This is a genomic window from Alishewanella sp. HL-SH06, from assembly GCF_052656265.1.
This window is the reverse complement of sequence record NZ_CP199752.1, coordinates 3,072,891-3,130,561: the sequence shown is the minus strand read 5'-3', so window position 1 is coordinate 3,130,561 and position 57,671 is coordinate 3,072,891. Positions and strand designations below refer to the sequence as shown.

Sequence of the window (57,671 nt, the reverse complement as noted above, 5' to 3'; positions counted from 1 at the left end):
TCGTCGCGCTGATATTGCTGAGCTAGGCTTAAAGGCTTTGCTTGCGGCAACATTAGCGAACTTAATGAGCGCTGCCATCGCAGGGTTCTTTTTTTACTTAGGCTAAAAAAACAGGTCTTTTATATGACACAGCATGTTCCAACGTTAGATATAAGACGGTTTGCCACCGACAAAGAAAACTTTGTTGCCGAAATTGGCAAAGCCTACACTGAATTTGGATTTTGTGGCATTAGTGGCCACGGTATTCCAGATGAAGTGGTAGAGAATACGTACAAGGTGATTAAACAATTTTTTGCCTTACCGACAGAGCTGAAAGCTTCCTATGCTAAACCTGAACAAGGTGGTGCTCGGGGTTATACCGCAGTCGGTGTCGAAAAAGCAAAAGACTCTAATCATCCAGATTTAAAAGAATTCTGGCATGTTGGTCGTGAACTGGATGGGGCAGCACCGCATCCCAGTTTATATCCAAATATGTGGCCTTCTGAGATACCGGGCTTTAAAGAAGCGTCTTCAACGTTATTTACCGAGTTAGAAAAATTGGGTAATCGCGTATTAGAGGCGTTAGCTTTATATCTGCAGCAAGATCAGCACTATTTTGCCGACAAAGTGAATTATGGTAACTCCATTCTGCGAGCAATCCATTATCCACCGATTAAAGATACCACCACGCAGTCGATCCGCGCGGGTCAGCATGAGGATATTAATTTAATTACCTTGCTCGTCGGTTCTAACGAAGCCGGTTTAGAAATTTTACGCCGTGATGGTAGCTGGTTACCGGTTACAACCATTGAAGGTACTATAGTGGTGAATATCGGTGATATGTTGCAGCGCTTAACTAACCATGTGTTACCGTCGACGACACATCGAGTGGTTAATCCAGCGGGAATGGCTGCGAGCGAGCCACGTTATTCTATTCCGTTTTTTATGCATCCTAACCCTGACTTTGTTATTGAAACGTTAGACAGCTGCATTAGTGAAAAACGGCCAAACTTATATCCAGAGCCGATTAATTCAAATGAGTATTTGATGCAGCGGCTTGAAGAGATTGGTTTGCTGAAAAAAGCCAAATAATAATGGCTTTGTACAGCAAATAACCTAACATGCAAAAACGTGCAGAATAGTTGAATCGAGTAGTTGACTAGTTTATTTGAATCGCTATACTGCACGCCATGTTAGGTGCAGTGCACAAAACATAATGCAGATGTGGTGGAATTGGTAGACACGCAAGCTTCAGGTGTTTGTGCCCACAAGGCGTGAGAGTTCGAGTCTCTCCATCTGCACCAATTAACCGGCTTTAGCCGGTTTTTTGCTTCTTAGCGTTCGACTTTTTGGTAAAGGCCTTAGCTCAACGGGCTAGCGGGTTAATTCAATCCGTCGAATAAAATCTTCTACTAGCATATCGTACAACTTATTTCCCAGATAAAGATCCTCGACACCATCATCAATGTTTGGGTTATCGTTCACCTCAATTACAAACACGTGTTCACCCGCTTGTTTTAAATCAACACCATACAAACTATCACCAATAGGTTTACAGGCAGCGAGTGCGGCAGCAAGCACATGCTGTGGCACGTCGGCAATAGCACAAGTACTAAAGCCACCACTTTGTGTTTTCGTTTTACCATGTTTGTAGATTTGCCAGTGATTCCTCGCCATAAAGTATTTACAGGCAAACAACGGCTGGCCATTTAAAACCCCAATACGCCAATCAAAATCGGTAAAAGTATAACGCTGCGCCAAGATAATCGCGCTTTGCTCAAACAACGCTGCCAGTTGAGCTTTAAATTCGGTCAGCGTAGACACTTTAACAACTCCCCGAGAAAAGCTGCCATCAGGGATCTTCAATACCAAGGGTAGACCAAAGGCATCAGCTGCTTTTTCTAGGTTATCATGGTCATGTTTAAATAACATTAACCCATCTGGACTGGGCACATTATGTTGTTGAAATAAAGTTTGCAGATAAACTTTATTACCACAGCGTAATATCGAGTTAGGATCATCAATCACCGCTAACCCTTCACGCTCTGCTTTAACCGCCATATGAAAGGTATGATGATTAACGGCCGTCGTTTCTCGTATAAATAAACCATCGAATTCGGCTAATCGCTGCATATCTTTCGCAGTAATATGTTCGATATCCATTGCCGCGCGTTTTGCTGCTTTAGCGAATAACTCTAAAGACTTGGGTGTGCAGGGGGGAATTTCTCTGTCGGGTTAGTTAATACAGCTAAATCATATTTGAATTTCAAATTCTTTGGCTCTAAACGCCAAATTTTATGACTGTAGCGCTCGAGTACTTCGGCAAAAAAGCTTTGTTCTGTTTCCGTTAGTTTATGCACCGCCCCTATCTTGATTGACTTAATTTGCCATTGTACTTTTTTTTGTAGCTCAACCCTAAGCACAGGAACGGGCAAAGCCTCAAATAGATAGCTGGCAAATTTGCGTAAAGCCTTGAGCTCAGTTTCACCAAAATAGATATTAAATGTGAGCTGCTCTTCTGTCGACTCAGTCAGTGCTTTAGCCAGCTGATTGCGCAGTTGGCCAGGCAGTTCTTCAATAAGCTCTGAAATCTCATGTCGATTAAATTTATTAAAAGCTCTTAATGAAGGCATCACATGGTGATTATTGGCTTCAGCTAATAGCGAGCAGTAATAACCAGTACCTAAATAATGTGCTTGGCGACATAAATTAATTACTCTTACCCGCTGCGCTTGCTTTGGTCGCCATTTTAAATAGTCGGGTAAACTCATTACGCCATCATATTGATAAAAGGGCGCCCAATCTTGCAGTTTGTCGACAACGATAATCAGTTTTGCCATAACACCATCAGTTTGTTTGAATTTTAGCTTATTTCACAAGTATCGGAAAAGATCGGGCATATTGCTACTATAATGCTTATTAAAATAAAAGTAACACGCTCAGCAGGAGCCATCATTGTCAGATGTTCAATTGCAATCTTCTCAATTAACGATATTAGCGGCAGAAGTGAGTCATGTTTCAACCTTGGTTGAGATAGAACAAGCTTGCTTTACTACAGATAAACTTAGCGTTCGCAGCTTTAGACGTTTTATCAGTGAAAAGCGCAGTGACTTATATATTGCGCGTTATAAAAACGAGATTGTAGGTTATTACTTACTGCTTTATCGGCGTGGCACAAGTTTGGCTCGGCTTTACTCGATTGCATTATTACCCAGTGCTCGTGGCACAGGTATTGCTACGCAACTATTAAAAGATGCGGAAGAAAGAGCGTTAGAACGGCATTGCGCTTTTATGCGATTAGAAGTTCGGCCTGATAATGCGGCTGCTATTCGTTTATATCAAAAACTGGGCTACCATCCTTTTGGCGTTAAACTTGATTTTTATGAAGATCATACCGATGCGTTATGCATGCAGAAGCAAATCCATCATTTCCCAGCAATTGCACATCAGCGTGTAGTACCTTATATACCGCAATCGACACCTTTTACTTGTGGTCCTGCTTGCTTATTAATGGCTTTTAATTACTTTATGCCAGAGCAATATACGCCAGAGCATTTAGAAATTGATATTTGGCGAGAAGCCACTACGGTATTTATGACATCAGGTCACGGTGGTTGTGGTCCTTATGGTTTGGCGTTAGCGGCTGAGCGCAGAGGATTCGCCAGTAAAATATATGTCAATCAAGCAGGGCCGTTGTTTTTAGATACGGTGCGTAGCGCAGATAAGAAAGCGGTTATGCAACGTGTCTATCATGCCGATCACAATAAGGTGCTTACTGCGAATATTCCGTTAGCTATAGTTGAGCCTAACTTAGTTTTGATCCAACAGTTACTCGATCAGGGCTATATCTTGTTAGTACTAATCAGTACCTGGCAATTTGATCGCTCCAAGGCACCGCATTGGGTAGTGGTATGTGCCATAGATGAATTCTTCGTCTATATTAATGATCCTGATGTAGCAGACATTCCTTGGCTCTCAAATAGTGAGCGCCAATACATTCCAATCAGTCATTTGGTTTTTCTAAAGGCCTTTGGCTTTGGTAAAAAGCGTTTAAAAGCGGTTGTTGCGATAAAATCGCGCTAATAATAAACGTTTTGCTGGGATTTTCAGCAGTCAGTTAAATCCTTAATAAAAAGCACTTGCAGGATATTTAAAAGGTCCTATAATGCGCGCCATGCCACGGGAGATACGGCGAACGAGAGTTAAGCGAAACCTGAGGTGATAAAACGAAGTTGCAAAAATCTTTAAAAAAGACGCTTGACAGCAGAGTTTAAATCACTAAAATGGCCGCCTCGCATCAGGGTGCTGATGAAAGCCTCGAAAAGCGAAGTGAAGTAACAAGAGTCTGGTGTGATGATAAGTTTTAAAAAAGAATTATCCTCACGCTTGACTTAAAATCTGGTAGGTGTAAAATTCGCCTCCCGCTTTGAAGTTCAAAGCACGCTCTTTAACAATTCGCAATCAATTATCTGTGTGGGCACTTATGATGATGTTCGTTAAAACGAAATAATCAGTATGAGTGACCAAGTTATAAAGATTTAGTCAGTAATGCTGAGCTGAGGCTTACGTCTCGAAAGAACTTAAATTGAAGAGTTTGATCATGGCTCAGATTGAACGCTGGCGGCAGGCCTAACACATGCAAGTCGAGCGGATGAGGGTAGCTTGCTACCTGATTTAGCGGCGGACGGGTGAGTAATGTATAGGGAGCTGCCCGATAGAGGGGGATACCAGTTGGAAACGACTGTTAATACCGCATAATGTCTACGGACCAAAGTATGGGACCTTCGGGCCATATGCTATCGGATGCCCCTATATGGGATTAGCTAGTTGGTGAGGTAATGGCTCACCAAGGCGACGATCCCTAGCTGGTTTGAGAGGATGATCAGCCACACTGGGACTGAGACACGGCCCAGACTCCTACGGGAGGCAGCAGTGGGGAATATTGGACAATGGGCGCAAGCCTGATCCAGCCATGCCGCGTGTGTGAAGAAGGCCTTCGGGTTGTAAAGCACTTTCAGCGAGGAGGAAGGGTGTTGTGTTAATAGCACAGCATTTTGACGTTACTCGCAGAAGAAGCACCGGCTAACTCCGTGCCAGCAGCCGCGGTAATACGGAGGGTGCAAGCGTTAATCGGAATTACTGGGCGTAAAGCGCACGCAGGCGGCTTTTTAAGTCGGATGTGAAAGCCCCGGGCTCAACCTGGGAATTGCATTCGATACTGGAAAGCTAGAGTATGTGAGAGGGGGGTAGAATTCCAAGTGTAGCGGTGAAATGCGTAGAGATTTGGAGGAATACCAGTGGCGAAGGCGGCCCCCTGGCACAATACTGACGCTCAGGTGCGAAAGCGTGGGGAGCAAACAGGATTAGATACCCTGGTAGTCCACGCCGTAAACGATGTCTACTAGATGTTCGAGGTCTTGTACTTTGAGTATCGCAGCTAACGCATTAAGTAGACCGCCTGGGGAGTACGGTCGCAAGATTAAAACTCAAATGAATTGACGGGGGCCCGCACAAGCGGTGGAGCATGTGGTTTAATTCGACGCAACGCGAAGAACCTTACCTACTCTTGACATCTACGGAAGATTGCAGAGATGCGATTGTGCCTTCGGGAACCGTAAGACAGGTGCTGCATGGCTGTCGTCAGCTCGTGTTGTGAAATGTTGGGTTAAGTCCCGCAACGAGCGCAACCCTTATCCTTAGTTGCCAGCACGTAATGGTGGGAACTCTAGGGAGACTGCCGGTGATAAACCGGAGGAAGGTGGGGACGACGTCAAGTCATCATGGCCCTTACGAGTAGGGCTACACACGTGCTACAATGGTACGTACAGAGGGAGGCAAGCTGGCGACAGTGAGCGGATCTCTTAAAGCGTATCGTAGTCCGGATTGGAGTCTGCAACTCGACTCCATGAAGTCGGAATCGCTAGTAATCGCAAATCAGAATGTTGCGGTGAATACGTTCCCGGGCCTTGTACACACCGCCCGTCACACCATGGGAGTGGGTTGCAAAAGAAGTAGATAGCTTAACCTTCGGGAGGGCGTTTACCACTTTGTGATTCATGACTGGGGTGAAGTCGTAACAAGGTAACCGTAGGGGAACCTGCGGTTGGATCACCTCCTTACCTAAAGAACGGATTTATAAGTGTTCACACAGATGATTGATTGCATGAGATAGAGCAAACGGTTTTGCATGCTTGAGTGATTGGGCGTGTTAAAATTGGTCTGTAGCTCAGGTGGTTAGAGCGCACCCCTGATAAGGGTGAGGTCGGTAGTTCGAGTCTACTCAGACCAACCAATTCGCCGCCAGGCGTTGTTGCAGCAAACCTCACATACTGTAAGTATGCTTCGGTTCACTGCGCCTAGCCTGACAACGAATGTTGAGCAAAGACCATAGAAAGACTTATTGCGATGATTTTTGCTTTAGGCAAGTGAAGCGACGAGCGAGTGAGGGAGTGTACATCAGGTACATGACCGAGTGAGTGAGGAAGCAACATGCAGCATAAAGGAAAAAGCAGAAGCAAGAAGAGGGGTTATAGCTCAGCTGGGAGAGCGCCTGCCTTGCACGCAGGAGGTCAGCGGTTCGATCCCGCTTAACTCCACCACTTCTGGTTTTAAACCGGCTCTAGGAATTCAAATATAAGTGCTTAGCATGTAAGTGTTTATATTTGAGTTTAATCTCAAAACTGCTCTTTAACAATTTGGCAAGCTGATGTAAAAAGTAAAAAAACTAAGGTTACATTTAATTGTATACCTTATTCACACTGTACACTTCAAGACATTTTGGGGTTGTATGGTTAAGTGACTAAGCGTACACGGTGGATGCCTTGGCAGTCAGAGGCGATGAAGGACGTACTAACCTGCGAAAAGCTACGGGGAGCCGGTAAGAGGCATTATATCCGTAGATATCCGAATGGGGAAACCCAGTGAGTTTACTCACTATCGCTACATGAATACATAGTGTAGCGAGGCAAACCGGGAGAACTGAAACATCTAAGTACCCCGAGGAAAAGAAATCAACCGAGATTCCGTTAGTAGCGGCGAGCGAACGCGGAGTAGCCCTTAAGCTATATTGGTGTTAGTGGAATACTCTGGAAAGGGTAGCGATACAGGGTGATAGCCCCGTACACGACAATGCTTTTATAGTGAAAACGAGTAGGACGGGACACGTGGTATCCTGTTTGAACATGGGGGGACCATCCTCCAAGGCTAAATACTCCTGACTGACCGATAGTGAACCAGTACCGTGAGGGAAAGGCGAAAAGAACCCCTGTAAGGGGAGTGAAATAGAACCTGAAACCGTGTACGTACAAGCAGTGGGAGCACCTTCGTGGTGTGACTGCGTACCTTTTGTATAATGGGTCAGCGACTTACATTCTGTAGCGAGGTTAACCGAATAGGGGAGCCGTAGGGAAACCGAGTCTTAACTGGGCGAATAGTTGCAGGGTGTAGACCCGAAACCGGGCGATCTATCCATGAGCAGGTTGAAGGTTGGGTAACACTAACTGGAGGACCGAACCCACTAATGTTGAAAAATTAGGGGATGACTTGTGGATCGGAGTGAAAGGCTAATCAAGCTCGGAGATATCTGGTTCTCCTCGAAAGCTATTTAGGTAGCGCCTCGAGCGAATACCATTGGGGGTAGAGCACTGTTTGGGCTAGGGGGTCATCCCGACTTACCAACCCCATGCAAACTCCGAATACCAATGAGTACTACTCGGGAGACACACGGCGGGTGCTAACGTCCGTCGTGAAAAGGGAAACAACCCAGACCGCCAGCTAAGGTCCCAAAGTAATGATTAAGTGGAAAACGATGTGGGAAGGCATAGACAGCTAGGAGGTTGGCTTAGAAGCAGCCACCCTTTAAAGAAAGCGTAATAGCTCACTAGTCGAGTCGGCCTGCGCGGAAGATGTAACGGGGCTAAAATCATTCACCGAAGCTGCGGACTTGCATTATGTGTAAGTGGTAGAGGAGCGTTCTGTAAGCCTGTGAAGGTGTCTTGAGAAGGATGCTGGAGGTATCAGAAGTGCGAATGCTGACATGAGTAACGATAAGGGGAGTGAAAAACTTCCCCGCCGAAAGACCAAGGGTTCCTATCCCATGCTAATCAGGGTAGGGTGAGTCGGCTCCTAAGGCGAGGCTGAAAGGCGTAGTCGATGGGAAACAGGTTAATATTCCTGTACCGGCCAATACTGCGATGGGGGGACGGAGAAAGCTAGGCAAGCGCGGCGTTGGTAGTCCGCGTGAAAGTGTGTAGGTTGAGAGACTAGGAAAATCCGGTTTCTTAAGACTGAGACACGAGACGAGTCACTAAGGTGATGAAGTTGCTAACGCTATGCTTCCAGGAAAAGCCTCTAAGCTTCAGGTATTGGTGACCGTACCCTAAACCGACACAGGTGGTCAGGTAGAGCATACCAAGGCGCTTGAGAGAACTCGGCTGAAGGAACTAGGCAAAATAGTACCGTAACTTCGGGAGAAGGTACGCTCTTTGATGTGAAGCCCTTGCGGTGTAAGCATTGGAGAGTCGCAGTGACCAGCTGGCTGCAACTGTTTATTAAAAACACAGCACTCTGCAAACACGTAAGTGGACGTATAGGGTGTGACACCTGCCCGGTGCCGGAAGGTTAATTGATGGGGTTAGCGCAAGCGAAGCTCTTGATCGAAGCCCCGGTAAACGGCGGCCGTAACTATAACGGTCCTAAGGTAGCGAAATTCCTTGTCGGGTAAGTTCCGACCTGCACGAATGGTGTAATGATGGCCAGGCTGTCTCCAGCCGAGACTCAGTGAAATTGAAATTGCGGTGAAGATGCCGTATACCCGCGGCTAGACGGAAAGACCCCGTGAACCTTTACTATAGCTTGGCACTGAACATTGACCCTACATGTGTAGGATAGGTGGGAGGCTTTGAAGTTGGAACGCTAGTTCTGATGGAGCCGTCCTTGAAATACCACCCTTGTATGTTTGATGTTCTAACGTAGGTCCCTGGATCGGGATTGCGGACAGTGTCTGGTGGGTAGTTTGACTGGGGCGGTCTCCTCCTAAAGAGTAACGGAGGAGCACGAAGGTTGGCTAAGTACGGTCGGACATCGTACGGTTAGTGTAATGGTAGAAGCCAGCTTAACTGCGAGACAGACACGTCGAGCAGGTACGAAAGTAGGTCATAGTGATCCGGTGGTTCTGTATGGAAGGGCCATCGCTCAACGGATAAAAGGTACTCCGGGGATAACAGGCTGATACCGCCCAAGAGTTCATATCGACGGCGGTGTTTGGCACCTCGATGTCGGCTCATCACATCCTGGGGCTGAAGTCGGTCCCAAGGGTATGGCTGTTCGCCATTTAAAGTGGTACGCGAGCTGGGTTTAGAACGTCGTGAGACAGTTCGGTCCCTATCTGCCGTGGGCGTTGGATGATTGAGTGGAGTTGCTCCTAGTACGAGAGGACCGGAGTGAACGAACCGCTGGTGTTCGGGTTGTCATGCCAATGGCATTGCCCGGTAGCTACGTTCGGAACGGATAACCGCTGAAAGCATCTAAGCGGGAAGCCGGCCACAAGATGAGTCATCCCTTAGACTTCGAGTCTACTAAAGGGTCGTTGAAGACCACAACGTTGATAGGTGAGGTGTGGAAGCGTGGTGACACGTTAAGCTAACTCATACTAATTGCCCGAGAGGCTTAACCATACAACGCCCAAGATGTTTTAAGAAAAGAATACAGTGTGAATTTACTTATCAGATTGCCGAATATTGGAACACGTTTTTATCAAATCCTTCCATGGATTTGACCCTAACGGGCCGCGCTAAAGTGCGTTAAAACGTGTTCCCTACAAGTTTTTGCCTGGTGGCAATAGCGCTGTGGAACCACCTGACTCCATTCCGAACTCAGAAGTGAAACGCAGCTGCGACGATGGTAGTGTGGCATTCGCCATGCGAGAGTAGTACACCGCCAGGCACCTCATTCAATAGAAAGCCCTACTCGCAAGAGTGGGGCTTTTTTATTGGTTGAAATATCTTGAGGCGGTGTACTGCTCGAGCAGGGCGATACCATGCGACAAAAACGTCTGGAACGTTTTTGGACAGCTTTAGCTGGCCGCGCAGCGGCGAACCCCAGGCAAGGGGTGAGCAAAGTAGTACAGTGAGGCCGGGAGACGACAAGCCAACAGTTTGGTTTGACGCCGGCTGAACGCCCTGAGCTCTGCGAAGGGCATGAAGGCACCTCATTCAAGCAAAAGGCTTATCCTAACGGGTAAGCCTTTTTGTGTTGAAGCGCCTCGCGGCGCTGGTGGCATTGAGCAAAGCCATCCTTGGCCTGCATCGCTTCGCGACCTGCCTGCGGCAGTCCAAATTCGTTCCTGAGGAATTTGTCGCCATGCGATTTGGTACTTAAGAATAGTAAAAGGCAATTAAAGCAGTTAGCTCGAATTGTTCCGAGTAACGAAGTACGCCGTTAGACAAATTTTTAACGGGACGTCACCATCATGCTCAAAACTCAAAACTCAAAACTCAAAACTCAAAACTCAAAACTCAAAACTCAAAACTCAAAACTCAAAACTCAGCGTTAATACACCTTCCTTCTGAACGTGTGTTCAGTACCGCCCAATCTCTGGGTTTGCTCTAATCACGCGTGCAGTATCACTGACAAAACGCTTTTAAGCAGTGAATCTTAATAATTTTTGCCGATAAATTTCCTGATAATTTAGTGAGATTGTTTTGGCTTTGTTCTGTCGTTATTCCATGTTGATTAACCGCAAAAGCTAATACAGCAAGGTCAGGGAGTTCTAGTATGGATAGTGTACTTCCTTAAATATGAGAATCGCTTATGCGTTTTGTTAAACCGTTCTGTAGTTTTTTACTTGTTTGCTCAGTAAGTTGGGGGGGGCAAGCTACCACTCCACTTGAGTACGATGATGTATTTGAAATTGAGTTTGTGTCTGATCCTCAACTCGATAGTAAAGGCGAAAACATTGTTTTTGTGCGTAATTGGATGGATCGTCAAACAGACCGCCGGCTTTCTGTGTTGTGGTTAGCGGATGCAAAGGGCCAATTACAAGCGCTTACCCATTCTGCTCAGAGTGCTTCTTCACCACGTTGGTCACCTGATAACAGTAAGCTTGCCTATTTAGCTGATCAGCAAATCCATTTGTATTGGTTAGATAGCGGCCGCAATGTTCAACTAAGCCATGTTAACCATTCACCTGCTAATCTAAGTTGGTCGCCAGATGGACAATGGTTGGCTTTTACCATGTTCACCCCCGTCAGTAAAGCGCCTCCAGTAACCTTACCTGGTAAGCCAGTTAATGCCGAGTGGGCTAAAGCGCCTATTTATATTGATAATAAACAATACCGTGCTGATGGTGCCGGTTATTTACCAGCGGGTTTTACGCAGGTGTATTTAATTGCCGCAGACGGCGGTAGTGCTATTCAATTGACTGATGAAGAGTTTAACCATGGCAGCACGTTAAGTTGGCATCCGGATGGTTCTGCTTTGTATTTATCGGCTAATCGGCATGCAGATTGGCAAACTGCGGTCTCTAATTCCGAACTATTTCGTTTAGATATTAAGACGAAACAATTAACGGCGTTAACCGATCGCTTTGGGCCAGATACGCAACCGCAAGTTTCTCCTGATGGTAAGAAGATTGCTTATTTAGGTTACGATGATCGTAAATTAGCTCATCAAGCTATGCGCTTATATGTAATGGATATTGATGGCAGCAATAGTAAGAATTTAACAGAAGACTTAGATCGGGGTATTGAAAGCTTCCAATGGCAAGCGAACAGTAAAGATCTGTATATTACTTACGATAGTGAGGGCAAAGGTTTATTAGCTGAGTTGTCTGGAAATGGCCGAGTAAAAGTATTAGCTGATGATTTAGGTGGATCTTCTTATAGTCGGCCTTATTCAGGTGGTCAATTTGCGGTTGCCAACAATGGTTTAGTGGCTTATACGCAAGCCAGTACCGCCCATCCTGCTGAGTTGGCGACATTACAACGCAATAAAAAACAGCAGCTAACTTCATTTAATCGTGATTTATTATTTAAACGCGAAATAGGTAAGGTTGAAGAGTTCTGGTACGAATCTTCTGTTGATAAACGTGAGCTGCAAGGCTGGATAATTTATCCGCCGGCTTTTGATGCCAGTAAAAAATATCCTTTGATCCTTGAGATCCATGGAGGCCCACATACTGCTTATGGTCCTTACTTTACGATGGAGTTGCAATTATTGGCATCGCAGGGTTATGTCGTGCTTTACACCAACCCTCGCGGAAGTACGAGCTATGGTGAAGACTTCGCTAACTTGATACATCATAATTATCCAAGCCATGACTTTAATGATCTCATGGATGGTATTGATCAAGTGGTTGCTCGTGGTTTTATCGATGAGCGCGAATTATTCGTTACTGGCGGCAGTGGTGGTGGCGTACTAACCACATGGAGTATTGCTCATACTAAGCGCTTTGCTGCCGCGGTTGCGGTGAATCCGGTAATTAACTGGTATTCTTTTGTGTTAAATGCGGATATGTACAGTTACTTCAGCCAGTATTGGTTTCCTGCTTTACCTTGGGAAGATCCTGAACACTATCTTAAATACTCACCTATTCAGCATGTTGGCAAAGTCGAAACACCCACCATGCTATTAACTGGTGAATCTGATTTCCGTACCCCTATTTCTGAAACTGAGCAATATTATCAGGCATTACAGTTACGTGGCGTAGAAACGGCAATGGTGCGGATCCCTGGGGCATCGCATGCCTTACATACACGGCCAAGTAACATGATGGCGAAACCTGCCTACATTATTTACTGGTTTGAAAAACATCGACAAAAAACCGCTAAATAGTGCGTATAAAGCCCAGTTTATTCTGGGCTTTATTTTATTTACTAAAAAGTGTATGTTTTCTATTCATTCAGGTAGGAGCATCATGTTTTTTACTTTACCTTTAGTCGGTTCTTTGTATAATGGCGACTCCAACGCTAGGGGCATAGTTCCAATTGGTAGAACAGCGGTCTCCAAAACCGATGGTTGGGGGTTCGAATCCCTCTGCCCCTGCCACTTCTTCTTATGACAATGTATTCTCAAACACATCTCACTTTATTAAAGCAGCTTGCTGTGGTGCCGTTGCAACCTAAATCTGAGTTTTATCCAGATTGTTCGCAATCGCGCTCAGCTGAAGCTACTGATGCGCGCCAGAGTGAATCTATAACCAATGTTGAGGCTAGCAAGCTGGATGTGCTGGTAGCAGATATTGAATGTCTGTTGGCATCGTTTGGCATCACAGACTGGCAAATAAACCCCAACGCTGTAGACATTCATTTCCAAGAGCAGCAATTAATTACCCCATCACTCGTGGCACTTAAACAACCCATGTTAAAGCGTCAGCTATGGTTATTGTTATCTGAGTATGTCGATGCCTGAGATCCGGCTACTAAGCCTTGAGGATTTGCCTACCTTAGTCAACATCGAGTTGGCAGCTAATTTATACCCTTGGACTGAAGGGGTATTTCGTTCTTGTTTTAATCAGCAATATTTTAATTATGGTGTTTTTCAACATGAACAGTTGCAAGGGTTTTATATTGGCCAATTTCTGGGGGTAGAAAGCCAATTATTTAATATTGCCGTTGCGCCGCAGGCGCAAGGTCAGGGTTTCGGTAAATTATTACTTGCACACTTTGTAGCACAGAGTACCGAACGTAATGCTTTAGATGCCTGGTTAGAGGTTCGTGCAACTAACCAACAGGCATTGCATCTTTATCAGCAAGCGGGTTTTATCGAAACAGGCCGCCGCAATAATTACTACGTTAGCGCGCAGGGCCGCGAAGATGCATTGCTGATGTGCTTACCCTTAGCGTTTAGTTAATTGCTACGGCTGCTTTTTAGCAGAGGTTTTTGTTGCTATTTTGCTAAAACGGAAGCATATAACTGAATGCTTTATTACCCGCAAAATAACAGATGGTTTATCTTAACAGTTAGCCACCCATTCACAAAGCTGCAAGCCTGATTATGCCTGATATTGTTTGTTTAACGCTGTGGCAATAAAGCCGAGTGCTTGTTTTTTTTCATGGGCAACGTTTTCGTTTTTTTGCAGGTTGCAGCGCCTGTTTAGCCTTACCAGACCCCTTGATGAAAAGCATTGATTGTTTAAAGCGTCAGGATCAGCGAAAATAGCCACCAATGATGTTAAACATAATGGATCTAGCAAACGAAGGGCTCTACTGCGGGCTCTGCAATTATTTGTCGAAATCCATGCAAAAATGAAAAGACTTTATTAATGGCAGACCAAAACTTTCTTAACGAAATCAATTCTAGAAGAACTTTTGCAATCATATCGCACCCTGATGCCACCCAGCCTTTCAACGCTTAAAATCACCTTTCATTGCACACCACAATCACATCTCTACTTACTGATTTTAAAGGTTTTTTGTCTTTTTCTCGTTTCTTTGCTTTTCAATGATGTTCAAGCGTAATCTCGGAAAGTGTGTACAAACTTGAGTACAAATTCCGTTTTAGAGGTCTTTGGCGAAAATTCCATGACACAAACCTGGCTGTAGGCCTTGTCGTTACTGGGTTTGACGTAAAAAGTACTACCGTTAAAAAGAGTCTCTTTTTTTGGTAAATGTTTTCTTCTGTGCCAAATTACAAAATTTAATGAGGGAGTCTATTGTTGGTGTAATTTTTGCTCTAGTGTTTGTTTTTGAAGATGCTTGAAGCGAACCAATACGGTTATTTCTAATTGAGATATCAGACTTACCTTCAAATTTAGTTGCTGTTTACACCATCATTTTGCTCTTGTTTTTCGACTTGTGTGTACAAAATTTCCTGTAACTGTGTACAAACTTCCTCTTTGTTGCACTTATCTTCTGGCGATTTGACGCGAGTTCTTCTGTAGCCCTTGCTGTATAAGGTCTGAGCGACAAAAGTACTTAGGGAGTTTGATGCGTCAGTTCGCGATTATCAGCGAGAGTATCGCTCTTTTGTTGATGACAAAAATCTCCTTCTACTTATATATAATTATGTATCAGTTCATGGCTTTTGATATGTAATAGCTAATCGAATTTGTGTTATTTGAGTCACTGTGATATGTTTTTGTATATAATTATTCTTAATTGATGCATTAAGGCGTATCAAAATGAGCTATGTAACAGAGCAGATACTAGAAAGTCTTCTAGAAGCTCGGGTACGAAAGGGGTTTAGCCAGAGAGAGTTAAGTGCTCGTTCGGGGGTGCCTCAAAGCCATATTTCGAAAATCGAGTCTGGCAGTGTTGATTTAAGAATATCCAGTTTGATTGCACTTGCCCGTGTACTAGACCTAGAGCTATTGGTTGCGCCTAAAAAATCTGTACCTGCCATCAAGTCGATCATTCGAAGTGGACAAGGTATTAACGGCATCAGCGACGAGGGTGAGCCAATGTCGCCCGCATATCAGTTAGAGGAAGACGACGATGACTAACCATGTCTCTACGCTCAACGTTTTGCTTTACGGTGAACCCATTGCAACGATCACCAACGTGGGCAATGACAGAACGATTTTTGCCTTTATGGATTCGTACATTAATGACGAATCACGGCCTGTGTTAGGGCTTGGCTTTAAAGATTCGCTAGGTGGCTTGCTGACTAGCTTCAAACCGACCCAAACCAAGTTAACCCCGTTTTTCTCTAACCTTTTGCCAGAAGAAACCATGCGAAATTACCTGGCAGAGCGTGCCGGTGTTAATCCAGCGCGGGAGTTTTTTCTATTGTGGGTACTGGGACAGGATTTGGCAGGCGCAATCACGGTTGTGCCTGCGGATGGTGAAGCTTTACCACCTAGTGTGCATCAAGACATAGAAGATGAAACGAAAACAGATGAGCCAATGCGTTTTTCATTGGCGGGAGTGCAGTTGAAGTTTTCAGCTGTGCAGCAGGCAAATGGCGGTTTGACGATCCCAGCAACCGGTCAAGGTGGCTCTTGGATTGTAAAATTACCGTCGTCTCGGTTTGAAGCTGTGCCAGAAAATGAATATTCGATGATGGAACTGGCTCGAATGTTGGGAATGGACGTGCCAGAAACGCAGCTACTCCCCATTAATCGGATTGCTAATATCCCCAATGGCATTGGCAAATTTGGTGACAGTGCGTTTGTGATTAAGCGTTTTGACCGTGCAGATGGTCAAGCTGTTCACATTGAGGACTTTGCGCAAGTGTTTGGTGTTTATCCTCAAGATAAATACAAAAAAGCCAGTATGCGCAATATTGCTCATGTTATCGGTATTGAAGGGCAAGACGAAGACATTGCTGAATTTACTCGCCGATTGGTGTTCAATACTCTAATTGGTAATGCTGATATGCATTTGAAGAATTGGTCTGTGATCTACAAAGATAAGCGCACAGCGTCTATTGCACCTGCTTATGACTTCGTTTCAACCATTCCCTATATCCCAGATGATAGTGCATCGCTTAAGGTGAGCCGTAGCAAGAAATTCAGTGATTTCACGTTGGATGAGCTATCACACTTAGCGGCTAAAGCCATGTTGCCAGAAAAATTGGTGTTAGATACCGCAAAGCAAACTGTAGCAGGCTTCCATGAGGTATGGGCGAAAGAAAAAACGCATTTACCCCTTACAAAGTCGGTGATTGAAGCCATTGAAAGGCACTTACGAAGCATACCGCTACGCTGAATACCTAGTAGCTAGAGCGTGCATATTGATAAAGATGGTTTAACTTCACACGATTTTACGGCGGTTTCCGCCGTAAACTGGAAATTTTGTAAACTGCGCAATGATACTGGAGTCGTGATAAGGCTGATCTTCTGAACAAATCATGCATCTTTCTGACCATCAACAAGTGATGAATCAGGCGATGATAGCTTTACATTGATTTTCAGGAGAATGCAGATGACAGCAGTAGTGCACAAGGTAACCCCTTTTCTAACATCTTACGAAGTGATGGCTCGTTACCACATTAGCTATACGACGCTCTGGCGAAGAATAAAAGATGGCAGCTTGCCGCAACCTCGTATCAACCGAAATACACGAAACAAGCTGTGGCACATTGAAGATTTGGAGGAGTATGAGAAGAAAGAGGACTGAGCCTCTTTCTTTTATTTTATTGTCCGAAACGCCAGTTGAACGGAAAGCCTGTCGGCTCGATGATGGTCTCTAGCTGTTGATACCAAACGTCGTAAGCATGACGCATTTCATCCAGGTACTGATATTGGTTGTAGATAGCATCCAACCCTTTTTTGCTGTGGCCAATCATCAACTCGGCAACTTCTTGCGTGGTGATGGCTGACATTCGCGTTCGCATCGTTCTGCGAAGATCATGCATAGACCAGTGTTCCATCTCAATACCAAGCGACCTGCGAGCCCAGATTTTCACATTGTTAGGAATAGTGGTGTCAAAGCCATTTGTGGCAAGCTCTTCTTGTCCGTTCGCGGGAAACAAGTAAGTTGATTTGCTCATCTGCATCGCCAGTTCAATCAGCTCGATAGCTGGTTTGATTAGTGGCCGCATGATCGGCGCTCCAATTTTCTCACCTTGTTTGCGGATCTCTATGGGCACTGTCCACATTGCAGATTGCAAGTCAAAGTGATGCTTTTCAGCTTGAATGAGTTCGCCCTTGCGCCCTCCCAATAAGAGAAGCAGTTTTATGTAGATGCGATTCTTCTCAGTGATTTTTGACTCATGCAAATAGCGCCAAAGTATCCTGATCTCGTTGTCATTTAGCACCCGAGTTCGTTTGCCTTTCTTACCGCCGACTTTCTTTGCAGTGATCCCAGCGGCAGCGTTAATTTCCAAAATTTGTTCATCTATCAGCCAGTCATAAAACTTATGCAGCACAGAAACTAGGCGTTCTGTGTTTGAAGGGGACGTCTCCGAAACCTCACGAAGACAGTTTCTTAAGGACAATTCATTGATGTCAGTTAATGGATACTTACCAAGTCGGGGCAGTAAATATATTTCACTGCTGCGTTTTTGGTAGTGCCACGTTTTCTCTTTTAGCCCTTGCTTACCGGCAGAGTCTATCCAGTCTCGAAAAATCGATTCGAAGCTTTGATTGGCAGAATACTTGGCCCGTTCCTGCTGTAGGTAGAGCTTGGGGTTTCTGCCCTGGTCGAGTACCACCCTTAACCTATCCAGCTCATTCCTGGCTTCAGCAAGCTTCATAAGTGGGTAAGTACCTATGTCTACCCGCTGTTGCTTGCCATCGAAACGATAACGAAACTGAAAAACAATTTTGCCCTTGGGCGATACCCGAGCACTTAGCCCATCACGGTCGGCTTTTACTACGGTTTCTTTTGCTTCTTTATTTAACCTGGCATCGAGCCAGCTAACTGATAACGCCATGTTATAAGCCCAGCCCTAGTTTTGATTTTAATGATTGTTTACGTGATTCTGCTTTGGGTTCTGGCGCTGTACTCTTAGAAGTAACTTCACCATCTGGTGCAAGACCATCTACCGGTACAGATGTCGTGGATAGATTGGGTTGGCTCATGTGAATTAACCCAAAGGTGGCCAGCATCCGCAGACGCTCAGCACGTTCCCGTGGTGGCGTCTTTTCCAATTCTTTGAGCAGTTCAGGGTGGCTCCCTGGGGGAATGTTGACGACAACTCTCATAATCAGGCCCCATAAAACCAGAAGCCTCGGACGTTCGCCAAAACAGACTGTTCCGGCACGATTATCTTGCTTCGTGAAAAAATCTCCTTGGCCGCTTCCTTATAAGCCATGGCTCCACCTCCGGCGATCAATACCAAGTCCGCATTGATGCTTTCGTCACGCATGGATTGGCGCATGGCTGTAAGAGCAACAGGCGCTACCTTTTTCGTGGCAGCATTCAGATAAGGTGAAATATCGACTTTTTCTCCAAATAGCAGCACCTGCAAGTCGCCGGTTCTCATGGCTTTTTCAAGTCGATCCATACCCACTTTGGCACCATGATCTTCCGAAATCAGCTTATCAATGGTTTCCAGTAGCACGGACATTGCCTGAAGACTGGTTCCTGATGAGCTGTAGCGAATTTCTCCGGCCTCAAGGGCAACCCAGTCAACAGAAAAAAAGCCGGGATCTATGACGACGACGCGACCTTCTTCAATCAAGCCCAAATCTCCACCTGTTTGAACCAGATCCATATAGGCACCGGCAGGCTGCGGCAGCACTTTGACGTCATGAACGGTGATGCTGCGCTTAGGCGTCACTTGATGGACACCTTTTAAACGCTGCACAAGGTCAGACTTACGTTGTGGTTCATGAAACTGGGAAACCGGTAATCCAGTGACAACCAAATCGATGGATTCTGTTTCAGCCATTAACAAGGCGGCATGAAAAAGTGCCTTATAGGTTTTTGTGGTGGGATATTCCGGGTGAAGCTCTCGTTCCCAGCCTTGAAGGCGTCCAGCAGGCACACCAGCGGCCCAACGCTCATTATCGACAGATACATACAAACAAGTTTCATCATCGCCTCCACCGATACGCTCTGGCATACGATCCGCAGGACCGGCACCCGCAGGCAGAATAATGGTTTTCGGTTCACTGCCTGATTGGCCAATTGCCAGCTTCAGGTTTGAGTAACCGATATCTACGCCTAGTACAAACATACTTATCTCCTGTGCACTCAAAGTGCTCTAACGGTTTTCAATCAACCGCACTGGCCACGCTTGGGCATTTCCAAGTGCTCTGGCGGTTCACTCAAATGTCATTATCAGGATTCGGTGCACTGGCGGTGGGCAGAAAGGTGACAAATCCTTTCATCTATCTGCCTATTGCATTTTCGCAAAAGTATGAGAATAGGCTCTGTTTGGCGGCGGATGACTGAGCCAAAAAAATCGAGACGCCAAACGTCGTTTGCATTCTGGCCTGAACTCGCCAAACGGTTTGTATCTTCATGATGATACGTCTTTTTAGGCGTTTTTAAGTGAAATCGGGCTGTATCCCTTGTCAGGTATGGGATTGCGCGAGTTGATTTATATCGAGACGCCAAACAGTGATTGTGACGGCAGTTTTACGTTTGGCGTTTCGATCCAAAAGCCAAACGGATAGTGGTTTTGGCTTTTGGGGTTAATTGGGTGGGGAAATTGGTTTGGTAGAAATCGTCAATGAACAATGGAAAGCAGATGTGTCGGATTTACTTCAGCAAGAAACGAACAGGCTAAAAGCACTGGCACGAGCTGAAGTTGATGACTTTTGGGTCACCCATTACAAGGTTCGCGAGAATGCGCCCTTTAAAGATTGGGGGCTGCTTGGTGTCCGTATCAGAGACTTTAAGTATGGCTTTGGCATTGAGTGGTACATCAACAGTTTTCACGGTCAACGAGGCAAACGCGTGGTCTTTAGCAAGGGGCTGCGTATTTCAAAGACGAAGCTGAGATACGCATTTTTGGACTGCCAAGGTTTGGCCAAAGAATGGGAGCTAGCGCTGGCCATAGAGAAAGAAGAATTCTTCAGTGATATTCGACGCCAGGTTGATAAGCTCAACATGCTGCGTCGCAGAGTGAATGCCTATTGAGTTAACTGCGCTACTTCACTCGTGGTAACTGGTCCCAGTGTGTCGTATAGGCGGGAGATAAATGCTCTCGCTTCATCGACCAATCTTTCTTCGTACCTTGTCCAGCAAAGAAAACCTTTCCGGCACCGCTTTGGTTAATGGTGTCCAATACAGACATTAACTGCTGGCTATTGGAGCGGGTCGATACGTCATCGAATAGTCCTGGTTGAAACATGCCGGGATCGTAAAAGTCAGACAGCATGACGCCCGCTTTGGCATAACGAAAACCATCCTTCCAAATCCGCTTGAGTAAGTGATTGGCCAGCTCGATAAAATCCCGTGTATCGCAACTGGGGATCAGCAACTCACCTGATGCAGAGCTGCTGTATTGCGGCTCGTTGTCCTTAAAGGGGCTGGTACGTATGAACACGGTCATCACTTTGGCTTGCTGCTGTTCTTTGCGAAGCTTCTCAGTGGCGCGGGTTGCGTATTCACATACGGCCTCACGTAACAATTCAAATTGCGTTACTTTTTCGCCAAATGAACGGCTGCAGACGATTTGTTTCTTAGTTGGTGGGATCTCTTCAAGTTCAATGCACGACTCACCATTGAGCTCTCTGACAGTTCTCTCTAAAACCACTGAAAACTGGTCTCTGATGGCTCTAGGAGAGGCATTGGCTAGGTCTAAGGCTGTGGTGATACCCAACGCATTTAAACGCTTAGAAAGCCGTCTACCAACGCCCCAAACATCATCAACCGGGACTAATGCGAGCAATCGACGTTGCCGATCTGGATTGGTCAGGTCTACAACGCCCTGAGTGGCGGGATATTTCTTGGCGGCATGGTTCGCCAGCTTGGCGAGTGTTTTAGTTGGTGCAATGCCTACACAGACGGTGATCCCAATCCAGTGGCCTATGCGCGCTCGCACTTGTTGTCCGAACTCGACAAGGGATATGGCAGACTCAATACCGGTTAAGTCCAAAAACGCTTCGTCAATGGAGTAAACCTCTACTCGTGGTGCCATCTCTTCCAAAGTGCGCATCACTCGACTGCTCAAATCTGCGTACAGCGCGTAATTGGACGAGAATGCCAAAATACCATGGCGCTGCATTTCAGCTTTGATTTGAAAAACGGGTACGCCCATTTTATTAGTCCTGTGGTTACATGTAACAACCTTATAAGTGACTGAAAAGACTGAAAAGAGTCGGAGTTACACATTTTCAGGTTTTCACTCTGATAATGTGACAATATTTTGGCCGGTTCTGGCCGTAGATGACCAGCATAATTCGGCCGTTAAGGTCGCAAAGCGAACATACAGATTAGCGCTTTTGGGGCAGTCTGACCTCACAACCGCGTGTTAGGGCTATGTAGTGGTCAAGTGTTTTAGGCCACCGTCTTTTGAGCTTTCCAGTAGGCCTGCTCAGCCACATTCGGCGGCAGTCCGTCGTTGTGCTTATGTGGTCGCCGCGAGCTGTAATAACCGATCATGTAGTCCGTTATTGACTGCTTCGCCGAGGCAAAGCACGGATACCCGGTTTCCGGCACCCACTCTGTTTTCAGGCTCCTGAAAAAGCGCTCTGTTGGGGCGTTATCCCAGCAATTTCCACGACGACTGAGGCTCTGCTTCATCTGGTGCCGCCAGAGCAACTGTCGGAAACCCAGGCTGGTGTACTGGCAGCCCTGATCCGAATGAAACATGACTTCCGACGGCTCTCCGCGTGACTCGTAGGCAATCGTCAAAGCCTTTTTTACCAGCTCCGTATTGGGCGATAAAGACATTGCCCAGCCTACCGGTTTACGAGAGAACAAATCGATGACCACCGCCAGATAAGCCCAGCGTGCACCTGTCCAGATATAGGTAATATCGCTCGGTCCAAACCTGATTGGGCTCCTTCACATCGAACTCCCGATCCAGAAGGTTCGGGATATCCAGGTGCGGCTGATCCGCTTTCTTGTAAGCGTGACTTGGCGGTTGCGTGCTCACCAATCCCAACTGCTTCATCCGTCTGCTGGCACGGTAACGGCTCAGCGGTATTCCGGCCTGCGTAACTATTTGGGCAATACTACGAGCGCCGGCCGAACCGTTACTGGCCTCGTGCGCTTCGACAATCTGATCCAGCAGTTCCTGTTCCGTTTCGCAGGGTCTGCTGTCCCGGCTGCGCCAGGCCCGGTAGCTACTGCGATGCACCCCAAACACCTGACACAGGTGCTGCACCGCATAGCTCTCTTCAAGTCGCTCGATTATCGAGAGTTGCTCAGGGAGTCCGACATCAAGAGAGCGGTGCCTTTTTTAATATCTCCTTCTCTTCCTCCACCCGCCGCAGCTTGCGCTTCAGTTCCTGAATCTCACGCTGCTCCGGGGTCAGCGCCTCACCTTTCTGTGGAGCCTTGCCAGATCGCTCCGCTCGGAGTCGGCGCACCCAGTACTCCATCGTGGATTTACCGACACCCATTGCCTCACAGGCTGCCTTCAGGGTGTAACCCTGGTCTACCACAAGCTGGGCGGCCTCCAAGCGGAATTCCGGGCTGTATCTTCTATTCTTCGTCATCGTCTGCACCTGACTTTCTGTGTGAGTGATCATACACTCAAAGTCAGGTGGCCGGATTCACTATGCCACTACAACTGGCCGACCAGAATCATGGTAAGGGAGCGGCTTCGGCCCGCAGTATGGAGAGCGTTGAAGATATCGCGCGCGAGCTTCACGAGCTGGTAGTCAGATTCAAGTCATAATCACGAGGAAAAACAGGGTTATGAATGGTGTCTCCTCGGCGATCAGAGGTCACGGATGTGTATTGGAATATTAACAATTAGCTACAAAATGCCTGTGGAGCACTTTCTGCGCGAAGCATAAATTACCGTTGAAGCGCACCGGCTTCGTCTGCGCAGAGGATTGGTTGTGAAGGTACTTGTAATTGAAGACGATAGCCTGGTTTCCGATTTGCTGGAAACGGTTATTTCCGGTCTCTTTGTTGGGGTTCAGGTTTTGGCCGGATTTTTCCAACTCTGGGTGGACCTAATACGGGGTCAGGGTTACAGATCATTACCTTTCGCTTATTGAAATTTCTGTCAATGTGGGCCACACTAAACATGTATTGAACGGAGGCACATTCGCTTCCTACGTTTTACCTGAACCTGTTAGAGCGGCATGGGCATCACTGATTTAATTACTCTCGACCACTTCCCCGTTGGCAGCCTGGTGTCCAATGCTTCCCGGCAAGTCATTTATAGCAATAGTTACTTTGCTAGAAAGTATGGCTATTCGGTCAATGAGCTTGTCGGGAAGGATTTCTTTTCACTTCTAAGTCGGGCCTCACAGATCATGTACGACAGCTATCTTATGCCAATGCTGGTGCGAGAAGGCTGCTGTGAAGAAATTCGGCTGACCTTGATCAACTCAGATGGCGACACTGTGCCGGCAGTGGTTAGCGCCAAGCTGCAAGAAAACGGCAACGGTCGAATCTTCTGGAGCGTTGGGCATGCTGCTCGTTCCGAGCAGTTGTTTGAGGAGCTCACCGAGGCCAGGAAGCTACTCCAACAAAAAGTTGCGTTGCTTCACACCCTGTCTGACACCGACCAACTGACCGGTTTGCCAAATCGTTCCGCTCTTACGCGCCATTTGACCCAAAAAATCTCACTTTTTGCGGAGGGCGAACTGGCTTTCGCTTTGGCATTTATTGATCTTGACGGCTTCAAAGAGGTGAACGACCAATACGGGCACTACATGGGAGATAAGGTTCTGAAGCTTATTGCCAAGCGCATGGCTGGCAACCTTCGAAGTGACGACCTGATTGCACGGCTTGGTGGTGATGAGTTTGTCGTTTTGCTTCATGGCCACTTCAACGCAGCCATGGCGGAAGAATCGGTTAATCGTTTGATCCGGCAAATCAGTGAGCCACTTGAACTTGACGCTTTGACATTACATGTGTCGGCCAGCGTTGGCGTAACGCTTTACCCACAAACCGAAAACATAACCCCGGATCAGCTGATTAAGCAGGCGGATCAAGCCATGTATCAATCCAAGTTGGCTGGCCGGAATCAAATGAGCCTGTTCAACGTCGATAACGAAAAGTATCAAAGAGAAAAGCACACGGAACTTCATGCAATCAAAGCGGCCATGGCTGCCAACGAGTTTCAGCTTTATTATCAGCCAAAAGTGGATATGCGCAGCGGAAAAGTTCTCGGGGCAGAGGCGTTGATTCGCTGGAATCATCCGGTCGAGGGATTAAAAGGACCCGCGACGTTCTTGCCGATTATCACGGAAACGAATGTCGGGCTCGATCTTGGGCAATGGGTAATAGTCAACGCCCTTGAGCAGCTTCAGGCCTGGCTTTCAGAGGATTTGGACATCCATATCAGTGTCAACATTTCCGGTTATCACCTGCAGGACCCAGACTTCCTCAAGAAGTTGACCCGCGTACTCTCGGCATTTCCAGATATTCCGAAGCATCGGTTTGAACTGGAGGTGCTGGAGACGAGCACAATCGAAGACGTTGAAAAAGTATCCCTTGTACTTTCTAGCTGCAGAATGATGGGCATAAGAGTGTCACTGGACGACTTTGGCACAGGCTATTCAACGCTCGGTCATCTGCGGGACTTATCGGTCGACACTCTTAAAATTGATCGTAGTTTTGTAAAGGACATGCTGACCAAACCTGGAGACCTTGCAATTCTTAAGGGCATCATCGGATTTGGACAGGCGTTTGAGTGTGACCTCATCGCGGAAGGCATAGAAACTTATCAGCATGCGCAAAGTCTCATGGAGCTTGGCTGTGATTGGGGACAGGGCTATTACATTGCGCGCCCGATGCCGGCTGCCAGCTTCATTGAGTGGGTTTGTGATTGGCGAGAAACTGGATTCGTAAAAAAATTCAAAGCGACTGATGCTTTGACAACGACCGAAATTAAGGAGTGAAACCAGCGTGTTCACCAGAGAAGAGATTATTGCGAGGAACAATGTTCAAATCATTGGCTCCGGTGATACACCGCTGATGCTGGCCCACGGCTTCGGTTGTGATCAGAACATGTGGCAATACTTGACGCCTGGTCTCAGGGATCGCTACACCCTGATCCTCTTCGATTACGTCGGCTCTGGCCAGTCACAACTGTCGGCCTTCAGCGAGGCACGATACAACACATTGGAAGGCTACGCCCGCGATGTCAGTGAGATTTGTCATGCACTGAACCTGACGGACGTTCATTTTGTCGGTCACTCGGTCAGTTGCACGGTTGGTTTGTTGGCGGCACTTGAGCACCCGGAATACTTCGCGAGTCAGATAATGATTTGCCCCTCTCCCTGCTTTCTAAATGTTCCACCGGATTATCACGGCGGATTCGAGTGGGCAGATCTGGAAGAGTTGATTGAACTGATGGATCGGAACTATCTGGGCTGGGCCAGTTATCTGGCGCCTTTGGTGGTCGGCGCTGAAGGATCCGCGATGTTAACCGGTGAGCTTTCAGACAGTTTCTGTTCCACTGACCCCTTGGTTGCCAAAACGTTCGCAAAGGCGACATTTTTTTCTGACTACCGTCATCTTTTACCATGCGCCAAACATCCGACGCTCATCTTGCAGAGTCAGGTTGATGCGCTGGCCAATGAGAGAGTCGGAAAGTACATCCATGAGCATATGCCAGACAGCAGGCTCCGGGTTCTCCCGAGCGAGGGTCATTGTATCCATATGACACATCCGGAGTTGGTAAGGCCGGAGATCATGGATTGGCTACAGGCGTGAATTTGAGCAATGCTCGAATGTTCGCTTTTGTTTATGCTGCTACGGTCGCAAAGCGAACATTCAGATCCGAGTCCGTATGGCTCTTTCATTCCGGCACTTGAGAAAGAGGTTGTTTCAGTCCTAGTCATTTTATTTTCGAATGTAGCGCCGGAATCCAGGGACACCGCCACCAGAACCGAAAATGACATTTGCGGGCTTCCTGGTTGTTTTCGACAGGAGCAAGACCGAGGACTCAAAAAAATCTTCAATTAGATACAAAAGTCTGGTATCGTTGTGGAAAAGTGTGCCGATACTAACTACATAGACACAAAGGCCACTTAGACAAGGATGAATACAGTGCGACAAAACCTTCCCGTCACGAATACTGAACAAAAATTTCCTAGCTCACAAAAATTGATTTCATCGACCGATCTGAGAGGCAAGATCCGCCATTGCAATGACGCATTTGTCGAGATTAGTGGTTTCAGTCGTGACGAGCTTATCGGTCAGCCCCACAACATAGTGCGGCATCCCGATATGCCGCCTGCGGCTTATGAAAACATGTGGTCTCATTTAAAGGCTGGTAAGCCCTGGATGGGCCTCGTAAAAAACCGTTGCAAGAATGGCGACTTCTATTGGGTAAGTGCCTACATAACGCCGGTTACCAGTGAAGGGGAAGTGATCGGTTATGAATCTGTGAGGTCCTGCCCTGATCGCAGAGATGTTGAGCGGGCCGAGGCTGTATACAGAAAAATTCGTAACGGAAAGACGGGCATACCAATTTGGAAACGTGTTGCCCCGAGTACATTATTTTTAATCGCCACCTTTGTACTGGCAGCCCTTCTGTTTTCGATGGGGCATAAAGTTGCATCTGAACTGAGCTTGGCGGTTGGAGTCATTATTTACGCCAGCTGGGTGCAGTTGGCGAAAATCCAGCTAATGAAGTCGGTTGCAAACTTGATGGGCCAGACGTTCACAGATGACTTGGCGGCAAAAACCTACACAGATGATGACTTACCACTGGGGCGCTTAAAGGTTGCTGTGAGAGCTCAACAATCTCACCTGGATGCCGTACTAACTCGAATTGAAGACTCGGCGAACGGGGTTAAAACCGCAGCAATTCAGGGACTAGAGGTCAGCTACGAGGGTCAGGAAACACTGCGCAAGCAGCAGGCTGAGACTGAACAGGTTGCTGCGGCGGTCCATGAAATGTCTCAAACGATTGGCGAGGTTTCTGCCAATGTTCAGCAAACCGCAGAAAAAGCCGAAGGGGCGAGGGTTTTCGCCGACCAGGGAACCCAGGTTGTGGTTCGAACTCGGGAGTCGATACAAGACCTTAAAGCGACCGTTCACGGTATCAGTGAATCTGTGGGCGCATTAGCCGACGAGAGTAGCAAAATCGCGGGCGCGGCCAAAATAATTGAGGACATTGCGGAACAGACCAATCTGCTTGCGCTCAATGCGGCGATTGAAGCGGCTCGGGCGGGAGAACATGGGAGAGGTTTTGCTGTTGTCGCTGATGAGGTCCGAGGCCTTGCAAAACGAACACAGGATTCAACGAAGGAAATCCACGGCATTATCGATAGGCTTCTGACTCGTTCATCTGATTCGGTGAGGGTTGCCGAGAAGGGTAAGAAGGCGGCAGATGATGGTCTTGAACAGATGTTGGAAGCTGAGCAGACGCTTGGGCAGATTACTGACTCTGTCGGTACCATTGCAGAAATGGCAACCCAAATGGCGGCTGCGGTTGAGGAGCAGGCACAGGTTTCGGATCAGATAAATGAACAAGTGGAGCAAATTTCCACATTAGCCACAGAAAACTTACGTCAGGGAGAGCAAGCGACTGGAAGTGTTCAGAAAATGGAGCGTATTGCCGGCGAAATGCACGAACTTGTGGTCCGGTTCAAATAGGCGGAGGCAAACCTATGGATTACCGAAACGGCGGTTCCGCTTCAGTTTCTAAAAGCGATTTGAAGCATTGTGAGTCTGAGGACCTTGCACACCCGGAGTTTATTCAAAGCTTTGGTGCGCTTCTTGTCATCGACGCAGAAACCGGTGAGTTGGTCCGATGGTCTGACAACGCTCCGTCTTTGCTGGATTTCGATTTCGCGTCCGATAGTCGCCACCTTGAGTCAGTGATTCCTGATTTGGCTAAGCTTGTGAACCAATCAGGAGATGAGACATTTGCTTCGGAGGCACAGCAGTACCTTGGAAAACTCCGGCGTCATGGCCTCTCCGATGTCACGGGCTCCGGATTTACGGCGATAGAGTGCGTCTGTCATACGCCACCAACTCAGAGGACGTTCCGGCTCATTGAGTGCATTCCAGTTGCCGATCCGGAGATCGTCGAATCGCAGGCGGACAGCACGGAAGATCTCGATAGAATGTTCCGCGTTGTCAAACTTATAGAGTCAAGCCAGACCATCGATGAGCTGATCGAGAATTTTGCACGGTCGGTCCAGACATTAACGGCTTATGACAGGACCATGGTTTATAAATTCGACGAAGACTGGCACGGCGAGGTCGTTCAAGAGGTGGTCGCCGATCACCTACAGCAACGATTTCTTGGGCAGCACTTTCCTGCGTCTGACATCCCGCGAAATGCACGTGAGTTGTATAAGAAAAATCTATTGAGGGTCATTGCAGATGTCGATGCCGAACCATCTGAAATAACGCCGTCCAGTGAATACTCTGAGAAGATTGATCTGTCCCGCAGCGTGCTGAGAAGCCCATCGCCCTTTCATCTCGTGTATTTAAGAAACATGGATGTCAGGTCGACGCTGACGCTTTCGATCATTGTGGATGGTGAGCTGTGGGGCATGCTCGCTTGTCATGACAGCCGACCGCGAGTTCCTCCTCATTCAACACGTAACAGTGTCTTGTTCATGATGGAAATGGTCACTCGATTCATGTCGAACCAGATCGGATTATTGGAACGCCTGGATCGATCCCAGAACAAGCTTCGTTTCCTTTATGGCTTAGATGAACTTAGCAGGCGTCATGAAAAGATAGACGAATTCCTGTTGTGCCTCATGCAGTTCCTTCGAGAATTTTTACAGGCGGACAAAGCTACGCTGATAGAGCGCAAACGCATTTACGGAGATCTGGTTGACTCCCGGCTGCTTGAATTTTGCCGAAGCCATGCACTTAAGCATAGGGAGGAAACCTTTGTTTCGCACTCCGCTGGAAGCTTTGAACCGATTTCCGAGGCTGCCTCAGAACAGGGAATCGGAGGTTTTGTGTTTTTTCCGATTTTTGCGTTGGAAGGTTGTGGCATTCTGCTGTTGCGCAACACTATCCATCGCTCCAGGGATTGGGCGGGTAAGCCCGGTACCTTCAGCTTGCAGGAGACAGAATCCGGGCAAGTCGTATTGGGTGCGCGCGAGTCCTTTGAGATTTGGAGAGAAATCGTTTCGGATCAATGTGAACCGTGGCCACGGGATATCAAAGAGTATCTGGCCTCAGCTTCGGTGCCAATCTCCCAGGTTGTCCTTAAAAATCGCGAAAAAGAGGCCAATGAACAACGTCGTATTCTGGCGAGTGCCGTCGAGGAGATGCCGGATCTTGCGCTTATTACAAAAAGCGAGCCCGAAGGCCCGGGCTTAGGGCGACAGATCGTTTACGCCAATCCGGCTATTTGCAAACTCTCAGGGTATTCTTCCGACGAGTTGATCGGAAAACCACCCTCCATTTTACAGGGCTCGGGCACGGACAAGGCGGAGCTTGCGCGCATTAGCAGAGCACTTAAAAACGAACAGCCAGTCAGTGCCACTCTCCTGAATTATTCCAAGGACGGCACGCCATATCACGTTGAGCTGAAAATCGTCCCGGTCAAAGACGAGGAGGGAGACACAACGCATTTTGCCAGTGTTCAACGGGATATCACGGAGGAGCTTGCGCTTCGTCATAAGTTGTCCGCACAGAATGAGCAGCTTCAGAATCTGACGAACAGGCTCCCGGGAGCTGTATACATTTTCCAACGATCTTCTGACGGACAATATGAGATTCCTTTCGCGAGTGTCGGTTTCTCAGAGTTATTTAAGCTCTCTCCATCAGACACGCACGATTTTTCGGTTATCAAAGAACAAATCTGCCGAGCTGAACATGAAGCGCTCATTGAAAGCATTGAGTCGAGTGCACGAAATCTTACGCCTTGGAGGCACGCTTTTCATCTGAACACTGAGGTACATGGTAGCGTTTGCATTATTCGAGGCTACGCCATGCCATATGAACAGACTGATGGCAGTATCCAATGGTTTGGCACGCTGGAGGAGATCACGGAGCGCGAAACCTTAGCCCTAGAAATTGAAAGTCGGGAGCGCGACATGGCTGCCATTCTGCAAACGATCCCCGAAACTGTTATTGACCTAGATGCGCAAGGAGAGATTAAACGTGTTTATTCTAATCGTTCATCGTTCTTAGGGCGTTCGCTACAGACTTTTGATGGTGAAACTCTCTCCAGCGTGCTTCCGCATACTGCGCTTATCGAACTGTTTCAGTCACTTGAAGCGTCAGGAACCGGTGAGACTGAATTCGAATACGGTAAGGGTAGCCAACAGCAATCGTTTCTAGCCAGAATGAGCGCCAAGGCAAGCCGAGACAGTAACCTGGAAGGTTATGTCCTTGCATTGACAGATATAAGTGACCGAATAGCCGAACGGAATCAGGCGATCTACAACGCGGAACACGACAGCCTGACCGGGCTCTTGAACCGGCATGGCTTTGAAATAGCGTTGGAGCGTATTTGTGAACCGGACGCCCTTCACTCCACGATGACGGCATTTTTCATCGATCTCGATGGTTTTAAAGCTGTCAATGATATTCATGGACACAAAACTGGCGACTCAATACTGATTGAAGTAGGTAAGCGCCTGAGCGGTTTAACGGGACCTGGCTCGACCCTCGCGCGTATTGGCGGCGATGAGTTCATTCTCGTGACGAAAACTGGAGACCATAAGAATTTTCAGGAAACGGAGGCAACGGAATTTGCTGAGAGCATGAGGAAAATGCTCGCTTTGCCATATCAGTTGGAAAGGGTCACCTACCATATAAACTGCAGCATCGGGATTGCTCAGTCTCCTCCTCAGCCGGGTTTGGCCAAAAACCTACTTGGGTATGCCGACACGGCCATGTATGCGGCAAAGCGCGATGGCGGTGGACGAGTCCGGTTTTATGAGCAGTCTATTCGAGAGGCTACGCGCCACCGATTCAAACTTGAACAAGATCTTAAAGTGGCGCTCCAGGCCGGCGGTATCGGATTGCGGCTCGCCTATCAGCCGGTTATCAAGGATGAAAAACTCTTTGGTTTTGAAGCATTAGCAAGATGGGAACACCCAGAGCTGGGCTCGGTGTCACCGGGAGAGTTTATACCTTTGGCAGAGCAGAGCAGCTTGATCCTGCGCCTTGGTGATTGGGTTATCCGTGAGGCGGTAAAAATGTTGGTCGCATGGAGTCGATCTCATGAAACCGCGCACCTGACGCTGGGAATCAACGTTAGTCCACTTCAAATCAAGCAAGACGATTTTGCGGAACAACTATTGGATACACTTCACTTAGCGAATATTGCCCCAGACAAATTGAAGGTCGAAGTAACCGAGTCACTCGTTCACCACGATTTGGAGCGCTCCATTGAAAAGCTTCGGGTGCTCCGCAGAGAGGGCATCCAGTGCTCCCTTGACGATTTTGGTACGGGCTATTCATCGCTCGCTTATTTGCGCAGATTACCTCTCGATGAAGTGAAAGTAGATCAGCAGTTTGTGAGGGAAATGGGCAGAGACGCTGGTGCTGAGGCAATTGTAAAGCTGGTTTTCAGTCTCGCAAAGACTTTGGATCTTAGAGTTGTGGCAGAAGGCGTTGAGACAGAGGCAGAATTAATTGCTCTCAAGAAACTCGGCTACCGGTGTTTCCAAGGTTATTTTTTTGGCAAGCCGCAGTTCGAACCAGATCTAAGGTATTTGTGATGGATGCAATCCTGGCACTTCGCCAAAAAACCAAAGCAGCGCACTCGGAGCTTGAGAGATTGGATGCGGTTGGCTCGATTCTGAGAGACGATTTGTCACCCTGCCAATATCGAGATCATCTACGATGGTGGTATGTCAATTGGACTGCGTTGGAAAGCTTGGAGAAAGAACTCCGGCCGATACCTGCAGATTCGATGCTAGTGCCTAAACCCCGCGCATACAGGGCTTTGAAAGATCTGAAGGAAATCAATAAGGTTCTTCACAATGAAGGAGGCCGGGTTTTTGAAGTTCACAGTTTCGAAAAGCCTGACCTTGTGCCGTCGATCGGATCTTGGCTCGGCCTCGTTTATGTTATGCATGGAGCCAATCTGGGGCGCAAAGTTATTAAAAAGCATTTGACGAAGTGTCTTGGGAATTCTGGCTTTTCTCGCAGCCTTTCGTTCTTCGACGACAGTCCCTTAGATCCCCAATGGCCGGCAGTCGTCAGCCAACTGGATCAAAAAATCACTGAGACCGGATCTATCGAGGCGTCGAGTGAGGCCGCACTTGCAGTGTTTACATGGCTGGTTGAACGCGGCCAGCACGGTCAGGAAAAGCTGCGGGCTGACTTCAGATGTTCAAAGAGGTAACCATTTCATCAAACGGTTGGGCCACTGAAAATAGACCACTCAGCGAAGGATGCGAATGTTCGCTTTTGTTTAATACCGGGCGGCCAAAATATGTATAGCACTACTCACTCGGTTTCCCCCTAAAAACTGTCACGTTTTTACTCTCTAAAATAGCCAACAGACGACGGTTTTCGAGTGCCAAGGTAGCGTTTTTTGAGGCAAGTACATTGCGCTGCTCCGTTAGATCCACGATCTTTGAACGTAGCTGACGATTCTTGAAACGCTCCTGTTTGAGCTGGAGATGTTTCTCGTCACGCTGGCTCTGGATCGCTTTGTTGGCATTGCCCCGGATGCGTTCCATCAAGTCAGGATAGTCTTTGTGAATCAGGGCACGACTGACTCCAGCTTCCTCAGCCACGGCAGCCACCGAGACCTTCCGCCCTTTCTCAACTAACTTAGGCTGGCCTTTTTCCAGTCGCACGATGGCCATGCGGATTCGTTTGTGAGTCTCTGACTCAGATGGTTTCGACATCGGCCAGTTGCTCCTTGAGGCGGTTGATGTCTACGCCGAGATCGGCCAGGACCTTCTCGCATCGATCCATGGTCCTTTCGACGGTCTTCGATCCCGAGGCGTCCAGATCCTCGATCTGGCGCAGCTCAATTTGTTGCTGGTAAAGGCCTTCCCAGAACGGCTTGTGGTTATCGTCAATGCAACCGTGCTCACAGTTCTCGCACTGGCCACCTGCACAGTCTACGCCGGTGTCATTGGTGCACCAGGCAATGCCTGTGGACCGCAAGTACACCAGTTCACTGATGGCCTGAACCATTTCCCGACGATCTTTATAGGTGCGAGTCTTCTCGGTGCGGCTTCGCATCTGACGGACATGCTCCCCCATGCCACCGGAGAGCGGTGTGTCCGGCTCCAGCCAGTGACCGACGATGGCTTGACGCTTTTCATCAAACGCGGCATAGATTTCATCATAAAGCTCCAGATCCTGCGCCTCGTTCATTACATACAAGATGGTCATATCCAGGCTCCAGTGCTTGAAGTGGTCTCGCAGGTAACGAAGGTCGCCCAGCTTGTGATGGACAACGTAATTCGCAAATGTGCGGCGGAACTGGTGCGATGCCAGTTTCCAGTCAAGCTTCAGGCTTGTTGCAAACCTCTTCAGCCGATCATCCAATGATTGCCAACTGATCACACTTATGGGATTACCCTTTTTCATGCTTCTAGTCAGCCCAACACACTCAGAACACTCCTGTAAGCGAGTCACCTCCTGATGATCACCGACTGCTATGGCATGTTCCAGAGCCTGTTCAAGCTCAATTTGCATGGGCTCTGAAAGCCGTTCGAGCGTCTTCACGGCGTGAATGGCGATCTCGGGGCACAGCCATGACGTTTCGCCCTCATGGGTTTTATCCGAGCGCGAGCCGAGGAAGTAAAAACGCTCACCATCCCGAACCTCGCTGTACCAGTGATCCCGCCTGATGTTGCCCAACTCATGAGCCCGGATGCCGGTGGTGGCCAGGATGATCACGAAGCAACCATCGCGCAGCTCGCGAAGGGCGTTGTTTAAGGCTCCAAAACCCAGATCCCAGCCGCGGGTTTTCAGGAAGCGAGATTTTTCCTTTATCTGACCAGATAGGTTTTTGTAGCGTAATTGATAGTCGCCCACCGCGTCTCGATTTCCCAGCAACTCGGTAGCCCTGCTCAACAGGGATTCGGACTTTTGGAAGAGGGGGTGCAGCACCTCTTCCGGAATGATGTCGGTTTTCGGCTTAGTTGCTTGTTTCAATTTGGCCAGCGCACTTGCGGAGTTCTCGGGCCAGGGATGGTCGAAACCGTTTGGTGTATCCAGCAGGTGGCGCCAGCACGTCTCCACAACAAGGAGTCGTTGTGCTTTCGTGCCAGGAGCCAGAGGCTCACCGATCCTGTTAGGTGAGGTGAGCTGGTTTACGTGTCGAACATAGCGGTCTGCAACCATAGGCGTGACTTGGGCAAGGCTTCGGATACCCTGTTCGTGCAGCCAGTTCAACCAAACCACAAGTTTCATGAACTGGCCAGAAACTGTTGAGACCGCTAACTTCGTGTTTGCCCAGATCAGTCTCGCCATGACTGCTTTGGATTCGGACCGGAGTTGTTTACATCTGATGCGGGCAAAATCCAACTTGCGCTTGCAGTCCACGAGACTTGTCGGGCAACCGGTCTTCGGTAACCACCAAACCATGTCTTCGTAGCGAGACAGCACATACAGTACCCCCTCTGCCCGATCGGTGGTGACAATGCCGAGTAAGCCTTCGCCGCTCGGCAGGGCTTCCCGAAGCCGTTGACGGTCGGCCAGCACCACTGCCTTGGATACCATGCTCATATCACCATCCTCGCCATGCTCAGGTCTCGCCAGAAGGGGTGTGGATTCGTCTTCGCTTTTTCGCGCTGCTCGTTCACCTGAGTCTCATCAAAGTGGGGCGCAATCTCTTCATCGATCAGCCGAACGACTTGCTTCAGGTATTTGGTCCAGCGCTTGCCACCAAAGCTGTCGTAGTTTCGCAGGGCGGCCCAGTAGAAGCTGAACAGGCGATAGAGGTCATCGCCGGTGACGACAAAGCTCTTGCACCGGAAGCATCCTAAATAGTCCTGACAGGGCTCACCGTTTTTTGGAGCGCGATGCCCCCGCCGCGCATCTTGGCAGGACGCCACGGGGGTCCGATCACTGGTGATGATGGTGGATGCGCTGAGAAGTTCTTGAACGCGGGCCTCGCCCAATGTTACCAACAATGCAAAACTGATCCACTTCAACAATTGAAATCTGATCCACTTGTTTTCACTATAGTGCCTTTTCGGGGGCACTTTGATCACAAAAGAAGAACTTATGAAAATTCAGATTTTGCATCAGCAAGGCCTATCGCAGCGGGCAATCGCCAAACAATTAGGGATTTCACGCAATACCGTTAAGCGCTATCTGCGAGCTAAAATTGATACCCCAGTCTACTCTGCTCGTGAAAAAGGCCGCTCATTACTCGACCCGTTCAAGTCCTTTTTACACTCACGTATCGCACAAGCTAAACCAGTACACCTGTCAGGTGAAGTCTTGTTCAGAGAGCTTAAAGAGCTCGGTTATACCGGAAGTTTATCGTTATTACGCCAGTACTTATTCCAATACCGTGGCAAGCCTACACCTGAGCCTGTGGTGCGATTTGAAACCGAAGTGGGTAAGCAAATGCAGGTTGATTGGGGGCAGATGCGCGGTGGTAAAACACCCATCCATGCCTTTATCGCGGTATTAGGTTACAGCCGGGCAATGATGGTGGTCTTCACCGATAATATGCGTTACGACACGCTGGAACAGTGTCACCGTCTAACATTTGATTACTTCCAGGGCATTCCACGTGAAGTTTGGTACGACAATATGAAAACGGTCGTGGTTGAGCGAGATGCTTATGGCGAAGGTGCGCATAAACTTAATCAGGCTTTTTACCAGTTTGCTAAGAGTATGGGGTTTATTCCTAAACTGTGTCATACCTACCGACCACAAACGAAAGGCAAAGTGGAACGCATGGTGCGTTATGTACGTGATAACTTCTTTCGCCCTCTGAATACCAAGTTAATGGCATTAGGCCAGATATTGGATGTCAATACCGCCAATGAGCAAGTTGCTTTATGGCTGGATACGGTGGCACATCAACGTATTCATGACACCACCAAACAAAAGCCCGCAGAGCGTTTAGTGGAAGAGCGTAAGGTACTGCAAACATTGCCCCCTCGGCTGTTAGCTGTTGCATCGTCCTTACCTGATAACAGCCCACTCCCTTCATTAAACAAGCTAAGCCAGCAACCGCTACATCATGATTTAAGTGTCTATGACCAACTGATGGAGGCCATATGAACTTACAGTTATCACGACTTAGCGAACTCGCTAATGCGTTGCAGTTGCCGGGTATTGATGCGAATGCCTGTGATTTAGCCCAGCAAGCAGCAAAAGAAGAGTGGGATTATCTCACCTTCCTTGAGCAAGCGCTTCAATGTGAGAAGCGTTCACGCCATCAGCGAAAGCAGCACATGTTTACTCGTATGGCGGGGTTCCCAGCAGTAAAAACCTTGGAGGAGTTTGATTACGCCTTCGCGACTGGCGTGCCTAAAAGGCAAGTCACCGAACTTGCTTCGTTGTCGTTTATTGAGCGACAGGAAAATGTGGTGATGCTAGGGCCATCAGGTGTGGGTAAAACGCATATTGCCGTTGCACTGGGTTATAAAGCGGTGCAGGCAGGGATCAAAACCCGCTTTATCAGCGCATCAGACTTAATTCTGCAACTGGCCACAGCGCAGCGCCAAGATAACTATAAGCAAGTGATGCAGCGTTCAGTTGTCGCACCAAGGCTTCTTATCATTGATGAAATAGGCTATCTCCCCTTTAGTGCGCATGAAGCAAAGTTACTGTTTGATGTGATTGCAAAACGGTATGAGAAAGGGTCGGTTATCTTGACCAGCAACCTGCCATTCGGTCAGTGGGGACAGGTCTTTGCAAACGATACCGCGTTAACGTCAGCAATGTTAGATCGGGTTTTACACCACTCGCATATCTTACAAATTAAAGGAGAAAGTTATCGTATTAAAGAAAAGAAACAAGCTGGATTAATGGATAAAACTAAAGAGTAGTGGATCAATTTTAGATTGTTGGGGTGGATCACTATTGGATTGTTGTTGACACCCAAGAACCGCATATTCGTTTCGGCCTCCGGAGGAGCTTCCCAATAATGAGCGTCCCCTGTTGAGATGGTGTGTCGGCCCGTTCTGGCCGCCGCCAAAGGGTCTTGTCCAGACATTTCCCAGACGCGGTTCAGGAGCGTTTGTCTCAATCGACTAATATTCAGTTTGAGCGGCCTTCCATCGTCGGTCTGGAGCTGGTGTTCATCAACGAGCCTGTTGACTCTTTCTGTAAGCATATTCTTGGTCAGCCGGACTGGTTTCTGCTGGTAACGCTTGCTCGTGGATTCATAAACCAGCAAGCGATTCGGGTCACTGAACTGGCGTCGGATGCTCGCGTTTCGCTCAACGATCAGATCAATGGCATCAGCCGCGTACAAATGGATACTGGCCATCTCGGTCACTTCCTCGGATTTTCTCAAGGCGACAACCTGAGTGGCATTTCCACGGCGCTTAAAGCTCACCAGAAGCCGAAGGTTGGACTTTAACGGGTGGGGCTGCACGCAGTCCGTCACCAGCTCCAGAATGGGCGTACAATTCATACCCGTAGACAATGCGATGGAAAGCACACCCACCGCGAGATCGTAGCTGTCTAGCGGCTCAGAGTGTGCCACGATCCGTTCCATTTCTTTTCGCAGGGCTTTGACCACCCGTCGTTTCTCGTTCTTGCTGAGCGCTTTCTGACCTTTGGAACGCTTGTTGGAGTTCGGAAAGGGGTTGGCTGGCCACACCGTTTTAATATCCACTTCCGGCCAAAAGCCGAAACGATAACAGGCTCTGAGCAGGGCTATGGCCTTCGTGTAATAGCTCTTTTGCGTGACGTATCCGATGGGCTCGTTTCTCAGGTACTGCACGAACTGATTGATTGTATGGGTGTTCAGGTCCCCCATGGAGAGGTTTTTGCCACTGGCTGTATGAAGCAAAGAAAGAAACGGCGTAGCTTTGCGAAAACCGTACAGCCAGTAACCTACAACGGTTGTAACCGCCAGGGAGTTACCCTTCGTCTCCAAGCTCTCAGCAACCAGCTTTTCAATCGCACTTTGACAGGCCGCAGTGATGTCGTCATAGCCCTGACCGTAAAACGGCCCGAAGTCAGCGGTTCTTACAGAGGAGGCACTTTCGGGAAAAGAAACCACGGTGTTTGCCGGATTTGAGGGTATCATCTGATCGACGATACTGACCTTCGCTGCACTCGTGGATTTGCCGGCGTCCTGCACCCCAGTTTCCTGGCTCACCAACGTAAAGTCTTTTTTCATGCGCAGGCTACCTCCCTGGCCGTGTCCTCAATTTCCTCCTGATAGCTGGTGCGCAGATCGTCTTCGATATCATCCAGAAAGTGCAGGTATTTTTCGGTGGTCACGATGCTACTGTGCCCTAGTCGATCTCTCACATAGAGCAACGGATTGAACGTATTGCTTTTGCGGGTCATCAGCGATTTCAGGGTGTGTGTCGCATAGGTATGACGCAGTACATGGGGATGACAGGCAAACGATAAGTCCAGTCTGTTCAGTTGATTGTTGAGTGAGGTCCGAATACTCCAGGGTTTTCCTTTTGCCGTGACAAAGAGCGTCTTCGGGTGCGTCCCGCGCTGTCTAATCGTCTCATGACGTTCGTGGATCAGGTAATCCCAGAGATCCGCCATCAATGAAATAGGCACATGGATCGTCCGTGGAACGTCTCCCTTGGTTTTCATCTGTTGGGGATCTAGCTCAACCTTCACATGACTCCGGGCCGAGACCGACTGAGGTGCCGACACAGAGGTAGCTGGAAACGTCAGCAGCTCTTCTTTTCGCAAACCCGTCAGCAGTGCCAACCGAACGATCAATCGGAGAGTTTTGTTCTTGATAGTTTTGAGCAGCTCATCGACCTGCTCTTTGTTGAGGACTTTGATCCTGGTTGGCGTGGTTTTCAGCAGCAAATCCGGCTTTACTGCATATCCCCCGGAGGTATCTGTGTGTGTCAGGAAACCCTTTGTCTGCCTCACTCTCACTGTCTCAAGGTCGTAAGGCAGTGTGCTTACCCAACCTTGCTTGAGAGCAAATTGATAGAACTTGATTACTAGATGAAGTCGTCGATTGACGGTTGAGGCATTGAGCTTAAATCGATCAAAGGAAATGTCCCGATACAGGGCTAACAGAGTTTCGTGATTTCGGTGATCAAGCTCTCTCCAATCAAACCCATTGGCTTCGATGAACTCGAAATAATCACACAGATCTCTTCCAAACGTTTCCCAGCTACCTCGGCTTTGCACACTTCCACGTTTTAAGCAGTGATGAACGAGAAATTCCATTCCTTCGACAAACACATCATGATTGGCTTTGAGAAGAATCGGGAACCCTTCATAGCAGTGGCCCCTGATTTCAAACTCTGACGTAGCAAGAAGGAACTCCACCCTCGAATCTCCAATACTGTATTTTTATTCAGTATAAAAGGGTGGTTTAAGACTGCAACAGGCAAGTTACATTATCTGTGGTACAAAACATTTTATACCGAGTAACTTAGCTTCACGTGACCGTGCAACCACGCAGCCGTCGTTGTTGGACAGCACCACAACCGGCGTATCTTTTAAATCAGGACGAAACAGCTTCTCACAACTGGCGTAAAAGTTGTTGCAGTCCACCAAAGCAAATACAGGCATGGGATAGTCACGACTTGCGGCGCATGTTTCGCACCACATTGGTGACCACACCAAATATCTCTAACTCTGTCCCTTCAGGAATATGAATGGGCTCATACGCCTGGTTTCTTGGGATCAGCATGACGCACGGCCTTAGTTGAAGCTCCTTTACCGTGAGTTCACCATGGATACCAGCGATGACAATGTCACCGTGTTCGGCTTGGACAGAGCGATCAACCACCAAAATATCATCTGGGTGAATTCCGGCATCAATCATTGAATCACCTTCAACACGTACAAAGAACGTTGCAGCCGGTCGCTTGATGCACAGCTCGTTGAGGTCGAGCGTTTGCTCAACATAATCCTGCGCTGGGGAGGGAAAACCAGCAGAAACACGTTCCATGAACAATGGAATACGAAGGCGCTTGGCTTTGATGAAGGCAAGTGCGCCGCTACGGCCTATCAGCGAGACACTCATGACGAACCTCGAAAAATCACAATTGGTACTGTTTGTTTATACAGTATCTAATGCTATGCTGATTTCTACAAGTAAAATTGTAGGTAAAACTGTAGTTGTTCGAGTAAGACGCTGTGTTGTCGGTGATTTATTTTTTGTGTTGAAAAACTATATGTGGGGGATTGCTCGCCCTCGTCAAAGCCTGCAAGGCTTGGACAATACTGCTTCTGCCTACTGCTCTTGTTTCTGTTACTGATCCTGTTACTGCTACTGGTTAACACATGGGTCAAGTAACCGTCAAACAAGGCTTGTTGAACCCTTTGAAAAGGGTTTGAAAACAGTTAGTAAAATTCTGCTTCGTATTGAATTTACTGGCTTAAAGCGAAGTAAGGAGCATCATTAAAATGCTCAGTCGAACTCAGTTAAAGCCTTTTTCAACCGTTTGAAAAGGGGTTGGCTAAGCCATACGTAAAGGGTATCGGTAAGGGTTACCCAAAGGGTTTAGCTAAGGCTTTCTGAAAGGCTTAGTCAAAGCCTTTATACATGGGTTCACCCAGTAGAAAGATTAAAAAAACGCTGAGGTATCCAAGGTGCATTTTGTACAACCTGTGGCACAGTGAAATAACCCAAAGCGAACAATAGAATTGAAGAGGAACCATCAATGACAAGAGCCCCTGCGCCATTTCCGATAGAGCGCCTCGCGGATATCCCAGAAAGACCAGAAGATTTTAGATTGCTGGAGCGTATTCCATTAACGCGTGAGCCGCAGTCCTGGCCACTTGAACTTTCTCCTATGGTCGGTGATGAACAGCCAATGGTGCTGCTCGATACAGAGACAACCGGACTGTCTGCCGATGATGAGTCCATTATTGAGCTTGGTATGGTTAAGGTGCTTTACAGCCCCTCTGCTCAGCGGATTGTGTCGATTGTTGATGTGATCAGCTTGTATGAAGATCCCGGCAAGCCAATCCCCGAGCTGATTACCGAGTTAACCGGCATCACCGATGAGATGGTGCAAGGCCAGCACATTGATGATTCACTGGTAGCGAGTTGGTTATCCAATGATCCGCTGGTGGTTGCACACAATGCACAGTTTGATCGTCCTTTCTTTGAAAAGCGGTTTGCTGCATTAGGCCATCTATCTTGGGCCTGTTCAGCCAGTGGCATAGATTGGAAGGCACTGGGTTTTGAAAGTCGAAAGCTTGAGTACCTGCTGCTTCGCTTAGGTTGGTTTTATGAAGGACACCGAGCTGCAACCGATTGTTTGGCGATGGCCTGGTTGTTCCATTTGTTGCCCGAGTCCGTTGCAAACTTGTTGTCTGAAGCGGACAGGCGAACTGTGTTAGTTCGTGCGTTTGGTGCGCCGTTTGACGTAAAGGACTATTTAAAAGAGCGCGGTTACCGCTGGCATGACGGTGTTAAAGGTGCCAACAAACATTGGTGGCGCGAAATCAGCGAAGACGAGTTGCCGCAGGAACAAACTTACCTGGATGATTTGTATCATCGTGGCTCAGAACATGCCCACTATGACTACAAAGATGCCCGCAATCGATTTAAAGCTTTGTCATAGCCCCTTGCATATTTGAAAACCTCTGGAAAATGGAAAGTGAACTCATGCTTTAACCAACAAGAGGAATCTTTCCATGTACCAAGACACCTACATTGAATACTGGGGCGAAATCTTCGTCTCTGCCCGCATCATTGAATTTGGCATCACGTTCGAGCGCTTTCTTAAAGATCCATGGAAGCATTTGATGTCCTGTGGCCAAGAGTCTGCCCCAGACGCGATTGCTGAAGGGATGCTGCCATTGCTACCAGCCCAGGCAGAAGTTGCTAGGCGCATTCGGGAGAGTGAGCAACGAGCCCTGATGTCTTCAGGGTCGGACAAAGGGGTATCTCATCGCGGTAACATCGTGGTGCCACTGGTTCTGGTAGCGCATTGATAGCGGCTATCATCGATGGCACCAAACAAGGTCTTCACACCGATACCTGAGCGGCAATTGCAATCCAGATCAAAAAGTTGCCGCTTACTCTTCCCTACAAAATAATTTGTGATAGGATGATACCTAATAAAATTAATTAGGTTGAAGCCTATTCAGTGTTTTATGACCATCTGTCCAGCTTCAACCAGTAGAGATTGATTAGTCATTGCGGATAAGGAGCAGCTTTGTGCCATGCCGTTCAATGTGATTAAGCGATGTCTGACCGTATTTTATAAACAGAGTTTTAAGAATCTGGTTGAATTGGATAAACAAGACGCATGACAAATGATGGTCTGAAACAAACGGTAGTGGCGAGTTCACTCGCTAAAGAAGGTGCTAAGGGAAAGCCAGATAGGCTTTCGCAGATAGCGCAGTTGCCACAAGCAACCAGGGATCGCATTGCCCACATCGATTTCACCTTATTGTTTAAGGGAGAAGCGGTACGGGCAGACTTAGTAGATCGCTTCAGCATAGCCGCCGCACAGGCAACGAAAGACTTCACAATGTATAGAGAGCTTGCGCCAGGCAATATTGAATATGACCAAAAGCTCAAGTTGCATAAGCGCGGTGGAGCATTTGAACCCCTGTTCGACTATGACGTTGTTCGAACACTGGCAACCATCAGCCAAGGGTACGGCGATGGCTTCACTGGAAAGGTAAAACCGCCTCTGGCCTGTGAAGCGCCTTATCACCTTAACAAGCCGAGTTTATCGATAGTAGCGAAAGTTACCGAGGCCATACATAAGGGCAAAGCCTTGAGGATCACCTATGTGTCGTTATCGAGCGGTGAAACAACGCGTGAAATTGTGCCGCATACGCTGGTGGACAATGGCCTGCGTTGGCACGTTCGTGGTTTTGACCGCAAGCATGGCGAGTTCCGTGACTTTGTATTGACCCGCATTAAAGCAGCGATTGTGCTTGAGGATTCCATTCTGTCAGAGGCTGAGCTCGAAACCCAAGACCGGCAATGGAACCGATTTGTAGAGCTTGAGTTAGTGCCGCACCCACGCATAGAGCACAGCGAAGCGATTGAACTGGATTATGGTATGACGGGTGGCGTTCTAAAGGTTGAGATTAGAGCGGCAACCGCTGGGTATTTGCTTCGCCAATGGCATGTGGATTGTTCCAAAGCACACAGCCTTCAAGGCACTGAATACCAACTTTGGTTAAAGAATACTCCGACACTCTACGGGGTCGGAAATTTGAATTTAGCTCCAGGGTTTAACGAATGATGTTCGACGACAGTGAACATTGCGCAACCCATAAATGAATTATGACGAATTAAAAGCAGGAATTAACAGATGACAAGTTTACAACAACGTGCCGAACTTCAACGCCAAATATGGGCGATTGCTAACGATGTTCGAGGCTCAGTGGATGGCTGGGATTTTAAACAATATGTACTGGGTACGCTGTTCTACCGTTTTATCAGTGAAAACTTTGTCAACTACATCACAGGCGGTGACGAGAGTGTTAACTATGCCGCCATTTCTGACGATGATGAAAACATCAAGTTTGCTAAAGAAGATGCCATTAAAACCAAAGGCTATTTTCTTTACCCTAGCCAGTTGTTTAGCAATGTGGCGGCTAATGCACACAAAAACGAAAATTTAAATACGGATTTGGCAGCAATTTTTGCTGCAATCGAAAACTCAGCCAATGGCTATGATTCAGAAAAAGACATCAAAGGCTTGTTTGCGGATTTTGATACCACCAGTAATCGTCTGGGTAATACGGTAGAGGCAAAAAACAAACGCCTGGCAGCTGTGTTAAAAGGCGTGGCAGGATTAACCTTCGGTAATTTTGAAGACAACCAAATTGATTTATTCGGTGATGCCTACGAGTTCCTGATTTCAAACTATGCCGCGAATGCGGGTAAATCCGGTGGTGAATTTTTCACGCCCCAGCACGTTTCAAAATTGATCGCACAGCTGGCCATGCACGGCCAAACCAGCGTCAATAAAATCTATGACCCAGCAGCAGGCTCGGGCTCGTTGCTGTTACAAGCCAAAAAGCACTTTGATGCGCATATCATTGAAGATGGTTTTTTTGGTCAAGAGCTCAACCATACCACCTACAACTTGGCGCGTATGAATATGTTTTTGCACAACATTAACTACGACAAGTTCAACATTCAATTAGGTGATACCTTAACCGAACCGCACTTTTTAGATGACAAACCCTTTGATGCCATTGTCTCTAACCCGCCTTATTCGGTGAAATGGATTGGTAGCGACGACCCAACCCTAATCAACGATGACCGCTTTGCGCCCGCAGGTGTTCTCGCGCCAAAATCAAAAGCAGACTTTGCTTTTGTATTACATGCACTTAGTTACCTATCAAGCAAAGGTCGTGCAGCGATTGTTTGCTTCCCCGGTATTTTTTACCGTGGCGGTGCTGAGCAAAAAATTCGCCAATATCTGGTTGATAACAACTATGTTGAAACAGTGATTTCACTGGCACCTAACCTGTTCTTTGGCACCACTATTGCGGTGAATATCTTAGTGCTGTCTAAACACAAAACCGACACCACCACCCAGTTTATTGACGCCAGTGGCGAGGCTTACTTTAAAAAGGAAACCAATACCAACGTTATCACCAATCAGCACATCGAAGAGATCATGAAAGTGTTTGCCAGCAAAGAGGACGTGGATCACTTTGCCAAATCCGTTGATTTGGATGTTATCGCAGGCAACAGCTACAACCTTTCGGTAAGCAGTTATGTGGAAGCTAAAGACAACCGCGAGCTAGTGGACATTACAGAGCTTAATGCCGAACTTAAAACCACCGTTGCTAAAATTGATGCGCTTCGCAGTGACATTGACGCCATTGTGGCGGAAATTGAAGGTGAGGAGATTGAAGCATGAGTCATTTGAGTTATTTAGAAAAGCTACTTGATGGAGAAATCGTAGAGTGGGTTGCACTAGGCGACGTAACGTTAATCAAAACAGGGCAAGCGGTAAGCAAACAAGCCATATCAACTAATCCAGGCCAATACCCTGTGATAAATAGTGGCAGGGAGCCATTAGGATTTATCGATAATTGGAATACTGACAATGACCCTATTGGAATAACTACCCGAGGGGCCGGTGTTGGTTCAATTACATGGCAAGAAGGAAAGTACTTTAGAGGAAATCTAAATTATTCTGTAACGATCAAAGATAGTGCGAACCTTGAAGTAAGATATCTTTATCACCTCTTACATCAAATGCAATCTGCTATTCAATCGCTGTGTACATTTGATGGCATACCTGCACTTAATGCTGGTAGTTTAAAAGGGCTGGAAATCCCCATCCCATGCCCAGATAACCCAGAAAAATCGCTGGCAATACAAGCTGAAATTGTGTGCATTCTGGGCGCATTTACCGCCATGACCGCCGAGCTGACCGCCGAGCTGACCGCCGAGCTTAACATGCGGAAAAAACAATACAACTACTACCGCGACCAGTTGTTAAGTTTTGAAGAGGGTGACGTTGAGTGGAAGGCATTAGGGAAAATCGCAGAAATAAATACTGGTCAGAAGCCATCTGAAATCTTGGATACAGAGGCGGAGTTTGATTACATCAATGCGGGGACAACTCGGTCTGGATATTGTGCTCTGAGTAATTGTGAGGGCGATACTGTGACGACCCCATCAAGAGGGCAAGGTGGCATTGGCTTTGTTGGTTACCAAAATAAGTCATTTTGGTTAGGCCCCCTTTGTTACAAAATACGCTCTATAGATAACAAAGCACTAATCAATAAGTACCTTTTTTATATTCTTCAGTCGAAAAATCAGCTGTTATTAGGATTAAAAAAAGAAGGTGGTGTTCCAGCAGTGAATAAATCTGATTTAGCTAAGTTAGAAGTTCCAGTTCCTTCTATTACAGAACAGGAGCGAATTGTGGAAATTTTAGACAAGTTTGACATGTTAACCACTTCAATTAAAGAAGGTCTTCCACGCGAAATCGAGTTACGTCGAAAGCAATACGAGTATTATCGTGACCTGTTGTTGAGCTTTCCCAAACCTGAAGAGGCGGCAGCTTAATATGGGTAAGGAACTAAAGAATATAGCTAAAGACTTAATCCGCAAGAATAAAAAAGTACAGTTGATCTATGCCTTTAATGGAACAGGCAAAACGCGTTTGTCACGAGCTTTTAAGGAGGAAATAGTTCCTTCTTCACAGGATGATGAAGCTGACGTAGATGTTGAAAAATCTCGTGATAAGTTCCTGTACTACAACGCCTTTACGGAAGACCTGTTTTATTGGGACAACGATTTATTGAACGATATAGAGCCAAAACTGAAAATACAGTCAAACACATTCACTGACTGGATTCTTAGGGAACGAGGCGATACCGATATTGTAAAAAACTTTCAGCGCTATACTAGCGATAAGCTTATGCCGTTATTTCACGAAAATGATGTGATTATTGCAGGCAAAAAAACAGGAGAAAAAACATACCCTGAAGTGACATTTTCTTTTGAAACTGGCTCTGAAAGTTCAGGGATTTTAAAAATATCAAAGGGTGAAGAACGAAACTTTATCTGGAGTGTTTTTTATACATTATTGCAGGAGGTCACGTCGATTCTCGAACAGCCTGACCCGGCCAAACGAGATGATAGTAAATTTGATAAGTTGGAATATGTGTTTATTGATGATCCAGTGAGTTCATTGGATGATACCCACCTTATTGAATTGGCCGTTGATTTAGCTGACTTAATCAAAAGAAGCTATTACTTTGAAGGACGCGGTCTAAGATTCGTCATCACGACACATAGCCCATTGTTTTATAATGTTTTACACAATGAGTTAAATAACGACCTTAAAAATCCATTAGTAGGTAAAAGCCCAACGTGGTTGTATAAACGAGATCAATCAGAAAAGCATCGGCTTGTTAAAAATATTGACGAAACTTTCGAACTGTTCAGTTCGAATGATCACCCCTTTTCGTATCATCTATTCTTATTATCTGAAATTCGTGAAGCTATTAAAAATAAACAAGTCAGAAAGTATCACTTTTCATTCATGAGAAATATTTTAGAAAAAACCGCTACTTTCCTTGGGTATCCGCGCTGGGAAGATCTTTTGATAAAAACCGCTGATGGCTCACCTGATCCATTTTCAAACAGAATTCTTAACTTGGCCAGCCACTCTGCACATGCTGGGGAAGAAATTACAGATATTGAAGAAAAAGATAAGGAAAATCTTGAAGCTTTAGTCAATCACTTGTTTAGAACATATGGCTTCAAGAAGCAGGAGTTACAATGACCAGCTATAAAAGTATTGCAGAATCGAATAACTTTATTGTTTTAGATAAATACACACGCCAAGACCAAATTGCTGAGGGCTACCAGAGCGAAGGTGATTTAGAGCGTGAACTGATCCAAGACTTAGTTAATCAGGGCTATGAATATTTACCTGCGCTAACCACGCCCGATGCCATGATGGCGAATGTGCGTAAACAATTACAAGCCCTCAATAAGGTCGAGTTTACTGATGCCGAGTGGGCTCGCTTTTGCGAGCAATACCTGAACACACCCAGCGACAATATTCTTGATAAAACCCGCAAGGTGCACAGTGACTATATCTTCGATTTTGTCTTCGATGATGGCCATATAGAAAATATCTATCTGTTCGACAAGAAGACCATTGCTCGTAACAAAGTGCAGGTCATTAAGCAGTTTGAGCAAACGGGAAGCCATGCTAACCGTTATGATGTGACGATTTTGGTCAATGGTTTGCCTTTGGTGCAAATTGAACTGAAAAAGCGTGGTGTGGCGATCCGTGAGGCGTTTAACCAAATACATCGCTACAGCAAAGAAAGCTTTAATGCAGAGAACTCGTTGTACAAGTTCTTGCAGCTGTTTGTGATCTCTAATGGCACCGACACGCGCTATTTTGCCAATACCACTAAACGAGACAAAAATAGCTTCGACTTTACGATGAACTGGGCGAAGTCAGACAATACGCTGATCAAGGATTTAAAAGACTTTACCGCCACGTTTTTCCAGAAAGAGACGCTGCTTGAAGTGATCTTGCGTTACTCGGTGTTTGACGTCAGCAATACCTTACTTGTAATGCGCCCCTACCAGATTGCGGCCACTGAGCGCATTTTATGGAAGATAAAGAGTGCGTTTAACGCTAAGAACTGGAGCAACACCGAGAGCGGTGGGTACATTTGGCACACCACAGGTTCAGGAAAAACACTCACTAGCTTTAAGGCGGCACGTTTGGCCACCGATTTAGACTGTATCGATAAAGTCTTTTTTGTGGTGGACAGAAAAGACCTCGACTATCAAACGATGAAAGAGTATCAGCGCTTCTCACCCGATAGTGTGAACGGTTCAGACAGTACCGCAGGGCTTAAGAGTAACCTGGATAAAGACGATAACAAGATTGTCGTCACCACGATCCAAAAGCTCAATAACTTAATCAAAAGCGAAAGCGATTTAGCGATATACAACAAGCAAGTTGTCTTTATTTTTGATGAGTGTCATCGAAGCCAGTTCGGTGAAGCGCAGAAAAACCTGAAGAAGAAATTCAAAAAGTACTACCAGTTTGGTTTTACCGGTACGCCAATTTTCCCTGAGAACGCCTTGGGTGCTGAAACTACGGGCAGCGTGTTTGGCCAGCAGTTGCACACGTATGTGATCACTGATGCCATTCGTGATGAAAAAGTACTCAAGTTCAAAGTGGACTATAACGATGTTCGTCCTCAATTTAAGAGCATTGAGACCGAGCAGGATGAGAAGAAACTCAGTGCGGCGGAGAACAAGAAAGCGTTCTTACACCCGATGCGCATTCGTGAAATCTCCCAGTATATTCTGAACCATTTTAACCAGAAAACGCATCGAGCCTATTCTGGTGCCAAAGGGTTTAACTCCATGTTTGCGGTAAGTAGTGTTGATGCGGCGAAAGCGTACTATGAAACCTTCAAGACATTGCAGGCCGAGGCTGAGAATGGACCCACAAGTAAGCCTCTGCGCATTGCGACTATCTTCTCATTTGCAGCCAATGAAGAGCAGGACGCCATTGGTGATATTTTAGATGAGAGCTTTGAAGTTAGCGCGATGAACAGCAGCGCGAAAGAGTTTTTGAGCGCCGCGATTAACGATTACAACGCCATGTTTAAATCTAACTATGGCGTGGATAGTAATGGCTTCCAGAACTACTACCGTGACCTTGCCCAGCGCGTGAAGAATCAAGAAATAGATCTGCTCATAGTGGTCGGTATGTTTTTAACGGGCTTTGATGCGCCTACGCTCAATACCTTGTTTGTTGACAAGAATTTGCGCTATCACGGCTTGATGCAGGCGTTTTCTCGCACTAATCGCATTTATGATGCAACGAAGACCTTTGGCAATATTGTTACCTTCCGGGACTTGGAACAGGCAACCATTGATGCCATCACCTTGTTTGGTGACAAAAACACCAAAAACGTGGTGTTGGAGAAGAGCTACAAAGAATACATGGAAGGTTTTAACGATATTGCTACTGGGCAGGCGCGTCGAGGTTTTGTTGATATCGTCAAAGAGCTGCAAGAACGCTTTCCAAACCCAGAAAATATTGAAAAAGAACAAGATAAAAAAGAATTTGCCAAGCTGTTTGGTGAATACCTAAAAGCAGAAAATATTTTACAAAACTACGATGAATTTGCTGGCTTGAAAGCACTGCAAAACCTAGATACCAGTGATGAACAAGCTGTTGAAGAGTTCAAATCAAAGTACTATCTGGACGATGCTGACATCGAGGCAATGCAAACCATCGATATGCCGAGCGAACGTGCTATTCAAGATTATCGCTCTACCTACAACGATACCCGCGACTGGTTGCGACGCGATAAAGAAGGTCAGGACAAAGATAAGTCAACGGTAGACTGGGACGACGTGGTCTTTGAAATTGATTTGCTTAAATCTCAGGAAATAAACCTCGATTATATTCTTGAACTTATTTTTGATCACAATAAGAAGAACAAGAGCAAAGAAGGCTTGATTGAAGAAGTCCGCCGTATGATTCGTGGTAGCCTTGGCAATAGAGCGAAAGAGAGCTTGGTGGTTGATTTTATTAACCAGACAAACCTAGATGAGATCAATGACAAAGCCAGCATTATCGACGCTTTCTTCAAATTCGCCCAGGCGGAGCAGAAGCGTGAAGCCGATGCCATTATTGCCTCTGAAAAGCTCAATATCGATGCTGCCAAACGCTATATTGCGTCATCACTCAAACGTGAGTACGCCTCTGAAAATGGCACTGCACTTAATGAGGCGCTGCCCAAACTTAGCCCATTGAACCCACAGTACCGAACCCAGAAGCAAACGGTTTTTCAGAAAATTGCCGCTTTTGTTGAGAAATTCAAAGGTGTGGGTGGGCAGATATAAGTATTATTACGTGCTGTTCAGGAACGAAGTCAAATAGCGCAAGCGTCTGAAATTTATTGATTTCTAGGCTGGTTATCTTTTACGTGGAAGGTGAATTAAAAAATGGAAAATGAAAACATAGTAAGGTTTTTGTCATCAGACATAAAAAGGAACTCCGCGTCTTCGAAGAGAGAGCCAATCGAAATTGATCTTTCTAATGATGACTTAGATGACGAGCTGGCCACATTTTTTCGTTTTATCAATAAAGTTTTAGATACTGATAACTTAGTCATACTGGCTGGTTCAGGCACGTCTTTAACATTTAATAAGCTTTCTCAGCAGAACAAAGCGCCTATCGCTCCAAGTATGTGGCACCTTTGGGACTATTGTAAAAAAGCAGATGAGAATCTTTTCCAATTGGTTTTGAAGGCAACAAATTATGATGCTCTTCAAAAACATCGTGAAGAAAACAGAGATGCAAAGCCTGACATTGAACTATTATTGTCTCTTTGCGATTCCTCTTTAGCCGTTGGGAACCTTTCAAATCAAAGAATTAATCAAGTAAGTAAGTTCCTTGAGCAAGCCAAAAACATAATTTTAGCTAAAACTACCTTTACTGAATCGATCCCTGAATCAGACTGGGTTAGTCATGATAAATTTATGCGTGCAGTAGGTAGAAGGAGTGCTCAGCAACAACGACTTAAACTTTTCACGACTAATTATGACTTGGCTTTTGAGCACGCGGCATCAAATACTGGTTTTGTTGTTATTGATGGTTTTGAGTTTTCTAACCCCTCTTTTTTTAATCCTATGTGGTTCAAGTATGACATAGTGAACCGTGGACACTCCAAGAGCAGTGAAGGCGCATACATATCCAATGTGGTTCAGCTATACAAGATGCATGGCTCTGTGGACTGGAGAAAATTTAACGGCAGAGTTAGAAAGCTAGGTTCTGATAGCAAAATTGGTGAACCTGTTTTTATCTATCCAAGCAGTAGCAAATATCAGACATCTTATGATTCTCCTTACTTAGATATGATGACTACTTTTTTGAAGTAGTTAAACAACCAAAAACGGCTGTATTGTGCCTAGGTTTTGGTTTTAATGATAAGCATATAAATAATGCGCTAACTATGGCGCTTAGGACTAATCCTGAGTTTATGCTGATGGTTGCAACGAAAGACCCATTCAGTGTAACGGGTTCATTTAATAATGAGATTAGGAATCTGCTAATGGCAGCTATTGACCATGGGGATGGCAGAATCGCGATAATGGATTCAACGTTTAAACAGTTTTCTAGTCTGCTACCTGAACGAAGATCAACAACTCCCGAGGACGAACTCTTCAAAGCATTTGAGAAAATCACAGCGAGTATTAAATAAGGGAGACTATTCATGGAGCGAAAAAAGTGGTTTTCCCCGTACGATCCAACAAGACGGATTGGTAGCGTCATTAGCGTATCTGCAACCGAGCTTATCATTAACTTATCTAAAGCGGGATCTGGTGAGCCCAGTTGGTCATTCGGAAATCGAATAGCCGCTGGAGAAGTAAATGAATTTGTATTCATCGACATAGGTGAAACAGCGATTCTTGGGCGCTTAGTGAAAGTGTGGATTGAGGGGGGTGAGAGATTAAGTGTCGACGGTTTGGCTGATAAACCATCTGAAAATCATCCAATTGGACTTGTTCAATTATTGGTGAGTTTGAACCCAGCTAATGGTCGTAACTACAAAGGAATTAAGCAGCATCCGAGATTAGGTAGCCAAATATATTCAGCTCACCCTTATCTGGTATCAATAATCGCTGAAGGTAAACAAGATGAAGAGCCTGGCCAAATCCATTTACCGTTAGCCTCACTTCCGCATGATGAATCCGTAACAGTTCACGTTACCCCAGAAAAATTATTTTCACGCCATTGCGCTATTTTAGGAGCAACAGGTGGCGGGAAAAGTTACTCGATGACAAACATCATCGAGCAAGTGATTAAGGCCGGAGGCAAAGCAATTATTATTGACCCGACGGGGGAATATGAGTCACTTGGCTGTGACAGTTACTATGTTGGGAATCATGCAAAAGCAACTCCATTTAATCAGTTAACTTTTCCACATTGGCAGTTTACAGACTCAGATATTAGAGCCTTTTTAAGGCCTTCAGCGCAAAGCCAAGCGCCTAAACTGGAGGCAGCTATCGAGAGCCAGAAAATAGTGTGGCAATTTTGGCAGAAACAAAATCATGGCCTTGATATCAATGCAAATTATCTTTTGAACAAATCTGGCCAAGCAAAGGCTCCTTACGAAGCTGCTCTATTATCTATGAATAGCTCTATCCAGACAGCTCCATGGATGTTTAAAAACATTGCTGACCAGATTGTAAACGAGTGTGTGTGGCCCAATGGCGGTAATGCTAATAATCCTAACCCCACTATTTGGGGAGGTAGAGCTGATAATGATGTTGGCCACTGTTTAAACCTGATAGCTCGGATTAAAGCCTATTCAAACAACCCAAATTTAAAATGGATGATTGACCCGGATGATAAATTAAAGACATTACCTAATCTTATTGATGATTTCTGTTCGCCAATAAGTAGCAATAATGTGCTGAGATTAGATCTTTCTGAAGTTCCATTTGAAGCAAACTCAAGAGAAATACTTGTTAATGCCATTGGTAGAAAGTTGTTATCTGTAGCCAGGCAAGGTGCAATAAATCATGGTGCACCTCTATTAGTATTTATTGATGAAGCTCATCAATTTCTCAATAAGCGAATTGGTGAAGAAACGAACAGGTTTGAGTTGGATGCCTTTGGTAATATTGCTAAAGAAGGTAGAAAGTATGGTTTAAATACCATCATTGCTACTCAGCGCCCACGTGACATTCCTGAAGATGTTTTAAGTCAGATAGGTACACTTATTGTGCATAGGTTGACCAATCAGCTGGACCAAGAAATTGTAAAAAAGGCTGTTGGGGCTATTGATCAACGTTCAGCATCTTTTCTCCCTGTCTTGGGTCAAGGAGAAGCGTTGTTGTTAGGAGTCGATTTCCCATTTCCTATGACTGTGAAAATGAAACGTCCTGCAAATGCGCCAACTTCGAAAAGCGCTGGCTTTTCTAAAAGTTGGAAACCTTTGCAAAATTAGTTTCAATTAAGACAAAGCTGCTTCGCCACTTCCTAGTCAAATAGATGCGGTTCTTTTACATCTAATTCACCGCCGGTGAGTTTATGAACCTCCACACTATCGTGTCGGAGGTTCACTATGTTCAAAAACCTATTTTTTCAAACAAAAGCACTACCGGAGCTGTCATCGCAACTGGATGCGGAAATTCCACGCTACCCGCCATTCCTGAAGGGGTTGCCAGCTGCGTCACCCGAGGATTTGCAGTCCACACAAGACGAGCTAATTGCCAAACTGCGCCAGGTACTTGGCTTTAACCTGCGTGATTTTCAAAGGCTAATTCAGCCCTGCATTGATCATCTGGCTGCTTATGTTCATTTGTTGCCAGCTTCTGAGCATCATCATCACAGTGGCGCTGGTGGTTTATTACGTCATTCGTTGGAAGTTGCTTTCTGGGCTGCACAAGCAGCGGAAGGGATCATCTTTGTTGCCAGTGGCACACCGGTTGAGAAAAAAGAGCTAGAGCCAAGGTGGCGTGTTGCGGCGGCTCTTGGCGGTTTGTTCCATGATATTGGTAAGCCTGTTTCAGACTTGTCTATTACAGACGAAGATGGACGCTATCAGTGGAACCCTTTTTTAGAAACCTTATCCCAGTGGACCACAAATAGCAGCATTGAACGCTATTTCATTCGCTGGCGCGACGGACGGTGCAAGCGGCACGAGCAATTTTCAATTCTGGTTTTAAACCGGGTGATGACACCAGAGTTGCTCGCCTGGTTAACCCAGCCAGGCCCTGAGATTTTGCAAGCCATGCTGGAGGCAATTGGCAATACCGATCCCGAGCATGTCCTGTCTAAATTGGTTATTGAAGCTGACCAAACCAGTGTCCAGCGAGACCTGAAAGCTCAACGAATTTCCGTTGACGACAACGCCCTTGGTGTCCCAGTCGAACGCTATCTACTTGATGCCATGAGGCGATTACTTGCCAGTTCCCAGTGGTTAGTCAATCAGCGAGATGCCAGAGTTTGGATACGAAAATCGAATCAATCAACCAATCTTTACCTGGTTTGGAAAAGCGCGGCTAAGGACATCATTGAGCTGTTGGCCAAAGACAAGATACCTGGCATTCCAAGAGATCCCGATACCCTTGCGGACATCCTCATTGAGCGAGGATTGGCCACTAAATCCGCTTCAAATGAGCGATATGAAAGCCTTGCCCCTGAGGTGCTGATCAAAGACGGCAAGCCAATCTGGCTACCGATGCTGCATATATCTGAGGCCGATTTATTGTTCAGCTCGAATGTACCAAGTAGCGTGACACTGTTTAGTAAACCTGAGTGGGAAGCAACACAGCAAACACAAGCAGAGCCTCAGGGTCGTTCCAGTGAGCAGCCAGGTTTGTTTGAAGCGTCATCATCAATCGAACATAGTAATTCGGCTGAGTCGCCATCAACAAAATCGTCCGACCAAGATGATGAACTTCGTCTTGCCAGTGATGTTAATAACCCCAAGGCAACTGAAAATGCTCCGGGTGATAAATGCGAAAAGCCTAACAATTCATATGATGGCGCTATCTCAAATAACGTAAACCAGCACGATGCAGAAGCATTGAATCTGCCTGAATCTTTGGCATGGCTCCCAGAGGCCAGTAGTGCGTTGGTTATGGTTGATGAACAGATACTGATCCGCTATCCCGATGCCGTAAGACATTGGTGTGCTCCCCGAAAACTACTTGCTGAACTCAGTCGATTAGATTGGCTTGAACTAGATCCGGCAAACCCGACGCGTAAAGCCAGAACTGTGACTACGAAAGATGGCGTTCAGGAGCAAGGGTTGCTGTTGAAAGTATCGATTTCTAAAGGGCTAACTGCACTGATTGACCTTCCCAAACAAGACGCAGAACCGGCGGCAGCAATTCAGAACGAAGAGGCTTCACCGCGACCGAGTCGAACTGAGACAACCAATGCCCAAGCAAAAGAACCCGCCACAAGAGCGGAGCGTAAGCAAAAGCCGATTGCGGCCAATGCGAACTCAAGTACCGACCCCAAACACGCGCAGCGGCAACAGATGGTTAATTTTGTGAAAGATTTGCCCATCTTACTGACCGATGGCGATTACCCGTACGTGGATCATAGTGCCGATGGTATTCGCGTCACGATTCAAACCTTACGCCAAGTCGCCAATGCACATGGCATTCCAGCCGGGCAATTGCTTCGGGGGATCTCGGCCAGTGACCAATGCCAGTTTGATGAGGGGGAAACGGTTCTGTTTACCGCTCACGCTAAGCGTTAATCCATTTGAAATTAAGCGGATTGCAAACGGTTATTTTGCGGAGCATGAATGAAAGAAAACGCATACGAGATGCCCTGGCGCACGAACTATGAAGCCATGGCAGCAGCAGGTTGGCTAGTTGGGGCAACTGGGGCAATTGCAGCAGAAATACTCACTGAGTTACCACCTGAGCCATTTTGGTGGATGACAGGGATTTCCTCGGGCATGGCGTTGTATCGCCTGCCTGAGGCTTACCGTCTTTATAAGTTGCAGAAGGGGCTAAAAGGCAAACCTTTGGCTTTTATGGAGCTTTCGCATTTACAAAAGGTGATGGCAAAACATCCTGATGAACTGTGGTTAGGGTATGGCTTTGAGTGGGACCAACGCCATGCCCAACGCGCTTATGAAATCCTAAAGCGGGATAAGCAAACCTTGCTTAACCAAGGTCACGGCAAACAAATGGGTTCGACCTGGATTCATGGTGTCGAGCCCAAAGAAGAAGATGTGTACCAGCCAGTTGGTCACACAGAAGGCCATACCTTAATTGTCGGTACGACCGGTGCCGGAAAAACCCGATGCTTTGATGCGATGATTACCCAGGCCATTTTGCGTAATGAAGCCGTGATTATTATTGACCCTAAGGGAGACAAGGAACTTAAGGATAATGCGCAGCGAGCCTGTATTGCCGCCGGTAGTCCTGAACGCTTTGTGTATTTTCATCCGGGTTTTCCAGAGCATTCAGTACGTCTTAATCCCCTGAGAAACTTTAACCGGGGCACTGAAATTGCCAGCCGTATTGCGGCACTAATCCCATCTGAAACCGGTGCTGATCCATTTAAAGCCTTTGGCCAAATGGCACTGAATAACATCGTGCAAGGTTTGTTGCTTACTTCACAGCGTCCTGATCTGAAAACGCTGAGACGATTCTTGGAAGGTGGCCCAGAAGGCTTGGTAGTAAAAGCCGTCACGGCCTGGGGGGAGCAGGTGTATCCGAACTTTAGTGTGGAGATCAAGCGCTTTACCGAAAAGGCCAACACCTTGACTAAACAAGCCATGGCGATGCTGCTTTTCTACTACGAACGCATTCAGCCCGTTGCCGCCAATACCGATTTAGAGGGGCTATTGAGTATGTTTGAGCATGACAGAACCCACTATTCCAAGATGGTGGCCTCACTGATGCCGGTACTCAATATGCTCACATCAAGTGAACTAGGCCCATTGCTATCACCGATTGCAAACGATGTGGATGACAGCCGGTTAATTACGGATTCTGGCCGTATTATCAACAATGCCCAAGTGGCGTATATCGGGTTGGATTCATTGACCGACGCCATGGTTGGCAGCGCCATTGGTTCGCTGCTTTTATCCGATCTCACCGCCGTGGCCGGTGACCGCTATAACTATGGTGTTGAAAATCGTCCCGTAAATATCTTCATCGATGAGGCGGCTGAAGTCGTCAACGATCCCTTCATTCAACTGCTCAAC

At 46.8% G+C, this 57,671-nt stretch carries 40 protein-coding genes, 4 tRNA genes, 3 rRNA genes and 3 pseudogenes (2 of these 50 cut by a window edge); 36 read left to right on the top strand and 14 right to left on the bottom strand.

The annotated features are described in order from the left end of the window. The 3 genes from ACUJFK_RS14540 to ACUJFK_RS14530 form a co-directional block, all read left to right on the top strand. Positions 1–106: the final stretch of a NupC/NupG family nucleoside CNT transporter gene (locus tag ACUJFK_RS14540; protein ID WP_226752305.1), read on the top strand. The gene continues 1,091 nt to the left of window position 1, outside the view; 106 of the gene's 1,197 nt are visible here — the last part of the coding sequence; its start codon lies beyond the left edge, outside the window; it ends in the stop codon at positions 104–106. Between the two features lie 17 nt (positions 107–123). Next, positions 124–1,071: an isopenicillin N synthase family dioxygenase gene (locus ACUJFK_RS14535; RefSeq protein ID WP_445425305.1), complete on the top strand. Its 948-nt coding sequence runs from the start codon at positions 124–126 to the stop codon at positions 1,069–1,071. Positions 1,072–1,197: 126 nt separating this feature from the next. Next, positions 1,198–1,283 (top strand) — tRNA-Leu (locus tag ACUJFK_RS14530). Positions 1,284–1,353: 70 nt separating this feature from the next. On the opposite strand, the gene ACUJFK_RS14525 is transcribed toward ACUJFK_RS14530, so the two are convergent. Further along, the gene (locus ACUJFK_RS14525) at positions 1,354–2,142 is read right to left on the bottom strand and encodes an ATP-grasp domain-containing protein (protein ID WP_445425304.1); all 789 of its coding nucleotides are present in this window, start codon (positions 2,140–2,142) and stop codon (positions 1,354–1,356) included. A 32-nt stretch (positions 2,143–2,174) separates the two neighbouring features. Beyond that, on the bottom strand, positions 2,175–2,819 hold the full coding sequence (locus tag ACUJFK_RS14520) for a RimK-like ATPgrasp N-terminal domain-containing protein (protein ID WP_445425303.1): 645 nt from the start codon (positions 2,817–2,819) through the stop codon (positions 2,175–2,177). Positions 2,820–2,934: 115 nt separating this feature from the next. Between ACUJFK_RS14520 and ACUJFK_RS14515 the strand changes: the two genes are divergently transcribed. The 13 genes from ACUJFK_RS14515 to ACUJFK_RS14455 all read left to right on the top strand — a co-directional run bounded on the left by ACUJFK_RS14515 (position 2,935) and on the right by ACUJFK_RS14455 (position 17,036). Then, positions 2,935–4,062 carry a GNAT family N-acetyltransferase/peptidase C39 family protein gene (locus ACUJFK_RS14515; RefSeq protein ID WP_445425302.1) on the top strand — a complete coding sequence of 376 codons (1,128 nt, stop codon included), beginning with the start codon at positions 2,935–2,937 and terminating at the stop codon, positions 4,060–4,062. A 499-nt stretch (positions 4,063–4,561) separates the two neighbouring features. Then, a 16S ribosomal RNA gene (locus ACUJFK_RS14510) occupies positions 4,562–6,098 on the top strand. Positions 6,099–6,194: 96 nt separating this feature from the next. Beyond that, positions 6,195–6,271, top strand: a tRNA-Ile gene (locus ACUJFK_RS14505). Between the two features lie 231 nt (positions 6,272–6,502). Then, a tRNA-Ala gene (locus ACUJFK_RS14500) sits at positions 6,503–6,578 on the top strand. 190 nt (positions 6,579–6,768) lie between these two features. Continuing rightward, positions 6,769–9,653, top strand: a 23S ribosomal RNA gene (locus ACUJFK_RS14495). Positions 9,654–9,806: 153 nt separating this feature from the next. After that, positions 9,807–9,921 (top strand): 5S ribosomal RNA (gene rrf, locus ACUJFK_RS14490). The 16S, 23S and 5S rRNA genes sit together here with 2 tRNA genes alongside, the layout of an rRNA operon. Positions 9,922–10,788: 867 nt before the next feature. Next, complete coding sequence (locus ACUJFK_RS14485) at positions 10,789–12,810, top strand: prolyl oligopeptidase family serine peptidase (RefSeq protein WP_445425301.1); 2,022 nt, start codon at positions 10,789–10,791, stop codon at positions 12,808–12,810. A gap of 136 nt (positions 12,811–12,946) precedes the next feature. Beyond that, positions 12,947–13,023 (top strand) — tRNA-Trp (locus ACUJFK_RS14480). Positions 13,024–13,032: 9 nt separating this feature from the next. Next, complete coding sequence (locus ACUJFK_RS14475; protein ID WP_445425300.1) at positions 13,033–13,386, top strand: hypothetical protein; 354 nt, start codon at positions 13,033–13,035, stop codon at positions 13,384–13,386. After that, positions 13,379–13,828, top strand: a complete 450-nt coding sequence (rimI, locus tag ACUJFK_RS14470; RefSeq protein ID WP_306178864.1) for a ribosomal protein S18-alanine N-acetyltransferase — start codon at positions 13,379–13,381, stop codon at positions 13,826–13,828. Before ACUJFK_RS14475 ends, rimI begins: the two co-directional genes overlap by 8 nt. Positions 13,829–15,097: 1,269 nt before the next feature. Continuing rightward, positions 15,098–15,418, top strand: a complete 321-nt coding sequence (locus ACUJFK_RS14465) for a helix-turn-helix domain-containing protein (RefSeq protein ID WP_248348003.1) — start codon at positions 15,098–15,100, stop codon at positions 15,416–15,418. Continuing rightward, a complete protein-coding gene (locus ACUJFK_RS14460; protein WP_005394637.1) occupies positions 15,411–16,625 on the top strand; it encodes a type II toxin-antitoxin system HipA family toxin in 1,215 nt (404 codons plus the stop codon). Before ACUJFK_RS14465 ends, ACUJFK_RS14460 begins: the two co-directional genes overlap by 8 nt. Before the next feature lie 216 nt (positions 16,626–16,841). Continuing rightward, positions 16,842–17,036 (top strand): helix-turn-helix transcriptional regulator, encoded by a 195-nt coding sequence (locus ACUJFK_RS14455; protein WP_005394635.1) that lies wholly within the window; start codon positions 16,842–16,844, stop codon positions 17,034–17,036. Between the two features lie 16 nt (positions 17,037–17,052). Here the strand turns inward: ACUJFK_RS14455 and ACUJFK_RS14450 are convergent, their stop codons facing one another. Genes ACUJFK_RS14450 through ACUJFK_RS14440 form a run of 3 tightly spaced genes read right to left on the bottom strand, consistent with a single transcriptional unit; the run spans position 17,053 to position 19,542 of the window. After that, positions 17,053–18,294, bottom strand: a complete 1,242-nt coding sequence (locus ACUJFK_RS14450; protein ID WP_248348001.1) for a tyrosine-type recombinase/integrase — start codon at positions 18,292–18,294, stop codon at positions 17,053–17,055. A 1-nt stretch (position 18,295) separates the two neighbouring features. Next, positions 18,296–18,565 (bottom strand): hypothetical protein, encoded by a 270-nt coding sequence (locus ACUJFK_RS14445; RefSeq protein WP_015066535.1) that lies wholly within the window; start codon positions 18,563–18,565, stop codon positions 18,296–18,298. A gap of 2 nt (positions 18,566–18,567) precedes the next feature. Then, a complete protein-coding gene (locus ACUJFK_RS14440; protein WP_445425299.1) occupies positions 18,568–19,542 on the bottom strand; it encodes a ParM/StbA family protein in 975 nt (324 codons plus the stop codon). 482 nt (positions 19,543–20,024) lie between these two features. Here ACUJFK_RS14440 and mobI point away from each other — a divergent pair, with 482 nt between their 5' ends. Next, a complete protein-coding gene (mobI, locus tag ACUJFK_RS14435; protein ID WP_445425298.1) occupies positions 20,025–20,450 on the top strand; it encodes a conjugative transfer protein MobI(A/C) in 426 nt (141 codons plus the stop codon). A gap of 10 nt (positions 20,451–20,460) precedes the next feature. Here the strand turns inward: mobI and umuC are convergent. Further along, a pseudogene (gene umuC / locus ACUJFK_RS14430) lies at positions 20,461–21,591 on the bottom strand (translesion error-prone DNA polymerase V subunit UmuC); the annotation flags it as partial. Between the two features lie 221 nt (positions 21,592–21,812). Further along, positions 21,813–22,978: pseudogene (locus ACUJFK_RS14425) on the bottom strand (IS3 family transposase). Between the two features lie 597 nt (positions 22,979–23,575). On the opposite strand from ACUJFK_RS14425, the gene ACUJFK_RS14420 reads away from it, so the two are divergent. The 5 genes from ACUJFK_RS14420 (at position 23,576) to ACUJFK_RS14400 (ending at position 32,727) form a co-directional block, all read left to right on the top strand. Continuing rightward, on the top strand, positions 23,576–25,342 hold the full coding sequence (locus tag ACUJFK_RS14420; protein ID WP_445425297.1) for an EAL domain-containing protein: 1,767 nt from the start codon (positions 23,576–23,578) through the stop codon (positions 25,340–25,342). A 76-nt stretch (positions 25,343–25,418) separates the two neighbouring features. Continuing rightward, positions 25,419–26,159, top strand: coding sequence for an alpha/beta fold hydrolase (locus ACUJFK_RS14415; RefSeq protein WP_445426792.1), 741 nt, complete (start codon positions 25,419–25,421; stop codon positions 26,157–26,159). 336 nt (positions 26,160–26,495) lie between these two features. Then, a complete protein-coding gene (locus ACUJFK_RS14410) occupies positions 26,496–28,049 on the top strand; it encodes a methyl-accepting chemotaxis protein (RefSeq protein WP_445425296.1) in 1,554 nt (517 codons plus the stop codon). A gap of 14 nt (positions 28,050–28,063) precedes the next feature. Next, entirely contained in the window at positions 28,064–32,098 is a 4,035-nt protein-coding gene (locus tag ACUJFK_RS14405; protein WP_445425295.1) for an EAL domain-containing protein, read from the top strand. After that, positions 32,098–32,727 carry a biliverdin-producing heme oxygenase gene (locus ACUJFK_RS14400; protein ID WP_445425294.1) on the top strand — a complete coding sequence of 210 codons (630 nt, stop codon included), beginning with the start codon at positions 32,098–32,100 and terminating at the stop codon, positions 32,725–32,727. The genes ACUJFK_RS14405 and ACUJFK_RS14400 overlap by 1 nt, the downstream gene beginning before the upstream one ends. A gap of 100 nt (positions 32,728–32,827) precedes the next feature. Here the strand turns inward: ACUJFK_RS14400 and ACUJFK_RS14395 are convergent, their stop codons facing one another. From ACUJFK_RS14395 to ACUJFK_RS14385, 3 genes are read right to left on the bottom strand one after another with little or no spacing between them, the layout of a single operon-like run. Further along, positions 32,828–33,238 (bottom strand): TetR family transcriptional regulator, encoded by a 411-nt coding sequence (locus tag ACUJFK_RS14395; RefSeq protein WP_445425293.1) that lies wholly within the window; start codon positions 33,236–33,238, stop codon positions 32,828–32,830. Then, on the bottom strand, positions 33,222–35,075 hold the full coding sequence (locus ACUJFK_RS14390) for a hypothetical protein (protein WP_445425292.1): 1,854 nt from the start codon (positions 35,073–35,075) through the stop codon (positions 33,222–33,224). Before ACUJFK_RS14390 ends, ACUJFK_RS14395 begins: the two co-directional genes overlap by 17 nt. Continuing rightward, the gene (locus tag ACUJFK_RS14385) at positions 35,072–35,506 is read right to left on the bottom strand and encodes a hypothetical protein (protein WP_445425291.1); all 435 of its coding nucleotides are present in this window, start codon (positions 35,504–35,506) and stop codon (positions 35,072–35,074) included. The genes ACUJFK_RS14390 and ACUJFK_RS14385 overlap by 4 nt, the downstream gene beginning before the upstream one ends. Before the next feature lie 49 nt (positions 35,507–35,555). On the opposite strand from ACUJFK_RS14385, the gene istA reads away from it, so the two are divergent. Together istA and istB are read left to right on the top strand one after the other, a co-directional pair. Continuing rightward, the gene (gene istA, locus ACUJFK_RS14380) at positions 35,556–36,590 is read left to right on the top strand and encodes an IS21 family transposase (RefSeq protein WP_445425290.1); all 1,035 of its coding nucleotides are present in this window, start codon (positions 35,556–35,558) and stop codon (positions 36,588–36,590) included. Continuing rightward, a complete protein-coding gene (gene istB, locus ACUJFK_RS14375; protein ID WP_445425289.1) occupies positions 36,587–37,360 on the top strand; it encodes an IS21-like element helper ATPase IstB in 774 nt (257 codons plus the stop codon). The genes istA and istB overlap by 4 nt, the downstream gene beginning before the upstream one ends. Here istB and ACUJFK_RS14370 read toward each other — a convergent pair. The 4 genes and pseudogenes from ACUJFK_RS14370 to umuD form a co-directional block, all read right to left on the bottom strand. Beyond that, positions 37,306–38,664 (bottom strand): hypothetical protein, encoded by a 1,359-nt coding sequence (locus tag ACUJFK_RS14370; protein WP_445425288.1) that lies wholly within the window; start codon positions 38,662–38,664, stop codon positions 37,306–37,308. The genes istB and ACUJFK_RS14370 overlap by 55 nt on opposite strands. Continuing rightward, a complete protein-coding gene (locus ACUJFK_RS14365; RefSeq protein WP_445425287.1) occupies positions 38,661–39,800 on the bottom strand; it encodes a tyrosine-type recombinase/integrase in 1,140 nt (379 codons plus the stop codon). Before ACUJFK_RS14365 ends, ACUJFK_RS14370 begins: the two co-directional genes overlap by 4 nt. Positions 39,801–39,878: 78 nt before the next feature. After that, positions 39,879–40,046, bottom strand: a pseudogene (locus ACUJFK_RS14360) (Y-family DNA polymerase); the annotation flags it as partial. Between the two features lie 7 nt (positions 40,047–40,053). Beyond that, complete coding sequence (umuD, locus tag ACUJFK_RS14355) at positions 40,054–40,503, bottom strand: translesion error-prone DNA polymerase V autoproteolytic subunit (protein WP_001963830.1); 450 nt, start codon at positions 40,501–40,503, stop codon at positions 40,054–40,056. Here umuD and ACUJFK_RS14350 point away from each other — a divergent pair. From ACUJFK_RS14350 to traD, 12 genes are all read left to right on the top strand, one after another. Next, on the top strand, positions 40,502–40,738 hold the full coding sequence (locus tag ACUJFK_RS14350) for a hypothetical protein (protein ID WP_445425286.1): 237 nt from the start codon (positions 40,502–40,504) through the stop codon (positions 40,736–40,738). The genes umuD and ACUJFK_RS14350 overlap by 2 nt on opposite strands. Before the next feature lie 405 nt (positions 40,739–41,143). Beyond that, positions 41,144–42,052 (top strand): 3'-5' exonuclease, encoded by a 909-nt coding sequence (locus ACUJFK_RS14345; RefSeq protein WP_445425285.1) that lies wholly within the window; start codon positions 41,144–41,146, stop codon positions 42,050–42,052. 73 nt (positions 42,053–42,125) lie between these two features. Further along, the gene (locus tag ACUJFK_RS14340; RefSeq protein WP_445425284.1) at positions 42,126–42,425 is read left to right on the top strand and encodes a hypothetical protein; all 300 of its coding nucleotides are present in this window, start codon (positions 42,126–42,128) and stop codon (positions 42,423–42,425) included. A 317-nt stretch (positions 42,426–42,742) separates the two neighbouring features. Then, on the top strand, positions 42,743–43,696 hold the full coding sequence (locus tag ACUJFK_RS14335) for a WYL domain-containing protein (RefSeq protein WP_445425283.1): 954 nt from the start codon (positions 42,743–42,745) through the stop codon (positions 43,694–43,696). A gap of 69 nt (positions 43,697–43,765) precedes the next feature. Continuing rightward, the gene (locus ACUJFK_RS14330) at positions 43,766–45,331 is read left to right on the top strand and encodes a type I restriction-modification system subunit M (protein WP_445425282.1); all 1,566 of its coding nucleotides are present in this window, start codon (positions 43,766–43,768) and stop codon (positions 45,329–45,331) included. Continuing rightward, positions 45,328–46,491 (top strand): restriction endonuclease subunit S, encoded by a 1,164-nt coding sequence (locus ACUJFK_RS14325; protein WP_445425281.1) that lies wholly within the window; start codon positions 45,328–45,330, stop codon positions 46,489–46,491. The genes ACUJFK_RS14330 and ACUJFK_RS14325 overlap by 4 nt, the downstream gene beginning before the upstream one ends. 1 nt (position 46,492) lies before the next feature. Then, positions 46,493–47,716, top strand: coding sequence for an AAA family ATPase (locus ACUJFK_RS14320; RefSeq protein WP_445425280.1), 1,224 nt, complete (start codon positions 46,493–46,495; stop codon positions 47,714–47,716). Beyond that, on the top strand, positions 47,713–50,826 hold the full coding sequence (locus tag ACUJFK_RS14315; RefSeq protein ID WP_028870235.1) for an HsdR family type I site-specific deoxyribonuclease: 3,114 nt from the start codon (positions 47,713–47,715) through the stop codon (positions 50,824–50,826). The genes ACUJFK_RS14320 and ACUJFK_RS14315 overlap by 4 nt, the downstream gene beginning before the upstream one ends. 102 nt (positions 50,827–50,928) lie before the next feature. After that, the gene (locus ACUJFK_RS14310) at positions 50,929–51,864 is read left to right on the top strand and encodes an SIR2 family protein (RefSeq protein WP_445425279.1); all 936 of its coding nucleotides are present in this window, start codon (positions 50,929–50,931) and stop codon (positions 51,862–51,864) included. Between the two features lie 335 nt (positions 51,865–52,199). Further along, a complete protein-coding gene (locus ACUJFK_RS14305) occupies positions 52,200–53,939 on the top strand; it encodes an ATP-binding protein (RefSeq protein ID WP_445425278.1) in 1,740 nt (579 codons plus the stop codon). 117 nt (positions 53,940–54,056) lie between these two features. Then, the gene (gene mobH, locus ACUJFK_RS14300) at positions 54,057–56,207 is read left to right on the top strand and encodes a MobH family relaxase (RefSeq protein ID WP_445425277.1); all 2,151 of its coding nucleotides are present in this window, start codon (positions 54,057–54,059) and stop codon (positions 56,205–56,207) included. 48 nt (positions 56,208–56,255) lie between these two features. Continuing rightward, positions 56,256–57,671: the 5' portion of a conjugative transfer system coupling protein TraD gene (traD, locus tag ACUJFK_RS14295; RefSeq protein WP_445425276.1), read on the top strand. It continues 405 nt past the right edge of the window; 1,416 of the gene's 1,821 nt are visible here — the first part of the coding sequence; the start codon lies at positions 56,256–56,258; the stop codon falls past the right edge of the window.

Excerpts from the sequence above, each read along its gene's own strand:
- ACUJFK_RS14450 (WP_248348001.1), bottom strand. The coding sequence starts at position 18,294 with ATGGCGTTATCAGTTAGCTGGCTCGATGCCAGGTTAAATAAAGAAGCA.
- ACUJFK_RS14395 (WP_445425293.1), bottom strand. The coding sequence starts at position 33,238 with ATGTCGAAACCATCTGAGTCAGAGACTCACAAACGAATCCGCATGGCC.
- ACUJFK_RS14370 (WP_445425288.1), bottom strand. The coding sequence starts at position 38,664 with ATGAAAAAAGACTTTACGTTGGTGAGCCAGGAAACTGGGGTGCAGGAC.
- ACUJFK_RS14320 (WP_445425280.1), top strand. The coding sequence starts at position 46,493 with ATGGGTAAGGAACTAAAGAATATAGCTAAAGACTTAATCCGCAAGAAT.
- ACUJFK_RS14315 (WP_028870235.1), top strand. The coding sequence starts at position 47,713 with ATGACCAGCTATAAAAGTATTGCAGAATCGAATAACTTTATTGTTTTA.
- ACUJFK_RS14415 (WP_445426792.1), top strand. The coding sequence starts at position 25,419 with ATGCTGGCCCACGGCTTCGGTTGTGATCAGAACATGTGGCAATACTTG.
- ACUJFK_RS14485 (WP_445425301.1), top strand. The coding sequence starts at position 10,789 with ATGCGTTTTGTTAAACCGTTCTGTAGTTTTTTACTTGTTTGCTCAGTA.
- ACUJFK_RS14465 (WP_248348003.1), top strand. The coding sequence starts at position 15,098 with ATGAGCTATGTAACAGAGCAGATACTAGAAAGTCTTCTAGAAGCTCGG.
- ACUJFK_RS14440 (WP_445425299.1), bottom strand. The coding sequence starts at position 19,542 with ATGTTTGTACTAGGCGTAGATATCGGTTACTCAAACCTGAAGCTGGCA.
- ACUJFK_RS14420 (WP_445425297.1), top strand. The coding sequence starts at position 23,576 with ATGGGCATCACTGATTTAATTACTCTCGACCACTTCCCCGTTGGCAGC.
- ACUJFK_RS14345 (WP_445425285.1), top strand. The coding sequence starts at position 41,144 with ATGACAAGAGCCCCTGCGCCATTTCCGATAGAGCGCCTCGCGGATATC.
- ACUJFK_RS14310 (WP_445425279.1), top strand. The coding sequence starts at position 50,929 with ATGGAAAATGAAAACATAGTAAGGTTTTTGTCATCAGACATAAAAAGG.
- ACUJFK_RS14405 (WP_445425295.1), top strand. The coding sequence starts at position 28,064 with ATGGATTACCGAAACGGCGGTTCCGCTTCAGTTTCTAAAAGCGATTTG.
- ACUJFK_RS14350 (WP_445425286.1), top strand. The coding sequence starts at position 40,502 with ATGACGAACCTCGAAAAATCACAATTGGTACTGTTTGTTTATACAGTA.
- ACUJFK_RS14335 (WP_445425283.1), top strand. The coding sequence starts at position 42,743 with ATGACAAATGATGGTCTGAAACAAACGGTAGTGGCGAGTTCACTCGCT.
- ACUJFK_RS14390 (WP_445425292.1), bottom strand. The coding sequence starts at position 35,075 with ATGAGCATGGTATCCAAGGCAGTGGTGCTGGCCGACCGTCAACGGCTT.
- ACUJFK_RS14340 (WP_445425284.1), top strand. The coding sequence starts at position 42,126 with ATGTACCAAGACACCTACATTGAATACTGGGGCGAAATCTTCGTCTCT.
- ACUJFK_RS14535 (WP_445425305.1), top strand. The coding sequence starts at position 124 with ATGACACAGCATGTTCCAACGTTAGATATAAGACGGTTTGCCACCGAC.
- ACUJFK_RS14305 (WP_445425278.1), top strand. The coding sequence starts at position 52,200 with ATGGAGCGAAAAAAGTGGTTTTCCCCGTACGATCCAACAAGACGGATT.
- ACUJFK_RS14460 (WP_005394637.1), top strand. The coding sequence starts at position 15,411 with ATGACTAACCATGTCTCTACGCTCAACGTTTTGCTTTACGGTGAACCC.
- ACUJFK_RS14400 (WP_445425294.1), top strand. The coding sequence starts at position 32,098 with ATGGATGCAATCCTGGCACTTCGCCAAAAAACCAAAGCAGCGCACTCG.
- ACUJFK_RS14525 (WP_445425304.1), bottom strand. The coding sequence starts at position 2,142 with ATGGATATCGAACATATTACTGCGAAAGATATGCAGCGATTAGCCGAA.
- ACUJFK_RS14445 (WP_015066535.1), bottom strand. The coding sequence starts at position 18,565 with ATGAGAGTTGTCGTCAACATTCCCCCAGGGAGCCACCCTGAACTGCTC.
- ACUJFK_RS14520 (WP_445425303.1), bottom strand. The coding sequence starts at position 2,819 with ATGGCAAAACTGATTATCGTTGTCGACAAACTGCAAGATTGGGCGCCC.
- mobH (WP_445425277.1), top strand. The coding sequence starts at position 54,057 with ATGTTCAAAAACCTATTTTTTCAAACAAAAGCACTACCGGAGCTGTCA.
- umuD (WP_001963830.1), bottom strand. The coding sequence starts at position 40,503 with ATGAGTGTCTCGCTGATAGGCCGTAGCGGCGCACTTGCCTTCATCAAA.
- ACUJFK_RS14455 (WP_005394635.1), top strand. The coding sequence starts at position 16,842 with ATGACAGCAGTAGTGCACAAGGTAACCCCTTTTCTAACATCTTACGAA.
- istB (WP_445425289.1), top strand. The coding sequence starts at position 36,587 with ATGAACTTACAGTTATCACGACTTAGCGAACTCGCTAATGCGTTGCAG.
- ACUJFK_RS14475 (WP_445425300.1), top strand. The coding sequence starts at position 13,033 with ATGACAATGTATTCTCAAACACATCTCACTTTATTAAAGCAGCTTGCT.
- ACUJFK_RS14330 (WP_445425282.1), top strand. The coding sequence starts at position 43,766 with ATGACAAGTTTACAACAACGTGCCGAACTTCAACGCCAAATATGGGCG.
- rimI (WP_306178864.1), top strand. The coding sequence starts at position 13,379 with ATGCCTGAGATCCGGCTACTAAGCCTTGAGGATTTGCCTACCTTAGTC.
- ACUJFK_RS14325 (WP_445425281.1), top strand. The coding sequence starts at position 45,328 with ATGAGTCATTTGAGTTATTTAGAAAAGCTACTTGATGGAGAAATCGTA.